General features: G+C 61.8%; 52 protein-coding genes and 2 pseudogenes (1 of these 54 only partly in view). 27 read left to right on the top strand and 27 right to left on the bottom strand.

Translation table 11 applies throughout. The features are described 5' to 3' along the window. From wrbA to AC2TZ7_RS07090, 3 genes are all read right to left on the bottom strand, one after another. Positions 1 to 230: the 5' end (the start) of an NAD(P)H:quinone oxidoreductase gene (wrbA, locus tag AC2TZ7_RS07100; protein ID WP_489866391.1), read on the bottom strand. The gene continues 394 nt to the left of window position 1, outside the view; 230 of the gene's 624 nt are visible here — the first part of the coding sequence; its start codon is at positions 228 to 230; its stop codon lies beyond the left edge, outside the window. Between the two features lie 106 nt (positions 231 to 336). After that, a complete protein-coding gene (locus AC2TZ7_RS07095; RefSeq protein WP_489866390.1) occupies positions 337 to 1,224 on the bottom strand; it encodes a LysR family transcriptional regulator in 888 nt (295 codons plus the stop codon). Positions 1,225 to 1,433: 209 nt separating this feature from the next. Continuing rightward, positions 1,434 to 1,907, bottom strand: coding sequence for an autoinducer binding domain-containing protein (locus tag AC2TZ7_RS07090; RefSeq protein ID WP_489866389.1), 474 nt, complete (start codon positions 1,905 to 1,907; stop codon positions 1,434 to 1,436). Between the two features lie 111 nt (positions 1,908 to 2,018). Between AC2TZ7_RS07090 and AC2TZ7_RS07085 the strand changes: the two genes are divergently transcribed. From AC2TZ7_RS07085 to AC2TZ7_RS07070, 4 genes are all read left to right on the top strand, one after another. Beyond that, positions 2,019 to 2,621 (top strand): helix-turn-helix transcriptional regulator, encoded by a 603-nt coding sequence (locus AC2TZ7_RS07085; RefSeq protein WP_489866388.1) that lies wholly within the window; start codon positions 2,019 to 2,021, stop codon positions 2,619 to 2,621. Between the two features lie 95 nt (positions 2,622 to 2,716). Next, positions 2,717 to 3,418, top strand: a complete 702-nt coding sequence (locus AC2TZ7_RS07080; RefSeq protein WP_098410141.1) for a LuxR family transcriptional regulator — start codon at positions 2,717 to 2,719, stop codon at positions 3,416 to 3,418. Positions 3,419 to 3,661: 243 nt separating this feature from the next. After that, a complete protein-coding gene (locus AC2TZ7_RS07075) occupies positions 3,662 to 4,300 on the top strand; it encodes an acyl-homoserine-lactone synthase (protein ID WP_489866387.1) in 639 nt (212 codons plus the stop codon). Next, entirely contained in the window at positions 4,300 to 4,569 is a 270-nt protein-coding gene (locus tag AC2TZ7_RS07070; protein WP_489866386.1) for a hypothetical protein, read from the top strand. Before AC2TZ7_RS07075 ends, AC2TZ7_RS07070 begins: the two co-directional genes overlap by 1 nt. A 41-nt stretch (positions 4,570 to 4,610) precedes the next feature. Here AC2TZ7_RS07070 and AC2TZ7_RS07065 read toward each other — a convergent pair. Then, positions 4,611 to 4,817 (bottom strand): annotated as a pseudogene (locus AC2TZ7_RS07065) (integrase core domain-containing protein); the annotation flags it as partial. Between the two features lie 364 nt (positions 4,818 to 5,181). Here AC2TZ7_RS07065 and katG point away from each other — a divergent pair. Then, the gene (katG, locus tag AC2TZ7_RS07060) at positions 5,182 to 7,356 is read left to right on the top strand and encodes a catalase/peroxidase HPI (protein WP_489866385.1); all 2,175 of its coding nucleotides are present in this window, start codon (positions 5,182 to 5,184) and stop codon (positions 7,354 to 7,356) included. Between the two features lie 260 nt (positions 7,357 to 7,616). Here katG and AC2TZ7_RS07055 read toward each other — a convergent pair whose 3' ends face one another. Beyond that, positions 7,617 to 8,060, bottom strand: a complete 444-nt coding sequence (locus AC2TZ7_RS07055) for a YtoQ family protein (RefSeq protein WP_098410138.1) — start codon at positions 8,058 to 8,060, stop codon at positions 7,617 to 7,619. A gap of 435 nt (positions 8,061 to 8,495) precedes the next feature. Between AC2TZ7_RS07055 and AC2TZ7_RS07050 the strand changes: the two genes are divergently transcribed. The 3 genes from AC2TZ7_RS07050 to AC2TZ7_RS07040 all read left to right on the top strand — a co-directional run bounded on the left by AC2TZ7_RS07050 (position 8,496) and on the right by AC2TZ7_RS07040 (position 11,688). Continuing rightward, complete coding sequence (locus AC2TZ7_RS07050) at positions 8,496 to 9,089, top strand: hypothetical protein (protein WP_489866384.1); 594 nt, start codon at positions 8,496 to 8,498, stop codon at positions 9,087 to 9,089. Positions 9,090 to 9,279: 190 nt separating this feature from the next. Next, on the top strand, positions 9,280 to 10,389 hold the full coding sequence (locus tag AC2TZ7_RS07045) for a surface lipoprotein assembly modifier (protein WP_489866383.1): 1,110 nt from the start codon (positions 9,280 to 9,282) through the stop codon (positions 10,387 to 10,389). Between the two features lie 36 nt (positions 10,390 to 10,425). Continuing rightward, complete coding sequence (locus tag AC2TZ7_RS07040; RefSeq protein WP_489866382.1) at positions 10,426 to 11,688, top strand: helix-turn-helix transcriptional regulator; 1,263 nt, start codon at positions 10,426 to 10,428, stop codon at positions 11,686 to 11,688. A gap of 227 nt (positions 11,689 to 11,915) precedes the next feature. Here the strand turns inward: AC2TZ7_RS07040 and AC2TZ7_RS07035 are convergent, their stop codons facing one another. Together AC2TZ7_RS07035 and AC2TZ7_RS07030 are read right to left on the bottom strand one after the other, a co-directional pair. Further along, positions 11,916 to 12,881, bottom strand: a complete 966-nt coding sequence (locus AC2TZ7_RS07035; RefSeq protein ID WP_489866381.1) for a hypothetical protein — start codon at positions 12,879 to 12,881, stop codon at positions 11,916 to 11,918. A gap of 210 nt (positions 12,882 to 13,091) precedes the next feature. Continuing rightward, positions 13,092 to 13,229: a hypothetical protein gene (locus tag AC2TZ7_RS07030; protein ID WP_489866380.1), complete on the bottom strand. Its 138-nt coding sequence runs from the start codon at positions 13,227 to 13,229 to the stop codon at positions 13,092 to 13,094. A 159-nt stretch (positions 13,230 to 13,388) separates the two neighbouring features. Between AC2TZ7_RS07030 and AC2TZ7_RS07025 the strand changes: the two genes are divergently transcribed. Next, the gene (locus AC2TZ7_RS07025) at positions 13,389 to 13,787 is read left to right on the top strand and encodes a c-type cytochrome (protein ID WP_489866379.1); all 399 of its coding nucleotides are present in this window, start codon (positions 13,389 to 13,391) and stop codon (positions 13,785 to 13,787) included. Between the two features lie 221 nt (positions 13,788 to 14,008). On the opposite strand, the gene AC2TZ7_RS07020 is transcribed toward AC2TZ7_RS07025, so the two are convergent. After that, positions 14,009 to 15,289, bottom strand: coding sequence for a phenylacetate--CoA ligase family protein (locus AC2TZ7_RS07020; RefSeq protein ID WP_489866378.1), 1,281 nt, complete (start codon positions 15,287 to 15,289; stop codon positions 14,009 to 14,011). A 555-nt stretch (positions 15,290 to 15,844) separates the two neighbouring features. Between AC2TZ7_RS07020 and AC2TZ7_RS07015 the strand changes: the two genes are divergently transcribed. Beyond that, a complete protein-coding gene (locus AC2TZ7_RS07015) occupies positions 15,845 to 17,416 on the top strand; it encodes an oleate hydratase (protein WP_489866377.1) in 1,572 nt (523 codons plus the stop codon). An 85-nt stretch (positions 17,417 to 17,501) separates the two neighbouring features. Here AC2TZ7_RS07015 and AC2TZ7_RS07010 read toward each other — a convergent pair whose 3' ends face one another. Further along, positions 17,502 to 18,191, bottom strand: coding sequence for a winged helix-turn-helix transcriptional regulator (locus tag AC2TZ7_RS07010; protein WP_489866376.1), 690 nt, complete (start codon positions 18,189 to 18,191; stop codon positions 17,502 to 17,504). A gap of 208 nt (positions 18,192 to 18,399) precedes the next feature. On the opposite strand from AC2TZ7_RS07010, the gene AC2TZ7_RS07005 reads away from it, so the two are divergent. The 7 genes from AC2TZ7_RS07005 to queF all read left to right on the top strand — a co-directional run bounded on the left by AC2TZ7_RS07005 (position 18,400) and on the right by queF (position 22,938). Further along, positions 18,400 to 19,689 carry an FAD-binding oxidoreductase gene (locus AC2TZ7_RS07005; RefSeq protein ID WP_489866375.1) on the top strand — a complete coding sequence of 430 codons (1,290 nt, stop codon included), beginning with the start codon at positions 18,400 to 18,402 and terminating at the stop codon, positions 19,687 to 19,689. Then, positions 19,686 to 19,844: a BBE domain-containing protein gene (locus AC2TZ7_RS07000; RefSeq protein WP_489866374.1), complete on the top strand. Its 159-nt coding sequence runs from the start codon at positions 19,686 to 19,688 to the stop codon at positions 19,842 to 19,844. The genes AC2TZ7_RS07005 and AC2TZ7_RS07000 overlap by 4 nt, the downstream gene beginning before the upstream one ends. A gap of 76 nt (positions 19,845 to 19,920) precedes the next feature. Then, positions 19,921 to 20,295: a group I truncated hemoglobin gene (locus tag AC2TZ7_RS06995; protein ID WP_489866373.1), complete on the top strand. Its 375-nt coding sequence runs from the start codon at positions 19,921 to 19,923 to the stop codon at positions 20,293 to 20,295. A gap of 399 nt (positions 20,296 to 20,694) precedes the next feature. Then, complete coding sequence (gene queC, locus AC2TZ7_RS06990; protein ID WP_489866372.1) at positions 20,695 to 21,396, top strand: 7-cyano-7-deazaguanine synthase QueC; 702 nt, start codon at positions 20,695 to 20,697, stop codon at positions 21,394 to 21,396. Beyond that, positions 21,396 to 21,749 carry a 6-carboxytetrahydropterin synthase QueD gene (queD, locus tag AC2TZ7_RS06985; RefSeq protein WP_489866371.1) on the top strand — a complete coding sequence of 118 codons (354 nt, stop codon included), beginning with the start codon at positions 21,396 to 21,398 and terminating at the stop codon, positions 21,747 to 21,749. Before queC ends, queD begins: the two co-directional genes overlap by 1 nt. Then, positions 21,746 to 22,456, top strand: coding sequence for a 7-carboxy-7-deazaguanine synthase QueE (queE, locus tag AC2TZ7_RS06980; RefSeq protein ID WP_489866370.1), 711 nt, complete (start codon positions 21,746 to 21,748; stop codon positions 22,454 to 22,456). The genes queD and queE overlap by 4 nt, the downstream gene beginning before the upstream one ends. Positions 22,457 to 22,473: 17 nt before the next feature. Continuing rightward, positions 22,474 to 22,938 (top strand): preQ(1) synthase, encoded by a 465-nt coding sequence (gene queF, locus AC2TZ7_RS06975; RefSeq protein ID WP_098410126.1) that lies wholly within the window; start codon positions 22,474 to 22,476, stop codon positions 22,936 to 22,938. An 87-nt stretch (positions 22,939 to 23,025) separates the two neighbouring features. Here the strand turns inward: queF and AC2TZ7_RS06970 are convergent, their stop codons facing one another. The 4 genes from AC2TZ7_RS06970 to AC2TZ7_RS06955 all read right to left on the bottom strand — a co-directional run bounded on the left by AC2TZ7_RS06970 (position 23,026) and on the right by AC2TZ7_RS06955 (position 26,041). Further along, a complete protein-coding gene (locus AC2TZ7_RS06970) occupies positions 23,026 to 23,541 on the bottom strand; it encodes a plastocyanin/azurin family copper-binding protein (RefSeq protein ID WP_489866369.1) in 516 nt (171 codons plus the stop codon). Between the two features lie 454 nt (positions 23,542 to 23,995). Beyond that, the gene (gene sigJ, locus AC2TZ7_RS06965) at positions 23,996 to 24,925 is read right to left on the bottom strand and encodes an RNA polymerase sigma factor SigJ (protein WP_489866368.1); all 930 of its coding nucleotides are present in this window, start codon (positions 24,923 to 24,925) and stop codon (positions 23,996 to 23,998) included. After that, on the bottom strand, positions 24,912 to 25,364 hold the full coding sequence (locus AC2TZ7_RS06960) for a carboxymuconolactone decarboxylase family protein (RefSeq protein WP_489866367.1): 453 nt from the start codon (positions 25,362 to 25,364) through the stop codon (positions 24,912 to 24,914). The genes sigJ and AC2TZ7_RS06960 overlap by 14 nt, the downstream gene beginning before the upstream one ends. Positions 25,365 to 25,744: 380 nt before the next feature. Then, positions 25,745 to 26,041, bottom strand: a complete 297-nt coding sequence (locus AC2TZ7_RS06955; protein ID WP_489866366.1) for an ArsR/SmtB family transcription factor — start codon at positions 26,039 to 26,041, stop codon at positions 25,745 to 25,747. Between the two features lie 76 nt (positions 26,042 to 26,117). Here AC2TZ7_RS06955 and AC2TZ7_RS06950 point away from each other — a divergent pair, with 76 nt between their 5' ends. Beyond that, entirely contained in the window at positions 26,118 to 26,936 is an 819-nt protein-coding gene (locus AC2TZ7_RS06950) for an alpha/beta fold hydrolase (RefSeq protein ID WP_489866365.1), read from the top strand. A gap of 1,164 nt (positions 26,937 to 28,100) precedes the next feature. On the opposite strand, the gene AC2TZ7_RS06945 is transcribed toward AC2TZ7_RS06950, so the two are convergent. The 5 genes from AC2TZ7_RS06945 to AC2TZ7_RS06925 form a co-directional block, all read right to left on the bottom strand. Next, complete coding sequence (locus tag AC2TZ7_RS06945; RefSeq protein WP_489866364.1) at positions 28,101 to 28,568, bottom strand: hypothetical protein; 468 nt, start codon at positions 28,566 to 28,568, stop codon at positions 28,101 to 28,103. A gap of 97 nt (positions 28,569 to 28,665) precedes the next feature. Further along, on the bottom strand, positions 28,666 to 29,100 hold the full coding sequence (locus AC2TZ7_RS06940; protein ID WP_489866363.1) for a hypothetical protein: 435 nt from the start codon (positions 29,098 to 29,100) through the stop codon (positions 28,666 to 28,668). A gap of 327 nt (positions 29,101 to 29,427) precedes the next feature. After that, positions 29,428 to 30,072, bottom strand: coding sequence for a helix-turn-helix domain-containing protein (locus tag AC2TZ7_RS06935; RefSeq protein WP_489866362.1), 645 nt, complete (start codon positions 30,070 to 30,072; stop codon positions 29,428 to 29,430). A 555-nt stretch (positions 30,073 to 30,627) separates the two neighbouring features. After that, entirely contained in the window at positions 30,628 to 31,245 is a 618-nt protein-coding gene (gene fixJ / locus AC2TZ7_RS06930; RefSeq protein WP_489866361.1) for a response regulator FixJ, read from the bottom strand. After that, positions 31,232 to 32,755, bottom strand: coding sequence for a PAS domain S-box protein (locus AC2TZ7_RS06925; protein ID WP_489866360.1), 1,524 nt, complete (start codon positions 32,753 to 32,755; stop codon positions 31,232 to 31,234). Before AC2TZ7_RS06925 ends, fixJ begins: the two co-directional genes overlap by 14 nt. 878 nt (positions 32,756 to 33,633) lie before the next feature. Between AC2TZ7_RS06925 and AC2TZ7_RS06920 the strand changes: the two genes are divergently transcribed. Next, positions 33,634 to 35,853, top strand: a complete 2,220-nt coding sequence (locus AC2TZ7_RS06920; RefSeq protein WP_489866359.1) for a choice-of-anchor F family protein — start codon at positions 33,634 to 33,636, stop codon at positions 35,851 to 35,853. Between the two features lie 344 nt (positions 35,854 to 36,197). Here the strand turns inward: AC2TZ7_RS06920 and AC2TZ7_RS06915 are convergent, their stop codons facing one another. Continuing rightward, positions 36,198 to 37,892, bottom strand: a complete 1,695-nt coding sequence (locus AC2TZ7_RS06915) for a BCCT family transporter (protein ID WP_489866358.1) — start codon at positions 37,890 to 37,892, stop codon at positions 36,198 to 36,200. Positions 37,893 to 38,389: 497 nt separating this feature from the next. Here AC2TZ7_RS06915 and AC2TZ7_RS06910 point away from each other — a divergent pair. Then, positions 38,390 to 39,579, top strand: a protein-coding gene (locus AC2TZ7_RS06910; protein ID WP_143593954.1) for an IS3 family transposase whose coding sequence is annotated in 2 segments (ribosomal slippage) — positions 38,390 to 38,642 and positions 38,642 to 39,579 — 1,191 coding nt in all. Because the reading frame shifts where the segments join, the coding sequence is not laid out codon by codon here. On the opposite strand, the gene AC2TZ7_RS06905 is transcribed toward AC2TZ7_RS06910, so the two are convergent. The 6 genes and pseudogenes from AC2TZ7_RS06905 to AC2TZ7_RS06880 all read right to left on the bottom strand — a co-directional run bounded on the left by AC2TZ7_RS06905 (position 39,525) and on the right by AC2TZ7_RS06880 (position 44,500). Further along, positions 39,525 to 40,004: a BLUF domain-containing protein gene (locus tag AC2TZ7_RS06905; protein WP_489866357.1), complete on the bottom strand. Its 480-nt coding sequence runs from the start codon at positions 40,002 to 40,004 to the stop codon at positions 39,525 to 39,527. The two genes, AC2TZ7_RS06910 and AC2TZ7_RS06905, sit on opposite strands and share 55 nt — an antisense overlap. Positions 40,005 to 40,846: 842 nt before the next feature. Next, entirely contained in the window at positions 40,847 to 41,368 is a 522-nt protein-coding gene (locus AC2TZ7_RS06900; RefSeq protein ID WP_489866356.1) for a hypothetical protein, read from the bottom strand. Between the two features lie 232 nt (positions 41,369 to 41,600). Further along, positions 41,601 to 41,735, bottom strand: a pseudogene (locus AC2TZ7_RS06895) (transposase); the annotation flags it as partial. A 634-nt stretch (positions 41,736 to 42,369) separates the two neighbouring features. Further along, positions 42,370 to 42,996 (bottom strand): SMP-30/gluconolactonase/LRE family protein, encoded by a 627-nt coding sequence (locus AC2TZ7_RS06890; RefSeq protein ID WP_489866355.1) that lies wholly within the window; start codon positions 42,994 to 42,996, stop codon positions 42,370 to 42,372. A gap of 8 nt (positions 42,997 to 43,004) precedes the next feature. After that, entirely contained in the window at positions 43,005 to 43,613 is a 609-nt protein-coding gene (locus AC2TZ7_RS06885) for a 2-dehydro-3-deoxy-6-phosphogalactonate aldolase (RefSeq protein WP_489866354.1), read from the bottom strand. Continuing rightward, positions 43,610 to 44,500 carry a 2-dehydro-3-deoxygalactonokinase gene (locus AC2TZ7_RS06880; protein ID WP_489866353.1) on the bottom strand — a complete coding sequence of 297 codons (891 nt, stop codon included), beginning with the start codon at positions 44,498 to 44,500 and terminating at the stop codon, positions 43,610 to 43,612. The genes AC2TZ7_RS06885 and AC2TZ7_RS06880 overlap by 4 nt, the downstream gene beginning before the upstream one ends. 193 nt (positions 44,501 to 44,693) lie before the next feature. Here AC2TZ7_RS06880 and AC2TZ7_RS06875 point away from each other — a divergent pair, with 193 nt between their 5' ends. Continuing rightward, a complete protein-coding gene (locus AC2TZ7_RS06875) occupies positions 44,694 to 45,050 on the top strand; it encodes a hypothetical protein (RefSeq protein ID WP_489866352.1) in 357 nt (118 codons plus the stop codon). A gap of 180 nt (positions 45,051 to 45,230) precedes the next feature. Beyond that, the gene (locus AC2TZ7_RS06870; protein WP_489866351.1) at positions 45,231 to 46,292 is read left to right on the top strand and encodes a dipeptidase; all 1,062 of its coding nucleotides are present in this window, start codon (positions 45,231 to 45,233) and stop codon (positions 46,290 to 46,292) included. 100 nt (positions 46,293 to 46,392) lie between these two features. Here the strand turns inward: AC2TZ7_RS06870 and AC2TZ7_RS06865 are convergent, their stop codons facing one another. Both AC2TZ7_RS06865 and AC2TZ7_RS06860 read right to left on the bottom strand, forming a co-directional pair. Next, positions 46,393 to 48,366 (bottom strand): AsmA family protein, encoded by a 1,974-nt coding sequence (locus AC2TZ7_RS06865; RefSeq protein ID WP_489866350.1) that lies wholly within the window; start codon positions 48,364 to 48,366, stop codon positions 46,393 to 46,395. A 157-nt stretch (positions 48,367 to 48,523) separates the two neighbouring features. After that, complete coding sequence (locus AC2TZ7_RS06860) at positions 48,524 to 49,585, bottom strand: LacI family DNA-binding transcriptional regulator (protein ID WP_489866349.1); 1,062 nt, start codon at positions 49,583 to 49,585, stop codon at positions 48,524 to 48,526. A gap of 277 nt (positions 49,586 to 49,862) precedes the next feature. On the opposite strand from AC2TZ7_RS06860, the gene AC2TZ7_RS06855 reads away from it, so the two are divergent. The 5 genes from AC2TZ7_RS06855 to AC2TZ7_RS06835 all read left to right on the top strand — a co-directional run bounded on the left by AC2TZ7_RS06855 (position 49,863) and on the right by AC2TZ7_RS06835 (position 56,000). Then, the gene (locus AC2TZ7_RS06855; RefSeq protein WP_489866348.1) at positions 49,863 to 50,642 is read left to right on the top strand and encodes a sugar phosphate isomerase/epimerase family protein; all 780 of its coding nucleotides are present in this window, start codon (positions 49,863 to 49,865) and stop codon (positions 50,640 to 50,642) included. Continuing rightward, positions 50,639 to 51,781, top strand: a complete 1,143-nt coding sequence (locus tag AC2TZ7_RS06850; protein WP_489866347.1) for a Gfo/Idh/MocA family protein — start codon at positions 50,639 to 50,641, stop codon at positions 51,779 to 51,781. The genes AC2TZ7_RS06855 and AC2TZ7_RS06850 overlap by 4 nt, the downstream gene beginning before the upstream one ends. Before the next feature lie 67 nt (positions 51,782 to 51,848). Continuing rightward, positions 51,849 to 52,913, top strand: coding sequence for a sugar phosphate isomerase/epimerase family protein (locus AC2TZ7_RS06845; protein ID WP_489866346.1), 1,065 nt, complete (start codon positions 51,849 to 51,851; stop codon positions 52,911 to 52,913). 35 nt (positions 52,914 to 52,948) lie between these two features. Continuing rightward, on the top strand, positions 52,949 to 54,064 hold the full coding sequence (locus AC2TZ7_RS06840; RefSeq protein ID WP_489866793.1) for a Gfo/Idh/MocA family protein: 1,116 nt from the start codon (positions 52,949 to 52,951) through the stop codon (positions 54,062 to 54,064). Between the two features lie 67 nt (positions 54,065 to 54,131). Further along, entirely contained in the window at positions 54,132 to 56,000 is a 1,869-nt protein-coding gene (locus tag AC2TZ7_RS06835) for an SLC13 family permease (protein WP_489866345.1), read from the top strand. The last annotated feature ends 213 nt before the right edge of the window (positions 56,001 to 56,213 follow it).

The following is a 56,213-nucleotide window of genomic DNA, read 5'->3' as shown; positions in this document are numbered from 1 at the left end:
GGCGTGCCGAAGATGATCGCATCATAGGCTTCGAGATCGGCGGGACTGGCGACGGGCGTGTCGTCGGCGGCGAAGCCAGCCTTCTGCCGGATGTCATCGGGCAGGGTTTCGGGAACGCGGCGCAGTTCGACATGCGTACCGGGCACGCTGCGCGCCCCCTCCGCCTCGGCTTGAGCGAGCGCACGGACATGGCCGTAGCTGGAATAATAGAGAACGAGAACGCGGGTCATTGGATCCTCTCAGGGCATGGGTTTCATTGCCTGAGAAGATCGCGGATCAGCCGCGTCGGAATAAGCGGCCGAGGCGCAAATCACTCTTTACGCCGGTTGAAGAATGTCAGCCGTCCATCGCCGCCCGCAGATGATCGAGAAACGCCGTCACTTTGGCATCCATACCCAGCCGAGAGGCCGTCACGGCGAAGATCTCCGGTGCGGGCAGTTCCCACTCGGGCAGCACGCGCACAAGATCGCCGCGCCCCTCCGGCTCGTTCGAGACGAAATCCGGCAAGGTGCCGATGCCTTGCCCCGCGATCAGCAGGTCGCGCAGCACGAGACTGTTGCCCACGCGAATGGCGGGATCGAGATCGAGGCTGATCGCGCCCTCCGGCCCGTGCAGCGCCCATTTCGTCAGATGGTCTGCAAGCAGGAAGCCGATGACCCTATGCCCTGCGATATCCTTCGGTCGCTGGGGACTGCCAGCCCGCGCGAGATAGGCGGGCGCGGCGAAGATGCGCTGACGCATGGTGCCGATCTTGCGCGCGACGAGAGCCGAATCCGGCATCGCCGGTCGGATGCGGATCGAGACATCGAAGCCGCCCTCCACCATGTCGACAACTCGGTCATCGAGCGAGAGCGACAGCCGCAGATCGGGATGCGCCTCCAGAAACCCCGGCAGGATCGGGGAAATCACCGTCTGCCCGAAGGAGCTCGAGGCGTTCACTTTCAGATGCCCGCGCACCGCCCCGGCCCCGTCGCGGATACGCGTCTCGACCGAGGTCACCGCGTCGAGGATGCCGCTCGCCTCGTCATAGTAGAGCCGCCCGGCATCGGTCAGAGACATCGAGCGCGTCGTGCGTGTCAGCAGTGAGCTCCCGAGGCTTTCTTCCAGCAGCTTTATCTCGCGACTCAAAAGCGCGGGCGACACCCCGACATCCTCCGCCGCGCGCGCGAAACTGCCGCGCTCGACGATGCGGCGGAAGGCTTGCATCACGGAAAGCTTGTCCATCTCGGAAGACCCTCGAAGCGGTCAGGTAGCGCTCCGAATAGCACGAATTTCGCGACAGGCGAACTGACTTGCCCGGTGCGATGAAAGGACACTCAATCCGACGCCTGGCCGCGAAGTGAAATCCAGCGACCAGCGCGCGTCAGGCCGGGCTTCGACCCGGAGCCGCGCCCCCGCCCCGCCAGTATTGCACCCGGCCTTTAAACGACCAGCTAAGCCGGCACGGTAATTTGGCGCAGTTCCTCAAGCTCTTCCTCGGACATGTCCAGCGCATCGCGGGTCAGATCGTGAAGCTCTTGCATCAACGATTGAGCCTGCTCGATCTCTTCCTGCGTGATCGGACGAGACGGATGGGCAAAGAAACCGAGTGAGCGGTCCAGCTCGCCGAGCGCAATGGCTTTTCCGAAGCGCAATCCGAAACGCGCGGCGGCGCCGAACACGTCACTCTCGTCACCGTCGGCGAGATCTGCCCAATCACAAATGCCCTGATTGGAGATCGCCCAGCGGACCGCCGGGTCCACAAAAACGAGCTCTTTTTCAGTGTAGTAATCGACCCACTCTTTTGGATATGTGAGGTAGCGGAGGGTCGGATTGGCAAAGCGAATATGCAAGCCTAACGCGAATGTCCAATCGGAAACCCGATTCAGACGTTGCAAGCGGTCCTCGATTATGCGCAGTTTATCCAATCTTCGCCTCCTGACCACATCGGGTTAATTCTCGCCGATGTCTATGGCGTATTTAGGGCCGTTTTCCCAGAGCCTACGATTAGTACATTAGGAATAAAAGACCTGAGACCAATGAAGCCCAGCGATTGCAAGCCCCTTTTCGCAGAGCTCGCACCTGAAGGTTGTTATGTGGCAATCCGCGTGGGCTTTTACGCGCCCGAAGTAGAGATGAACCTCTTCTCTGCCGAATGGATCGACCACTACACCCGGGTAGGGGGCGCGTTATCAGACCCTTTGCTGCACTGGGCGCGTGACAATTCAGGACATGCGCATTGGCACGAAATTTCGGTTCCGGGCAAGACCTCTATTCTTGCAGATTACGCACGCTTTGGACTGTCACACGGTTGCGTTGTCTCGATCCCAGGGTCCGACGAAGTCCCGAAACGCTCCGTAGGCATTTTTGCCCGTCACGACCGGAACTTCTCAGCTTCGGAGCTGTCCAAGCTCGAACATGCTTTGAAAAACTTGCACGAGGACGGTGCAAAACCTCTCACCGGCCCGCAGCTGGAAGCGCTCAAGCTCTATTCCGAGGGGTATCTCTATAAGCAGATCGCTCATGCCCTCGACATTTCTCAAGGCGCCGTAAAGCTCCGCCTCAAGAACGGAGCCGATCGGCTGAAGGCTCGATCCGTTCGGGAAGCGGCTCACATTGCCGCCAGCCGCGGCTTGCTGTAACACTATGTTGTGAGAATGCCTCAACGGCAGATGTCTGATCCATAGAAACGCGCATTGCTCTCAAATCTATCGGTCAAGATACAGAGGGGGCCGCAGTGGACATCATTGATCTTGGCTCGCGACGCCCAACGACTGAAGACTACGTGTCCTACATCGAGACGATGTGCGATACGCTCGAACTCGACTATGGTTCTTACGCTTCGGTCAACCCTGTAACCGGGGATGTCGTTGGATATGCAAACTACGCAGACGACTGGAAGCAGCACTATATCTCGCGAAATCTCCACCGCGTCGATCCAACACTTCATGTTGCAAGCCGAAGCATAGCTCCCGTCGACTGGCAACGTTTCGAACGGGATCAGAAATTCCATTCCGTATTCCGGGCAGCTGCCGATTTTGGCGTGAGCTCTCAGGGATTAACGGTGCCCATCCGGGGCCCCTATGGCGATCGCGGATTGCTGTCAGTGACGAGGCACTGCTCGCTCGAGGAGTGGGGGAAACTGAAGAAGCACATCATGGGGCACCTTCAGACCGCAGCGGTTCACATGCATGACTCTGTCATGCGAAGCACTAACCTTTTCAATGCTTTGGGCTTCCCTGCCCTCTCGGCGCGCGAAGTCGAAATTCTTCAATGGACCGCTGTCGGGAAGCAGCAGCAAGACATCGGCGACATTCTCTCGATCTCCCATCGCACGGTCGAAATTCATCTGCGATCGGCGAGAACCAAACTTGGTGCGATGACAACGAGCCAGGCTGTCGGGCGGGCCATTGGCATGGGCTTGATCCTGCCCGGCTGACATCTACGCACAATAAACGTCGTGCCGCTTCCCCAAGCCCCCCCCTTACAGGCGCGCTCGTCGCCCAAGCACCACGGGAAAATCCGCCAGAATTTCGTCGCAGCGCGTTTTCGCGATCGAAACGGCAAAATCGAACCCGATGTTCCTGCGGGGTGTTCCGCACCTATAAGGGGTTTCCCTTATTCACAGAGCCGTCGTTTGAAACCTATAAATCGAGCAAGAAATCAAACGGTGGACACCAAAATGATCATTATCGTCGACTCGCTCAACTCTCACGAACATTCTGATCTTCTTGCGGAAATGCACCGGCTAAGAGCGCGCGTCTTCGAGGGCCGCCTGGGCTGGGACGTAAACGTCTCCGACGGCATGGAGCGCGACGCATTTGATGATCTCGACCCTGCCCATGTCATCAGCCTTGACGATCAAGGCCGGGTGGTCGGCTGCATGCGGCTCTTGCAAACGACGGGCCCGCACATGCTGTCGGATGTCTTTTCTTGCCTGCTCGACGGGGAGCCGCCAATCCGCAGCCCTCATGTCTGGGAGGCGACCCGCTTTTGTGTCGATACGAGCTTGCTCGGGCGCGGCCCGACCCGCAATTCGATCTCCTATGTCACCAGCGAGGTGATGATTGGGGCTTTCGAATACGGGATGAGCGCTGGCATCACCGACGCAGTCGCCGTGATCGACCCTGTCATGAACCGCGTCATGCAAAGATCCGGGAACGCACCCTACGGCTATCTCGGCTCTCCGCATCCGATGGGCAAGGTAACCGCACTCGCAGCGCTCATGGATTGCTCCGAAAAGCGCATCGAGAGCCTGAGAGCGTTCTCCGGCATTCGCCACGATGTGTTTGAGCTCCAAGCCTACGAGGAGACCTCCTGATGGACATCGTCCAGCTCCTTCAGATGTCGAATTTTTCCTGGGGACCTTCGATTGGCGACAATGGTCGCGACGATCATCAATGGATCTCCTGTCTCTTGGCTGATCTCGTAAGCTATTCCGAAGAGAACCATCTGGACGAAGTCGGCGACATTCTTGCTGAAGCGCTGGAGAAGATCGCGCCCTTGGTGGCAAATCATGATGAGAATATGGGGGCGGCGGCCTTCTCTCATAACGCAAGACCGGAAAACGTCGTCTTGCTGCGGGCTTGATCGGGGAGCAATTTTCGCGCTGACTCCGCATGCCTTCAACCTTGGGTCTCGCGCGGACTGTAGACGATCTCGCCGTTGAGCAGTTCATCGCGGAACGTGGCGTTGAAGCTCTCGCAACATCCAATCTCCCAGGGTGATCCCGGTTCGATATGCGCGGCCTTCGCGACAACGGCGGCAGTCCAGTCCTGAACTGCCTGCGCCACGAACTCCGGGCCGCTGTCCGAGCGGATGTAGGCTGACACGCCGCGTGAGGCATGACCGACAAGCACCGTAACCTGCCGCGCTATCGGGGCGTTCGCCGCGCCACTGGCACGACTCTCACCCTTTTCGGAGAGCGTGAATCACGAAGCCGCGAACGGCGCCAGCCAAGCAAAGAGCTCTGCCCCGGCGAACGCGCTGAAAAGCTTGGATTCAGCCAATAAAACGCCGATCCATAACCTTGCCTTATGCCTATGATTATAATTTCCAAATTTTTATTTATCACGCCATCTGCTATGAGCATCGGGCAAGGCGGGAAGCCCCGCGCCGCGGCCCCTATTTCGGACAAGCAGCGGCACGTCAGACCCTGACCGGTCTCCCCGATCAACCCGTGCTCAGCAGGAGGAAGCACAGATGGATGGAAACGAAGTGAACACCGGCGGCAAGTGCCCGGTGATGCATGGCGGAAATACCGAGCTTGGCTCGAACGTGATGAATTGGTGGCCGCAGGCGCTCAATCTCGACATCCTGCACCAGCATGACACCAAGACCGACCCGCTGGGGCGCAGCTTCGACTATGCCGAAGAGGTCGAGAAGCTCGACTACGACGCGCTGAAAGCCGATCTGCATGCGCTGCTGACCGAAAGCCAGGAGTGGTGGCCGGCTGACTGGGGCCATTACGGCGGTCTGATGATCCGTCTCGCCTGGCACTCGGCGGGCTCCTATCGTCTCGCGGACGGGCGCGGCGGCGCTGGCACCGGCAATATCCGCTTCGCACCGCTCAACTCTTGGCCCGACAATGCGAGCCTCGACAAGGCCCGTCGCCTGCTCTGGCCGCTCAAGAAGAAATACGGCAACCGGCTCAGCTGGGCGGACCTGATCATCCTTGCCGGCACCGTCGCCTATGAAAGCATGGGGCTGAAGACCTTCGGCTTCGGCTTCGGGCGCGAGGACATCTGGCATCCCGAGAAGGACACCTATTGGGGCGCCGAGAAGGAATGGCTCGCGCCGTCGGACGAGCGCTACGCCAATGTCGACAAGCCCGACACGATGGAAAACCCGCTGGCCGCCGTGCAGATGGGCCTGATCTACGTGAACCCCGAAGGCGTGAATGGCCAGCCCGACCCGATGAAGACCGCGGCGCAGGTCCGTGAGACCTTCGCGCGCATGGCGATGAATGACGAGGAAACCGCCGCGCTGACCGCGGGCGGCCACACCGTCGGCAAATGCCACGGCAATGGCGACGCTTCGGCGCTCGGCGCAGAGCCTGAAGCGGCCGATGTCGATCAGCAAGGCCTCGGCTGGTTCAACCCGAACCTCAAGGGGCAAGCGAGCAACGCGATCACCGGCGGGCCGGAAGGCGCCTGGACGACGAACCCGCTCGAATTCGACATGGGCTATTTCGAGATGCTCTTCGGCCATGAGTGGGAAGTCACCCAGAGCCCCGCTGGCGCGAAACAGTGGAAACCGGTGGACATCGCCGAAGAGGACATGCCGCTCGACACCTCGGACCCGAGCCAGCGCCGGATGCCGATGATGACCGATGCCGACATGGCGATGAAGGTCGACCCGGTCTACAACGAAATCTGCCAGAAATTCATGGCCGATCCGGAGTATTTCAAGGAGACCTTCGCCCGCGCCTGGTTCAAGCTGACCCACCGCGACATGGGGCCGAAGGTTCGCTACAAGGGCCCGTGGGTGCCCTCGGAAGATCTGGTCTGGCAAGACCCGGTCCCCGCCGGTTCGACCGATTGGGACGTGGCGGCTGTGAAGGCGAAGATCGCGGCCTCGGATCTGTCGGTGGCCGAGCTCGTCTCGACCGCCTGGGACAGCGCGCGCACCTATCGCGGCTCGGACATGCGCGGCGGCGCCAATGGCGCGCGCATCCGTCTCGCCCCGCAGAAGGACTGGGAGGGCAACGAGCCCGCCCGTCTGCAAAAGGTGCTCTCGGTGCTCGAGCCGATCGCGGCGGAAGCCGGCGCCTCGGTGGCCGACGTGATCGTGCTGGCGGGCAATGTCGGCGTCGAGAAGGCGATCAAGGCGGCCGGTCATGACGCGACGGTGCCCTTCGCGCCGGGTCGTGGCGACGCGAGTGACGAGATGACCGATGCCGACAGCTTCGACGTGCTCGAACCGCTCGCCGACGGCTTCCGCAACTGGCTCAAGAAGGACTACATCGTCTCGCCCGAGGAGATGCTTCTGGATCGTGCCCAGCTGATGGGGCTGACCGCGCATGAAATGACCGTCCTGATCGGCGGCATGCGGGCCATCGGCACGAACTACGGTAGCACCAAGCACGGCGTCTTCACCGACCGCGAAGGCCAGCTGACGACCGATTTCTTCGTCAACCTGACCGATATGGGCTACAGCTGGCATCCGGTGGGCGACGGCACCTACGAGATCCGCGACCGCAAGACCGGCGCGGTTAAGTGGACCGCGAGCCGCGTCGATCTGGTCTTCGGCTCGAACGCAATCCTGCGCGCCTATGCGGAGGTCTATGCCCAGGACGATGCGGGCGAGAAGTTCGTGGAGGACTTCGTAGCCGCCTGGACTAAGGTGATGAACGCCGATCGCTTCGATCTGGCCTGATCGCCTGTCTTACAGAAAACCGCGCCCCTCGCAGGATGACCTGCGGGGGGCGTTTTCGTTTGGGGGGCCAAAGTTTGCGTAGCAGAGGGCAGCGCCCGATCGCCGGGTGGGCGCCCTGCCCTTCGTGGTCAGCGCTTTATCCCGGCCAAATCCGGATGACCTCGACCCGCGCGCGCAGGTCACCAAAGCGCCCGCCCGAGGGGGCGGTCGGGCGCTGCCCGGGCCGCTTTGCGGCTAGTCCGGGCGGGGCATTGTCCAACTTAAAGCGCCGCCGTCGTCACGTAGCGCAGCGCGCGGGCCACCTGTTCGGGGGTGCGCGCCACCGCATTGGCCGCCGCGTCGACCTCCTTGAGCGCATGGTCATGCTCGGGCGGCTGGATCACGATGATCGGCTTGCCGAGCGCCGCCGCATAGCCCGCGTCAAAGGCCGCGTTCCACTGCTTGTATTTCTCGCCGAAACACACCACGAGCACATCGCAGCGCTCGATCCCGGTGCGGATACGGATCGCGTTGAGCGACGCGCCCTTGCGGTCATGCCAGAACTTGTCCTCTTCCGCGCCGAAGATCTCGACCCCGCAATCATCCGAGGCCCCGTGATCTGTCACCGGCCCTGACCATTCGATCTCGAGCCCCTCGCAGGCAGATTTCACTGCCTCGCGCCAATCGGTGTGAATCTCGCCGGCCAGATAGACATTCAGTTTCATCGCATCCTCTTTTCGCTGTCGCGAGGCCCCGCTTCGGGCCGCCTCGCTTTTCCGGCGTGATCCTTGAGGATCGGGACCAGCTTGGCAACCTCTCCGGTCGTCCGCCCCCCTCCGATCCGCTCCCCATGCGTTTGATCCGGCAGCGTCCCCAACGAGGGGCTTCACAGCGCTGACGACAAAGTGGAGCAACCGTCATCGTCCTCACCTTCATGCAATGCGAAGGATGATCGACACAGTGAAACATCGCTGGGGAAACCACAAAATGCCTCGGAGAGAACAGGCTAGTCGCGCGAACCGCGGCGCTCGACCTAGAGGATCGCGGTGAACCCTATAGTTTCTCATAGATTGCGTGGACTTGGCACAGTGGCGTGAAATGCGCGTGATCGGCTCGATCTGCCGGGCCGTGATGACACACTCACAACTCGGGGTATTCTCATGACATTCAAATTCGCGCTCGCGGCGTCAGCCGCCTGTCTTGCGCTGTCCGCTTGCAACAGCAGCAATGGGTCCTCCGGGGCGCTGTCCTCCAAGGAGGCGCAGCAGGTTGATGCAACCTATAAGGAATATCAGGATCGTATCGACAGTGGTGACCTGACGGCGGTCACGGATACGCCCACAGGGCAAGCGTCAATGTCGGGCTATATGGGCATCAGCGGCGTCAATCCCGACGACCCCACCACGACGGTACTCGGGAAGTTGGCGATGGATATCAATTTCGACGACAATTCGGTGGGCGGCACGGTGTCCAACCTCGGCATCTACAGCGGTGAAACGCTGACCAAGGACAGCAATGTCAGTGGAACCCTCGACGTCTCGGGCACCGCCGGGACTACCCTCGCCGCAACTGCCTCCGGTGATCTGCGCGCGCCCGGCGATTCCGGGACGACCAATTTCAACGTCGACATGACCGGCAGCTTCTATGATGACGCGGGTACGCTGACCACGGTGGGCGACGTCAGCGGCACGATGACCGAGGCAGGCAGCGAGCCCATCAATGTCGGTGGCAATTACTACGCCACCGAGAATTGACGCAGGGCTCTCCCTGCACTGGCCGGGCGTTCTGCGCCCGGTCTCTTTCGGTCTCGCCCAGAGGCAATCGACGAACGCGATGCGACACTGCTCTTCCTTTCACATGATCTGGCTTGCCCTCGCGCTTGCCGCCTCCATGCTCTTGCCGACACGCAGCTTCGCGGAGCAGACAGTTTCGGATTGGCTCGCTGTGGCGAATGCGCAGCTCGCGCAGGGCAAGCCGGGGCGAGCGCTGCTGATTTTCGGCGAAATCGCGGCGCGCCATCCGGAATTTTCGCCTGCGCAGAGCGGGTTGAAGCAGAGCTTCACGCAACTCGGACCAGTTCGCCGCAACGAGGCGTTCCTGCGCTACGCGCTCGCGAACGACCCCGCTCACGAAGCGGCGCTTCTCGCGGCCTGGCAGGCGCTTGATCGCATGCATCCGGTGCGCTTCTCTGCCACCGCCTCGATCCTGCCGAGCAGCAATGTCGATCACGTCGCTTCAGAGCGTTATCTCGTGACCGATTTCGGCACATTTCTGATCGATAGCGGTGGGAACGAGACCTCCGGGGTCGGGCTGGGCTATGGCGCGAAGCTGGACTGGTTTGTGCAGCCGCGACCGGGGCATCGCATCCGGTTTCGCGCCTCCTTCGCGGGGGCATGGTATCACACTGCGACCCTACGCTACTCGGAGCCCGCGCTTGCCGTGCAATACCAGCATCTCGGTGGTCGCGCGCCATGGTCGCTAGAGGCTTATATCCGCGACAGGCGCTATGGCGGCGGGTCGCAGGACATTACCTCGGACAATCTCACGCGCGGAGTGCGGTTCGCGAAAGCGTGGCGGTCCGCAGGGGCCGGGCGCACGCTTCTCCGGTTGGGCGGCGAGTATGTCGGCTACAGCGAAAAGCCCTATCTGACTGGACCGAGATATCGCGTCGACCTTTCGCACCGAACCAGATTGGGGCGGCGCAGCAGCTTGAGCTACGGTCTACGGCTGGAGCGCGCTTTACCCCGGAAGGACTATCATCGCTATTCCGGCGCAGAGCTGCGCGTAGGCATCGAGCGGCCCTTGATCGAGGGGCTTCGAGGAGGAATGTCACTCAGCTACGGAGAGCGCCACTACGACGCGGCGTTTCCGATCGTTGGCGTGCATCGCCGCGACCGGACGGCAAGCCTAGGCCTGAGCCTGAAGTTGGACCGCGCCAAAATCCTCGGGCGAGCCCCCAGGATCACCTGCACCGCGCGCCGCACGCGGTCGAATGTCGCGCTATACACGACAAACTCGGTCGATTGCGCTCTTTCCCTCAAACTTGATTTTTGAGGAAAATCTGGCACCGTATGTCAAAAGTTAATCGGCATGTTTTTTCAGTTTCGTTTTTTCTCGAGCGTATGGCTCGACGGTTCGGTAGCCGATCATCCAGTTGATTTCTTTGGGGGGGGGAAGCCGACTTGCCATCTGCCGCATGTGTTTTTTCAGAAACCTGCGCGCTTTGAGGCATGGCTCGTCTGCGTAGACCAAACTGACCTAATGCCGAATATTATTTCGCATCATGAGATCTACGACGCCGCGCTTGACGATGAGCTCTTCACCTTGCTCCCCGACATGCTCGCGCGAGAGATCGACATCCCGTCCGCGATCTTCATCTGGCTTCATCCAGGCGACTACCGAGAAATAACGGCCGGAACACAGGCGGACGCCAATCTCGACTACAATTCCTTCGAGGGTCACGACCCTTGGTTGGCCCAAGGCACACCGGAGAAGTGCGGCAAGGGACTTTTTCGGCTGTCAGACCACGTGAGCCCGCAAGAGTTCGAACGCAGCGAAATGTATAACGACTTCATCTTGAAGAACCGGATCGATCGCTATTGGTGCCTCGGCATGATGCAAGGCACCCGCGACGGTCTGGTCGCCACGGCGTTTCATAAGGGCAAGAGCGGGGGCGATTTCACAGTCCCCGAGGTGCAGACGCTCGGCGCACATGTCGAGGACCTGGGACGGTTGCACAATATCCGCCGGGAGCTGCACCGCGCCAGTATCCGGCAGGTTACCGCAACCGACCACAGCCTGCTCGACGATGCCCCGATTTTCGAACTCGACCATGAGGGGCGCCTTGTACGCATGAACGGGATGGCCGAGATCCTTGTCGAACTCCATCCGCTTCTGGCGCTCGACTTCGAACGGAAATTGCGCTCACGCGGGGCGATGCACCAGGGTTTGCACCAAGCCATTGGACGCTCGACGGATGCGGTAAAAAGCGAGGCCGGGTCGCTCGATCTACCTCAGATGCGCGCGACCGACGGACGCATTATCCCGAGGCTGAGGCTGAACCTGCTACCGCGAACCGACGGCGGCCGAAAGGTCTTGGTTATCGTGACGAGCGAAGAAGAGGATGGGCTACGCAATCTGGTCGAAGCCCCGCGTGAGAAGATGCGGCTCACCCCGCGCGAGCGGGACGTTCTGCACGGATTGGTCCGAGGACGTCGACGGGACCAACTCGCCCATGACCTCGAAATCGCTATTCCGACAATCGATCTGCACAGCGCCAATCTCCGCCGTAAACTCGGGGCACGGACGATCGTGGAGGCCGTCGCGATCGCCTTGAAGTTTGGGCTGATGTAAGTCCTGCGACTTGCGTGCCTGACATCGCTCACCGGTATATCGCGATGATCTTAGTGGGGTTCGAGGCATTTGCCATTCTGTGAGCCGATATAGGCATGCCCACCACAGTCTGCTTCGGCGGCGCGCTCACTGGAACCGCCTGGCTTGGCGCCAGACGGAACCATGTCATCCGGTCGACGATCTGTTCTTTTGCTTGAGCCTTTGCGGCAGGCGAGACGCTTGCGCAATCAGCCCAGCACCCGCGACCTTGTCCGCAGCAAATCAAGCGGATTGTAGAGTGTCATGATGTAGAAGAAGGCGATCATGTAAATTGTCGCCGCGCCGAAGAGCTGCGCCGCCTCCGCTGACACGCCCATGCTGTAGGGCCCGCCCCAGGTTTCGGCCGTGCTCCAGATTGCGAATGACAGCAGGAAGCCGACCGGCGCCATGATCCTCAACCCGCGCCCGCTGATCAGGGATGCCGCCACCAGTGCCTCGGTCAGCGCCACAAGGATCGCGACCAGATGTGGACCCATTGCGTTTGTCACTCCCAGAAACAACTGGTCGTAGCTCGCGGCAAGCGTGCCTTTCATATCCGCCTGCGCAGACGTGAGAAAATCCGTGAAGTGGTTCAGGAAGTAGGGCTGGAATTTCAGCAGCGCATCATATCCCCAAAGCAAACCAAAGCCATTCCGCGCGAGGGTCAGCATCTCGTTCTTCGACACATCCGGATCTGTCCGCAGACGCTGCACACCGATCAGGAACGCGAAGACCACGACATAGGGAAGAGCAACCCCGGGGTCTGTCCCATCTTGGCCGAAATCCCCACCATGTTGAAACACGATCCAGACGAACCCGGCATAGCCGATCCCGACCCAACTCATCGGGATCACACCGCGGTTGGACAGGATCGACAGGGCGACTGCCAGCTCCACGAAAGCCAGGACGATCACCAACAGGTGCAGAACCGGGCTCGAGGTCGGAAGTCCCAGCGCCTGAGCCGACGCGACTTTGTGCTGCCAGCTCAGAGAGGTCCATGCGTCGTAGATGAGCACGATACCGAAAAGGACCTGAATCCATTTAAAACTGGCGTAGCTGACCGAAGATGTCCGCGTGCTGTCCTCGCCCTCCATCCCAAGCGCGGCCAACGCTCGGCGAAAACGCCCTTCTGAAACAGGAGCGCCGCCAACAGGTTTCTCTATCGCAGATTTCATTGTGCTTTCCTCCTCTGGGACGCCATGCAAGACAAAGCTTCATCGCTGATGTCCCGACGTCTGAGGATGTCTGCGTAGGTCTCCAGGGTCTCTATGAGCATTGACTCCCGTCAACACGCAGCTTCACACCATCGACATCCCAAAGTGAGAGCCCATTGGTCACGGGACCTGGAAGCGCGAATTTCGTTTCGCCGAGCAGGAAAGCTGTCATCAGGATGTCAGCGCAAAGCGTAGAATGGTTGTTTCGCGCTGTTTGAATGCGGCGCCTTCTGGCCCGCCAAGCTCGCCGTCATCGGCAAAGTTGCTTAGCATCGGATGGCGCAGTTTCTCGACATGTTCCATACGCAATCAGATCGCCCGGACAGGTTCGGAAAGGAGCGATCGGTTTTGCCCGACGATGCTCCTTTCTCAACGCCAAGCGACCGGGATGTCATTGACGCCCGTCAGTGCGCAAAATCGGTCACCTGCTTTGCTGGGAAGTGTTCGAAATCCTGGGAGGAGAAAGCAATGAACCGTGTGGTGATTTCAAGCGTGGCAGCACTCCTGCTGCTGACAACAAGCGCTCTGGCGCAGGAGGATGCCGGTCGCGAGGAATTCATGGTCGCCTGCGCTGGATGCCATGGCGAGTCAGCGAAGGGGAATGGCCCGTTGGCAGGGCTGCTGGATATTCAGACACCCGACCTCACGAGCCTTGCGGCAGAGAAGGGCAATGGCGAATTCCCGTTCGACTACGCGCTTCGGATGATAGATGGGCGAAACGAGACGCGGGCGCATGGCAGCAAGATGCCGGTCTGGGGGGACCGTTACGCGGCCTCGGCGACCAGCGAGCGCGGAGAGACGGCGGACATGGTGGCCCGGGGGCGCATCCTGTCTCTCATCTATTATCTGGCCTCGATACAGCAGTAGCGCCCTCGCGCGACCCGAGCTCCGACCGGCCGGTTCGCCGCCTAAGAGGCCATCCGGCGCAGGGGCATTCCGTGCTCAGCCCGCGATGCCCGTCCTCGCGGGCTGCAGTGCGGCGCCCCCTGTCTGACGATTGTCGGCTTTGGGCCGCCTGTGAACGAAGGCCCGGAAATCCCGGCGCGTCTTCTGGCAGCATCCCGCGCCGGGGAGCCATGATTGACGCGTCACGGAACGACACCTGCATCTCTATCTCGCAACGGCAAGACCTCGTGGAACTTTCCGCTCGCCGTGAATTTCACCGCCTCAAGGCTTCCCCTCACCACGACATTCTCCAAGCCATTATCGCGAAACACCCGTTGGACCGACGCTATGAGGTCTTCGAAGACAGGCCCAGCCGTTACCTCGTCAGCCAACTGCACGCGCAGTTCGAACTCTCTCTCGCCGGTCTGGATCAGCTGCACACGCTGAGCGTCGTCGTGCTCCAGATCGAAGACGAGCGGCGACAGCGTCACCTCGCCCACGCGAACCAGCGTCGCCTGGCGCCCCTCCACCTCGAAACTGCGGAATGGCGAGCCGCAGGGACACGCGTCCTGATAGAACCGAACGCAGTCACCGAGATCGTATCGGATGAAGGGCTGCACCTCGTTCGCAAGCACCGTCAGGAGCACGGTCGCCGACAGCCTTCCATCTGGAACAGGCCGCATAGCCTCGTCGACCGCTTCAAGGATGACCCAGTCCTCGTTCACGTGCTTTCGTCCGTGGCTGCAGGTGAAAGCAAGCGCAAGGCACTCGGTGCTGCCATAGAAATCCGCGATGCCGTATTTCAGCGAGGGGAAGGCTCGCAGGACCCTCCTGCGCAGGTCTTCGGCGAGCGTCTCGCCTCCCGTGCTGAAAAGCGCCGGTTCGATATGCAGGCGCCCCGCTTCCTTTTCTCGGACGAGGATCGCCAACATGCTCGGGTAGGTCACGATCCAGGCCACGCTCGGGATCGCATTGAGTTTGGCGACGAGCTGGTCGATCGGCTGTTCGGCCTCGATGAAGTTCAACCCAAGCCCCTTTGCCAAGGACGGATTGAGCCGCTGCATCAGCTTGTTGAACCCGTTGCCGGCGAAATGACCGTTCCCGCCGGTGACCGTCACTCTCACGCCGAGCTTTCGCACGTCGCGCATGAGCCGCCAATGGTAGCGCTCGAAGCGCGCCATCATGATCCCGTAGTAATATTCCACGAAAGACGCGGGCAGGACGATGACCGCAGGTTCCCCCGACGTTCCGGAGGTCTGGAAAACGGCCACATCGTCAATTGGCACACCCGCATTTTCGATGTCCCGAAGATGCGCGCGCGCTTGTTCTAGAGAAAGGGTACGGATCGTCAGCCACTCGTCGAATGCCCGCATGAGATCGGGCTTGCGCGTCACCGGCAAATCGCGGAGCTCGATCTCGCTCGAAGGTCGCAGGTCTCGATAGAGCCTGCCGAACAACGGCGAGTCGCGCCGCGCCTTGTCCACGAGGTGTCGCAGTCTCCGAAGCTGTCTGGACTCGATACGCTTTCGTCCGCCCCAGCTCGTCCAAAGCCCGTCGGCACAGTATCCCAGTGCTCTGAGTAGACTGAAACGCATGTCTGCCTGCGATGCCCTTCCACCTGTGGCGTTAGAATATCCGTCGGATGCAGAATAGAGCACCGGGGTCAGCGCAAATTGACCTTCGTCAAAGCGCAACAATATGCTGGATCGTCATCACACAGCATACCCTGAAAACATGTAGTTGCGCAGTGACCGACATTCAGGCGAAGGGCAGTTTAGGGCCGAAATTTTCCCTCTCCCCAAAGGGGGAGCATGGATATTAGCGGCAGCAAGCACGAATGGCCGGTTCCATGCTCAGGCTGTGTGGGCAGTCCGCCGCATGACGCGCCTGCCCCGCCCCCATGCGAGCGGGTGGAGCAGGAGTGAACTCGGCGAGCAATCTTCTTCGTCCGTTTCTCATAAAATGCTAGAATTCGCCGTGTCGCCAAGGATTTCGGCGGCAGCGAAGGAAATTTGGACTGCAGAGAACGAGGCTCGGCGATGGAAGCGACAACGGAACGACATCACATCGTTGGCGGCGGCATCGCGGGCCTCGCCACGGCGGTCTTTCTGCTACGCGACGCGGGCGTGGATGGCGCGGCGATCCATGTCTACGAACAACTCGGCACCGCGGGCGGTTCGCTGGACGGATCGGGCGATGGCGAGGACGGGTATCTCGTCCGCGGCGGCCGGATGTTCGAAGAGCATTTCGCCTGCACCTTCGATCTGCTCGGCTCGATCCCCTCGGCCGACGATCCCGCCACCTCGGCAGCACAGGACATCTTCGCCTTCAACCGCATGGTGCCCGGCTCGGCCAATTGCCGCATCGTGCGCGATGGCAAACCGGCAGAGGACCGCTATGACCTCACGCTCACGGCGCAGGACATCGTCGATATCAACCGCCTGATCCTGCATCGCGAAGGATCTCTCGGGGCCGAGACGATCGAGGACTGGTTCCAGCCCACGTTTCTGGACAGCAACTTCTGGCTGATGTGGTCGACGATGTTCTCCTTCCAACCATGGCATTCCGTGGTCGAGATGCGGCGCTACCTGCGACGGTTCATCCATCTCTTTCCCGGTTTCACCCGGATCGCCGGCATCCTGCGCACCCGCTACAATCAGTATGACTCCCTGATCGCGCCAATCGTGAGCTGGCTGCGCGACCGAGGCGTGCAAATCGTCACCGGCACGCAAGTCGTCGACGTGCGGATCGAGGGCTCGCGGCAAGACCGCCGCGTCACTGCGCTGGCCTTTGCCAGCGGCGAGGAGATACCGGTCGCCGAGACCGACAGGGTCTATCTCACGCTCGGGTCGATGACCGATGCGTCAGTGACGGGGGCGAACGATCGCGCGCCCAGCCGCGATGACCACGAGGGCGGTGCCTGGACGCTGTGGCGAAAGCTGGCGGCGGAACATGAGGGCTTCGGTCGCCCGGAGGTGTTCTGCGGCGAGACCGACAAAACCGCTTGGCATTCCTTCACGGTCACGCTCGACAGCCCCGATTTCTTCGAGTTCATGGAGGATTTCACCGGCAACCGCACGGGCACGGGCGGGCTCGTGACCTTCGCGGACTCGGGCTGGACGCTCTCGATCGTGCTCTTTCACCAACCCCATTTCCGCGGCCAGAAACACGGCACCTATGTCTTCTGGGGATATGGCCTGCGCGGAGATCGTCCCGGCGACTTCACCACAAAACCGATGTGGGAGGCGACCGGCGACGAGATCCTGACCGAGCTGTTCGGCCATATGGGCCTGACGCCCGAACAGCAGGGCTGGTTCAAGACGGCCCGCGTGATCCCCTGCCGGATGCCGTTCATCACCAGCCAGTTCATGCCCCGCCAACCCGGGGATCGCCCCGACACGCGGCCCAGCGGCGCCAGCAACTTCGCGATCATCGGGCAATTCTGCGAACTCCCGCGCGATTGCGTCTTCACGGTGGAATATTCCGTCCGCTCGGCCCGGGCCGCGGTGGCGAGCCTGACGGGACGGATCACACCTCCCCCGCCGGTCGCACGCACGGACCTCGACCCCAAAGTGCTCTTCAACGCCGCGCGGGTGCTGATGGGCATGTAGCCGTTCAGAACGTGCGGCCTGTGGCCGATGCCGGCACGGTCTGCCACAGCCTTCGACGACGCGCTGACCGCAACGGCGACGCGGCTCAGGAGGCCAGCTTCTTCTCGGCTGCGAAGGGGCTGAGGCCCAGCCATTTCTGCATCGAGCCCACCACCTCTCGAGGCCCGATAAGGTCGAGCTTGCGGGCGGCCTTCGATACGGTCGTGAGGCCCATCCAGATCTCCGTCATCGTGCGCAGATCCGTCGTGACGAAGAGGTCCACATCGAACCCCGGATCGACCTGACACAGATCGACATCGCCGTTCGCCTCCACGATCAGCCACCACGAGGATTTCGACGCCGCGAGTTCGGGAAAGTGGAAATTCAGGACAGTCCGGCCCGGAGGAAGCGGGGAAGGATCGAGATTGCGGCGCATGTCCCACATCAGCAGCGACACATCGAGCCGTTCCAGAGACGGCTCGGATTCCACCCATTTCTGCCCCCAGATCCCGAAGGCCTCAACGAGCGGCAGCAGGTCCTTTCCCGCATCGGTCAGAAGGTAGTCGACGGCTTGAGTGCCCTCGACCGGGTGTCTCTCGACGATCCCGGCCGCCTCCAGCTCCCGCAGGCGTTGAGCGAGCAGAGAGCGCGACATACGTGGCACGCCCCGCCTGATATCGTTGAACCGGGTGGACCCCGCCACGAGCTCTCGCACGAGGACCATCGTCCACCGCGTGCAGAGGATTTCGGCGGCCATCGCGACCGGGCAAAACTGGAAATAGCTGGCGTTGGACATCGGAGACCTCCTCCATGGCTTTCCCCAGCATAGCGCAAATTGGCGTTTCTGTATCCAACCCTGTGTCTGCGGTGGCCGGTCCAGTTTCGCCACTGGTTTGAGATTCGGAGCGCCGTCATCCTTATAGAACCGTAATCAATCGAACTTGGCAGACACGCAAAGGAGTAAATCGCATCGCCGTGCGCCATGGTCTCATAGGGAGGAAGACATGTCGGAATTCATTGAACTGAACGGGTTGGACGGTGCGCGCAAGAAAGTCACCAGCGCGGATCGCGAGCCCCTAGCCGCCGCCTTGCGCGGCAAAGTCCTGATCGAGGGAGATGCGGGCTATGACACCGCGCGGTCGATCTGGAACGGGATGATCGACCGCAAACCGGGGCTTGTCGTGCACGCGATGGGAGCCAGTGACATTCAGGCTGCGGTCTCTTTTGCCGCCGAGAAGGGATTGCGCATGGCCGTGCGGTCCGGCGGCCACCAGATTGCCGGCCTCGCAGTCGAGGACGGCTCGCTGATGCTGGACCTGTCGGGCATGCGCTCGGTTCACGTCGATCCCGAAGCTGGGACAGCCCGGGCCGAGCCGGGGGCGACGCTGGGCGATGTGGATCGCGAGTCGCAGGTGCATGGGCTTGCGGTTCCTCTCGGCGTGAACTCCACCACCGGGATTGCGGGGCTGACACTCGGCGGCGGCTTCGGCTGGATCACCCGGAAATACGGGATGACCATCGACAACCTTTTGTCGGCCGATGTCGTGCTGGCCGATGGGCGCTGCATCCGGACATCGAAAACGGAGCATCCGGACCTCTTCTGGGCGCTGTGCGGCGGGGGCGGTAATTTCGGGGTGGTTGCGTCTTTCGAATTTCAGGCACACGCCATCGGCACCGAGGTTCTGTCCGGCCTCGTCATCCACCCATTCGCGGAGGCTGCCGCCCTGCTGCCGAAGTTTCAGGAGATATGCGACAAGGCCCCGGACGAGCTGACGGTCTGGTCGGTCCTGCGCAAGGCGCCTCCCCTGCCGTTCCTTCCCGAAGACTGGCACGGGCGGGAAGTGCTGATCTTCGCGGCCTGCTATGTGGGCGACATGGCCAAGGGCGAAGAGGCCATGCGCGAGCTGAGGGCCCTTGGCACGCCCATCGTCGATGTGATCGGGCCGCACCCCTTTACCAGCTGGCAGGCGGCCTTCGATCCTCTGCTGACGCCCGGGGCGCGAAACTACTGGAAGAGCCGGGATTTCCTGAAACTCGGATCCGGCACGATGGAGGCGATCCTCGGCGCGGTGGAAGACCTGCCCGATCCGCAATGCGAGATCTTCATCGCCCATGTCGGCGGCGCGATGGCCCGCGTCCCGTCAGAGGCGACCGCCTTCCCGCAGCGCGACAGCCATTTCACTATGAACGTCCACACCCGTGGGACGACCCGGCGAAGGATACGGCCTGCATCACCTGGGCGCGTGACCTGTTCAACGCGACGGCGGCGGATGCGGCGCCCAGCGTCTATGTGAACTTCCTGCCCGAAGATGACGCAGACCGCCTCGCGGAGGCCTATGGCGGAAACCTGAACCGGCTGCGGGAGATCAAGGCGCGCTACGACCCCACGAACCTCTTCCGGGTCAACCACAACATCCAGCCGCAGCAGGTCCGGCAGGCCGCGCAATGAGCCTCTACCCCGGGCGCGTCCCAACGCCCGGGGTCACGCTGCCGATGCACTGCATAGTCACCAAGGAGCCAGAACGATGGAACAGACCCTTTATGAACGGCTGGGCGGGAAGCTCGGAATCAAGGCCCTCGTCGATGACGTCCTCGAGGCGCATATGCAAAACCCGGAGATCAGCGCCCGCTTCCTGCCATATCGCGAGAGACCGGACGACCTGAACACAGCCAAAGCCCATCTCTGCGATTTCTTCGGCGCTGGCAGTGGCGGTCCCGAGCAATATACCGGCCGCGACATGGTGGCAGCGCATCGCGGCATGAATATCAGCACGGGCGAATACATGGCCGCGATTGATGACATCATGTCGGTCATGGCCGCGCATGATATCGACGAACAGACCCGCAAGGACGTGCTGATGATCAGCTATTCCCTCAAGGGCGACATTACGAACCAGTGAACGTGTCTGACGGGAAGGCTGTGCCTCCAAGCATCGGACGCAGTTTTGGGAGCGTCGATGCCTTTTAGGCACCGATTGGTCGGCACTGACACTCGGCGCGCCAAGCTCCGGCGACCGAGAGGGAGGAAGTTGAACCGAGGTGTCCGGTCCACTGGAAGCGAGGCCGAGCACTACCCCGTTCGTTTGCCCTCCCAAGCGTCGCAATAGTTCGGCAGGCGACACCACAAGCATAGGTCACGAAAAGTGGCCGTGCGTCCGAATTTCCGGGCTTCTCTGGCCATGAGCCCCTCCATGTAGACGCATCTACGGTGCCGCCGCCCTTGCAGAGCCCTGCCCCATCCTTTAGAGGCCCGCTCAACCGGTCGCAGCCTACCCGGTCATCAAAACAAGGGTTCAAATATGAAGACTCTCGTCATCTGCTCGGGCGGACTCGATTCCGTATCACTCGCCCATATCGTCGCCGCGGAAAATCACCTTACGCGGCTCGTCTCCTTCGATTACGGACAACGGCACCGCAAGGAACTTGATTACGCCGCCGCCGCCGCGCACCGCCTTGGCGTGCCGCATCATCTCATTGACATGCGCCCGATCGGGGCCGCGCTGACCGGGTCGGCGCTGACCGACGATATCGACGTGCCCGACGGGCATTACGCCGAAGAGACGATGCGCATCACTGTCGTCCCGAACCGCAACGCGATCATGCTCGCGATCGGCTTCGGTGTGGCCGCCGCAAATGGCGACGAAGCGGTGGCGACTGCGGTGCATGGGGGCGATCACTTCATCTACCCCGATTGCCGACCCGCCTTCACCGAGGCCTTCGATGCGATGCAGCGGATGGCGCTCGACGGCTATGCCGATGTGCGGCTGGAGACGCCTTTCGTGCATCGCTCCAAGGCCGACATCGTGGCCGAGGGCGCCAAACACGGCACGCCCTTTGCCGAGACGTGGTCGTGCTACAAAGGCGGTGAGGTGCATTGCGGGCGCTGCGGCACCTGCGTCGAGCGGCGCGAAGCGTTCCATCTTGCGCGCGTCGAAGACCCGACCGCCTATGCCGATCCCGATTTCTGGGCCAAGGCCGTCGCCGAAAAGGAGGCCCGCTGATGTTCCGTATCCGCAAGGAATTCCACTTCTCCGCCTCGCACCAGCTCTCGCATCTGCCTGCCGATCATCAATGCGCCCGGCTGCACGGGCATAATTACATCGTGGTCGTCGAGCTGGCCGCCGCGACGCTCGATGAGAACGGGTTCGTACGCGACTACCACGATCTGAAACCGCTCAAGACCTATATCGACGACACCTTCGACCATCGCCACCTCAACGACGTGATGGAGGTGCCCTCGACCGCCGAGAATATGGCCAAGCATTTCTACGACTGGTGCAAGGCGCGTTGGCCCGAGACCAGCGCGGCGCTGGTCAGCGAGACACCCAAGACCTGGGCGGAATACCGTCCATGACCACCCTGCGCATCGCCGAGATTTTCGGCCCGACCATTCAAGGCGAAGGTGCGCTGATCGGCGAGCCCACGCTTTTCGTGCGCGCGGGCGGCTGCGATTACCGCTGTTCGTGGTGCGACAGCCTTCACGCGGTCGACAGCGCCTATCGCCACACATGGGCTCCGATGAGTTCCGAGGACGTCTGGGCTGAGCTGCGCCGCCTGTCGGGCGACCGCCCGCTGACGATCTCGCTCAGCGGCGGAAACCCGGCCATTCAGGATTTCGGACCGCTGATCGCGCTCGGGCGGGCTGCTGGCTACCGTTTCGCCTGCGAAACACAGGGCTCTGTCGCGCGGCCGTGGTTCGGCGATCTCGACACGCTGGTGCTGTCGCCCAAGCCGCCCTCGAGCGGTGAAGAGGTCGATTGGGACGCTTTTGCCGAGTGCGTGGCAGCCGGACACGCGGCCCGCAGCACCGTGATGAAGATCGTGATCTTCGACCGCGCGGATTACGACTGGGCCAAGTCTGCCCATGCCCGCCACCCCGATCTGCCGCTCTTTCTTCAGCCGGGAAATCCCGAGGTCGATCCCGAAGTTCCGGTCGACCCGCAGGATCTGGCCGACCGGCTTGGCTGGCTGACGGACACCGCCATGGCGGACAGCTGGTTCGCCCCCCGTATTTTGCCGCAGTTGCATGTCCTGATCTGGGGCAACAAACGCGGCGTCTGACCCATCGGAGACCGAAAATGACAGACTCGATCTATAGCGATCTCAAGCAGCTCGGCGGCGCGACCCGTATCCCGGCAAGCCCGGAAGAGGCTGAACTCGAACGCGTGGCCAATCCGCAGGCCGATATCAGCTACAACGTCCGCTTCACGGCACCTGAGTTCACGTCGCTCTGCCCGATGACGGGGCAGCCCGACTTCGCGCATCTGGTGATCGACTATGTGCCGGGGCAATGGCTGGTGGAGTCGAAATCGCTGAAACTTTACCTCACCTCATTCCGCAATCACGGGGCGTTCCACGAGGACTGCACGATCTCGATCGCGCGGCGACTGGTCGATTTCCTCGAGCCGCAATGGCTTCGCATCGGCGGCTATTGGTATCCGCGCGGCGGCATCCCGATCGACGTGTTCTGGCAGACCGGGGCGATGCCCCAAGGTGTCTGGATCCCCGATCAGGGTGTTCCGCCCTATCGCGGGCGTGGCTGACCTTCGCCGCGTCTCGGCCTCGGGGTTAAGCCTTCATGCTTCGCCCCGGGCCAAGCCTTTGCGTGACGGTCATCGGACCTGTCGAGGTTACTCGACACGCACCAGCGTCCACATCCCCATGACGTAGTGGCCAGGAATGTTGCAGTAGAGGATGTATTCGCCCGGCTTCAGCGTCACCGTAAGCGCGCCGCTCTGACCGGGATCGAGTTCCGAGACCTCGCCGAGATGGCCGGCCTTTTCTTCGTCGACCCGCATCTCGTCCTTGTTGTATGGCAGTTCCTCGGTCGCGCTCTTGATCGGGGCCACGATCATCTCATGCACGGTGCCCTCGGAGTCGTTCTTGACCTCGAAGGTAACCTTGCCCGCAGGCACGACCGACGGTGTCGCGGCAACTCCCATCGTAGCCTTCGAGACCCGCTCGCCGGCGCCAGCCATATTGAAGCCCATGGGCGGCAGCTGACCCAGATCGTCCATCGAATTGTCGCCCTTGTCCCAGAGCGAAACATTCACGGTGGTTGCCTCGGCGGCCATTGCTGGCGTGATAGCCAAAATTGGCAGAGCCGCGAGGGCGAGGGCAATAGCGGAGCGTCTCGTGAATTTCATCTTCAATTCCCTTCTCTGTCCTGAGTTTTTTAGTTTTCGGAGCAGGGATAACTCCTTGTGGGAAAAGCTGTTTTGACCCAGATCACGCATCACGCCACTGTGACGGTCCGGCCCAATTCGCGTAGCTAGCAGCCATGTCGTGACGGCTTCCAGTAAGTGGGGACGCGCCGCACTCCACTGGCGTTCTCGCGCGGGGGCATGACGATACCAAAGGGGGTTCTCCGATGATTGGGCGTCTTGACCGTCTTTCGAATTGATGGCCGCGCGCCGGACCGCGCTTTATTTCCCAGAACATCGACATCTATCGCGCGCCATCCTGAGACAGTGGAGATACCTGGCTATCTACGATGCAGCGTATCGCGTGCGAGGGAGGATGCGCGACTGGAACGCCTTCGCTTCTAAGCATGGGAGCCGGTCTCAACCAGACGAAACCCACGATGTGGCTTAGTCCTCATCAATTGGCCGAATAGCATGGAGGGCGCGACCCTTCGGGTGGAAATCTATCCTCGGCAGGATGAACATGCCGCAGCTTCTCGGGATTTCGGACGATCCATATTGCTTTGATCTTGCCGGAATGAACCGCGAAGGCCGAGGTTTGCAGGATTCCATTTTCCCGCACCACATATCCTGTCGCTCCGTTGATCAACAGCGGTCTCGGCACAGGCCCATTCGTCAGCTTACCCTTCCGGGCCAAGCCTTCGAAGAAGCGCGCGGCGTTACGGCTCCCTCTCAGCACGTTGATCGCCGCCGGAACTTTGCCGCCGCCATCCGTATGCACCTCGATATCTTCAGCGAAGATTTCCAGCAGCCGATCCATATCGCCCTCGCGGCTTGCGGCCCAGAATGCGGCAACAAGCGGGTGGGTCTCCTCTGCCCGTTCCTGCGCGCTCTGATCGGCACCGGCAAGCTTGCGTCTAGCCCTCGAGACCAGCTGCCGACAATTTGCGGAAGACTGCCCGACGACCACCGAAATCTCGTCGAAACTGTAATCGAACCCGTCGCGAAGAATGAATGCCGCGCGCATCTCGGGCGATAGTCGATCGAGCGTGAGCAGGAGTGCGATCCCCACATCCTCGGTCAGGATCCAATCACTCTCGGCATCCGTCGCGTGCTCGGTAACAATCGGCTCAGGCAGCCATGCCCCCACATAGGTCTCACGCCTCTTCTGCGCCGATCGCAGATGGTCGAGGCAAAGGCGCGTGACGACGGTCGAAAGCCATTGCGCCGGACGTTCGATGCCGGAAAGACCAACGCTTTGCAGTTTCAGCGCCGCGTCCTGAAGGATGTCTTCCGTCTCCGAGACTGACCCGGTCATTCGATAGGCGAGCCCCGCCAAGCGGCGGCGCTCTCTTTCGAAAACCTGCTGTGTCTCAGGCAGCGGCATGATCGCGCTCTCTGATCTTGTGGGTAGACCGGAACCCGACCGCGAAACGGTTCCAGGAGTTAATCAACGTAACAGCGAAAGTCAGATCCACGCATTCGCGCTCCGTGAAAACATTTCGGAGACGCTGGAAGACCTCCCCCGAAGCGCCCTGTTGCTCGATCCTTGTCAGAGCTTCGGCCCAATCGAGTGCGGCGCATTCGCGCTCGTCAAACACAGGGCTTTCACGCCAGGCCGCCAGCACATCGAGCTTTTGCTGCGATACACCCGCCTCGCGCGCGGCAGGCGCATGCATATCGAGGCAATAAGCGCATCCGTTGATTTGCGACACGCGCATCTTGATAAGCTCCCGTAGCATGAGCGAAATCGAAAGCTCCTTCGTCGCTTCCTCGGCTGCCCTCATGGCCTTCATGGTCTCGGGGGCCGCTTCGAAGTAGTTCATTCGGGGCGTCATCGGCATCTCCTTAGGTTATATACTAGAAGACGAGACAGCCTCCCGCTTTGTGACAGGCTGAAAGAAAATCTCTCTGTTCAGGTATTAGACCTTTGGTCAGCTTTGCTACGCGGGCAGAGACTGCTTTTCATCCGGTCGCAGCCCCAATCACCAGCCCCTCTGATAGTGGTTATGCGCAAGCCTCCAGACCGATCTGCGTCACCCAATCGCGGACAATACGCGCATACTGGCGGGGCGAGATCTCGATGGGTCTCAGCCAGCTCAAGTCGAACCCGGATCGCCAGACATGTTTCGGCTTCAAAGGGCGCTTCTGGCCGACGATCCGCCTCTTGCCTGCTTCGACGCGCCGCCTTGTCGGCTCTGCACCCTCAGCTGGCGGTCGAGGCCGCAGAAAGTTCATGGCCCAGCCAATCCAGGTAGCCGCTAATCGCGGCCTCATTCCGTTTGCAATATGACCATTTCCGATGCTTTTGCACCGAGATGAAGCCCGCCTGTCGGAGAATGTCTAAATGCCTGCTGGCGGTGGGCTGGGCGACTGCCAGCGCCTCGGCAATCAGCGTCATGCAGACACCGAACTCCGCCGGATCGGCGGACCACTGGTGGGCAAAGTGCTTTCCCGGCTCTGCCAACAGCTGAAGGATGCGCAGTCGCGGCTCGCTTGCCATAGCCCGGATTTGTGTTGATCTGTCCATACGCCCTATCATATCGTCATTTAGCTAAATAACAATATAAGTGATTGCAATGCTGGATCTTCCGAACACCACGATCATCGATGGCAATGCCGTTCGCTGGGGCAAGATCGGGAACGGGCCACCGTTGGTCGCGATCCACGGCACCCCGTTTTCCTCGCAGGTCTGGCGCAGGATCGCGCCAGAGATCGCCGATCGCAGGACCGTCTACTACTTCGATCTGGTTGGCTATGGGCTTTCCGAAATGCGTGAGGGGCAGGATGTGTCTCTCGGCGTGCAGAATAAGATTCTTGCTGCCCTGTTTTTTGAATGGGGCCTCGAACGCCCTGACGTTCTGGCCCATGATTTTGGCGGCGCCACTGCACTGCGCGCGTGGTATCTGAACGGTCTGCGCTATGCATCGCTGATGATCTTCGATGCAGTTGCCCTTGCGCCTTGGGGATCGCCCCTCGTCCAGCATGTGCGCATGCATGAAGCCGCGTTCACCGGGATGCCAGACTATATGCACCGGGCGCTACTGCGCGCCTATCTGCAGACGGCTGCACACAAACCGTTGTCCGAGGAGGCCTTGGAGGTCTACAGCGCGCCCTGGCTCGGGCCGATTGGTCAAGCGGCGTTCTACCGGCAGATCGCCCAGATGGATCAGCGCTTCACAGATGAGGTCGAAGCGCTCTACGACCGCCTGGACTGCCCGGTCACCGTGCTTTGGGGGCTCGAGGACGACTGGATTCCTTATGAGAAAGGCATAGCGCTTGCCTCTTTGATCTCAGGGCGCCCCGTGATCCCGGTCCCCGAGGCCGGGCATCTGGTGCAGGAGGATCGCCCAGAGGTTCTGATGGCGGCCGTGCTGAAAGGCCTCAGCGATAGATGACCGTCAGCGTTCTCCGCATTCCTGAGCTTCCCGAGACGAGAGATGCCGCGTCACTCCGCCGATGGCCGCTTTTCGGATGCGGCGCCGTGAGGTTGAGCCAAGCTCGAGAAGGTCCGGTCGCGGTTGCGCATCTCGCCAACGACCCGGCTTTTGAAAGGGGCGCGATTTGGGCTTTCGGGTCACCGTCGTCAACTCCGCTCCCGGCAAGAAATCTCAGCTGAACACTCCAGTTTCAAACTGCCAGATTTCAAAGCTCAGACCACATAAAGCGATTGCCGGTTGGGGCTGGATGCAGCTTCAGTGGCAAGTCATCAAGAGATGCGCGGACGCCTAAATTTCGCCTTAAGGTTGTTTTAACCTAGGGTGAGGAGGCACATTTTTGCTTCTCATTGATTTTGGAATATTTCTTAGGAATTTGAAATGGATTGGAAGTTTTCCAGAAGCGCCACTGCAGAGACGAACTCTCTCGATGAAGCGACCCCAGGTCAAAACAACAGCGCCTCAACGAGCAGAAACTCACGTTGCGTGGCTCGGCGCCTTCTCCCAAAGCGTTGCATTGTCTACTGCGGCGAACCCGGTGTGATCAGAGATGAACTCGCCCAAATCTGCGAACATGAGGGCGCAAGGCTGCTCACTTGTTCGGAAGGAGCGCTACCCGGCGCTTGGCTTGCGCTTCACACCGAAGAGATCGACATCTTGATGGTCGATGGCGATTACTTGGGGGAGATGGAAGACACAATTGATTACTGCATGCGCGTGAGACGTGCCTGCCCCTCGCTCCCTGTGATACTGGTCTCCAGCGAAATGCGGGCGGATGACCTCACCTGCGAGCGTATGCAAGCCTGCGATGTAACTCTCAAGGCACCCGTCTCTCAGGCTCGGCTTGAAAACGCAGTCATAGCCGCCCGTCAGAACAATGCGTTCTTTCTGTCACGCCTTCATCCTCAGATCACGGTGCATGTCCACTGGGCTTAGGTAGCGGCCACCGATCTGATCGGGCTTACATGACTCTGCGTCGAGGCGTCAGGCATCAACGGCATCGCTGCGCAGAGGAACGGACCTCGATAAAGCAGGACTTGTCGATCGTGCAGAACTGAAACGCACTGCAACACCCACCAGCCTCCGATCGCGGATGGGCGAGAGACCCCTTGCAGGTCAAGGCGACTACCGTTTCGACGGATCGAAGAATTGAGCGCCTTGAACATATTTCGGTTTGATCTCCGCGTAGATCGGCGCCCATTTATACTTGGTCACGCGGCAGGCAAAGCGCAGGACGTCCCGCTCTCCTGAGAATTCGTCGAAGTATCGAAGGTCCGTAATCATGATATGCCCGCCTGACGAGATCGAGGACACCTTCAGGCCATTTAACAGAGCGGTTTTGGAATAGCTTCCCTTGCTCAGGTGTAATCCGCACACCGCGATCCTGCCTTGGTGTTCCTCGACACCATAGGCGATCATAGTCTCGCCGTTCAGCTGTCCGCTCCACTTGATCGTCGTGCGCGCGAAGGACTTCGTCAGCGGATCGACCGGCCTAAGGTAGGTGTCCCCGGTTTGGGCGGCATAGCCTGCCGTTCCCAGCAAAGGGATCAGCAGGGCCGACGCAACGCGCATGAATTTCTGCAGATGCTTCATGACGATCTCTCCTTCAGTGAGCTGGTTGGCAGCTTGATGCCAGACAGGGGCGAGGGAAATGACCGACGTCAATCGCCGTGCCCCGCGCAGGCGGGTGCTACTTGATCGGCTTGAACTCCCCGTCGGCAGCGCCCTTGCCATCGGCCTTGAAGTCGGCCCGAACCCGCACGGTTCGACCGCATTTGTCGAAGGTCCAGATCTCCGACCAGCGGCCTTTTTGAAGTTTGCCCCGCGCAGTGAAGACGACTTGTTCCTGCACGGCGACCACCTTGGTATCGACCAGCTTCGCTGTCTTGCAGGTTCTGGGGTCTTGGAGATGGGCGACGGTCGCCGCGATCTGCCACGCTTGGAGCGCGAGGGCCGGTGAGTATTTCGTGTAGGAGGCGCCGGGCATGGCCTCGTTGACCGTGGTGGCACCGAGAGGCGCGGCAAACGCGCAAGTGACCAAGATCATCAACGCCCCGATCAATGCTGAAATCCTTAGACGGGATGATCCGGGGTAGTGAGCCGAGTTCTGAACAAAGCCGGTCATGAGAATCTCCAAGTAGCTTTGGACATGTTTACGCTCACCACCTTCGGCGTCATTGATCCTCGTCAGCGCCCCAGACGTCGAAGCCGACCTGCCACTCGTTTTCCGCCCCTCAAAGCTGAGACGCTGCATGATGCCACGCCATGCACGAATGTCTCAAAAGGAATACGGCCGGCCCGAAGGCGCGGGGCGCTGCAAGGTCGGCTAAGGGCCCAAAACCTCCTTCCGCCCAAAAGGGCGGAGAACCGCCGTTCGCTGCGATCTCATGAGGCTTTTGGATATTGAGAGAAGGGGCATTCAGCAACAAGACTGACGCTATCGATCATTCGATTATTCGATCATTTCCTGAAGCGCCTCCAGCGCTGAAATTTCGATGCACCGGGCACTATGCAGCCGAATTAGCCCGTCCTTCTTCAGCCTGCTCAGGCCGCGGGAAACTGTCTCGATGGTCAGACCAAGGTAATCCGCGATATCGGAGCGGGTCATGGAGAGCTCCACGTAATGCTGCCCTCCCTGACGGTTGGCCATATCGAGCAAGAACGATACAAGACGCTCGCCCGCGTATTGCCGACCAAGAACCAGCTGTTGACTTTGCGCGGCGAGAAGGTGTGCCTTGAGTGCGCTCAGCCAAACTTCAGTCAGGGAAACCTGCACATCGTGAACGGCAACCGAGCTATCCTCGATCGCTTCCGCAAAGAACTCATAAGTACCGTGCGCGGCAAAACCGAAGACCTCGCCCGGCATGCAGAAGGCCAGGATCTGGCGCCGGCCATCAGCGAACAGATGGTAGAGACGAACCATCCCGCCTTTAACCGTGAAAATCTTTCCGGCGTGGTCACCCTGTCCAAAGATGAGTTCGCCTGCAGCATAGTTGGTCACCGGGTTCACCGGGGAGGTGGCAAACGTGTTCTTGTGATTTCCAACCTTCGCAATCCGGGCCAGTGCGGCGAATTCGCGGTTGCTTTGAATGGTCATGGTGATCTCCCTGTCCTACGCAGGAAGATTCATCGCGCATATCCATCGTTTGCGAAATTCGGAGATGCCCGTATGGGATTCTACTTAGAGCGAACCTTTGGATTGAGGCTGCGCGCGACTGCCTCGACAAGCCGTCCCCCAAGGAGGGGCTTTAGCAGGACGGTGCCCCTGAAGGTATCAGGCATCGTCGGTAGGCGGTCGGCCAACAGAACGACTGGAACGGCAAAACCAGTGACCAAGCGCCAGCCATCCTCCTCTGAGGAGATAGCATCGTCGTCAATCACCACGCAGCCGATTTCTGCTGACCCCGCTACCTCCCGCATCGTCCGGAGACTGGCGGCCGACATGACGAGCAAGCCCTCTGCCTCAAGGGCAAAGGCTATGGATCGTCGCAAACCGTCATCCTGTGCAACGACGAAGATAAATCGCCTCGTATCCAGCTGTGCTCTCCTTGCGACAACGCAGAGATTGCTTCCCTCGCGTATGGTATTACTGCCGCAAACAAGCGCGTCCGACGTTGAGGTAAGTCAATTTGAGAGATGTGCAGGCGCCCGGCTATCGCGCGAGGAGTCCCGCTGCGAGCGCCATGCGCACGAGTTCCGGAAGACTCCCGGCAGCCATCTTGGACATCACTGCCGCCCGATGGACCTCGACCGTGCGGGGACTGATATTGAGATCGTAGGCGATCGTCTTGTTCGGAAGTCCTGACACGACACCGGACAACACCTCCTTCTCCCGTCCGCTAAGACGGTCGAGACGGCTGCGAATGGCATCGGTGTTCTCAACCTCACCTTCTGCCTCCATCTCGGTCGCGATGCGGTTTATCGCCTCGATCAGAGTTTCTTCTTCGAAGGGTTTCTCAATGAAGTCGCGGGCACCCGCTTTCATTGCTTCGACAGCCAGCGGCACGTCGCCGTGGCCCGTAACCACGATCGCGGGGATGCGAATCCGAAGGCGTTCCAGCTGACAAAGTAGCTCGACTCCATCGATGTCCGGCATCCTTAGGTCGGTCACCAGGCACGCTTGTTGGATCGTTGGTGCTGCAGCGAGGAAGTCGGTCGCAGACTGGTGCTGTCGCACTGTGAAACCCGCCATCGTGAGCATAAAGGAAAGTGACTTTCTCACCACTTCCTCGTCGTCGACGAGGTGGACCACAAAATTATCCGGCAGCATTTGCTCTCTCACCTTCGTAGATTGGCAGGGTGAAACGGAAGGTCGCTCCGCCATCGAGATTCTTCGACACTTCGATCATGCCCCCATGAGACTCGATGATGCGTTTGCAGATCGAGAGCCCGATCCCCATACCTCCGGACTTCGTCGTCACGAACGGTTTGAACAGCCGCGGTGCGATCTCCTCGGAGATCCCTGACCCGGTATCGGAGACCTCGACGATCACTTGCTCAGGACCATCTGCGAAAGTCCGAACGCTCAGCCTTCTGGCATCGCTGTTGCGCATGGCTTCGATCGCATTGCGCATGAGGTTGGTCAACACCTGTTGTATCTGAACGCGATCGACCAACAGCGGGCCCACTGTTGGATCGAATTCGAAGACCGACTGAACGCCCACGTCGTTCGTGCCCATCAACGCGAGAGCGCTCGCCTCCTCGACGAGCTTGCGGAGATCCTCGACGGAATTCTGGCTCTCACCTCGAACAACGAGTTCCCTCAGGTGGCGGATGATCTGGCCCGCCCGATGCGACTGCCGGGCCATTTCCTCGACCGCTTCTCGCATTCTGGCAGCGGTTGCATCGGGGACTTGGTGCAGCAGGCGAGTGCAGCCCTGCGCGTAGTTGGCAATGGCTGACAACGGCTGATTCAACTCGTGGGCCAGAGTGGAGGCCATCTCGCCCAGTTCGTTCAATCGTGCGAGGCGCGCCAACTCCGCCTCAACCTCTTGCAACTGTGCGCGCGAGTTGGTGCGTTCGGTCAGGTCTTCGACGAAGCCGGCGAAGAAAATCTCCTCGCCGTGGCGGATCTCCCCGACCGTCAGCTTCATGGGAAAGGTTGAACCGTCCTTGCGCCGCCCGACGACGATCCGGTCGATGCCGATTATGCGCTTCTGACCCGTAGTGAGGTAGCGCTGGATGTAACCGTCATGCTCGCCATGATACGGCTCCGGCATCAGCATGTTGACGTTTTGCCCGACGACCTCGTCTTCGGGGTGGCCGAACTGCCTTTCGGCTGCCGCGTTGAAGGATGTCATGGTTCCATTGGCGTCGATGACAATCGTCGCGTCCGGCGACGAGTTGAACAGGGTGCGCAGATGTGCCTCGCGCTCCCGAAGCTCCTTCTCAGTGTCATCCATCTGCCGACGCGTGCGATGGAGCATCTCGCCCATCCAGGTGATGACAAAAGTGACGACCAGGAATACCGCATAGGGCAATAGAGGTATCGCCTCGAAACGATGTAGATCGAATAGCGCCGCACTTCCAATGACCGACAATCCGATCGCGAGAAGAGCCGGACCTATTCCCCCGATCACTGAGGCGATCAGGATTGCTGGAAGGAATATGATGAGGAGCGAGCCGTCGTCGAGCACGCCCCGAAGGGCGAGCCCAACCAGTGTGACAGCAGACGCCGCGACTGCTGCGATCGAGTATCGGTGGAGTTTTCGCCGAAACAGCGCACCAGCGGCGGAGCGCTTAAGCCCTTTCCTACCATCTTTTACCTGCTCCGCCGTCACAGCTCAGCTCCCAGCCTCCGGGCTCAAACCCAGCTTGCCGGCGACTTCATTATCATCGCCGTCAAACAGGTAATTACGCCCTATGAACCACAACACTCGCAGGCCGCGGCAGCACAAGACCGCACATTTCCGAAAAGGAGTATCTCCGGTATAGCTTTGTTTCTCAACCCATTGAGGTGAAGGAAGTCCAACAGTGCTCAAATGCGTGGACGAAACACCGCGAACTCGAGCAGACAAGCCTGCCCTCTCAATGTTGCGCCGGATAAAAACCTGCAAAGAGCGGCTGCTCTGCAGCACTTCGTGAGGCAGGTGAACGACCGCCATCGGCCGTTCACGGCATTCCCCGTGACGGACGGAATTCGTTCCTTCGCTGCGCTCATTGCGAATGTCTGGTTCCGCTCAACAGCGAAGGTTATCGGACCCGAAACCAGATTATCTCCGCGCTCGATATGCCTTTCCCCAAGCGAAAAACGCCCGCCAAATCTCGCTCGCAAACATTCTGAAGCCAAATCGCTGGACCCATTTTATACGCCGGGACGGCCCAATGGCGGTCCACTTTCACTGCGATCTGTCCGCTTTCTTTCCGATTTGGCCGTCGGGCGGCGGCGACACGAAAGTGACGATTTGTATTGGCGAAGGCGCGGCCCCGCCTTCCCGTCTCTATTCCGCAACACTCACACCGGATTACGAACTCGTTGGTGCAAATCAACTCAAGCGGCTGGGGATGTGTTATCCTCGAGGCTGAAGTCCGTGCGAGGGAACTTCAGAAACGCGCCGAGGCAAACGCACGGACATATCGTCAGTACGATCGAGTGAAGAGTTGCTTGTTTCGCGTGCGAATTTTATCGTGGCGATCGCCTTGGGAATGGGGATAAACAATGACGCATACACTACTCACCAATTTGAAAAGAACCGTAGCGCCGGCGGCTTTGCTTCTGTGCCTCGGGAATCCGGCCTGGTCGGGCACATTTGATGACGCGCCCGTCATCAGCGTGACCGGCGATGGGCTTATCTTCTCCGATCCGGCGGAAGGCGTGGAGCCGCCCGGCCTCAAGGCCGTGACGGGGGATATCAACGCCGACTTTCCCAACACGAACAATCCGAAGGATATCACCAACTGCCTGATGGCGAACACGCCGGATTTCACCTGCACGGCCCCTCCCGGCTCGGGCAAACGGGTGAAGACGCAGCTGACCGGCCCGACGCCGATGGATATCATGCTCTCGACGCAATCGAGCAGCGGCATCACGGAATACTACACCTACGGCAAGACCTCGAACCTCACCGGCGCCCGTATTCTGGCCTTCAAGGTGCAGCTCGGCACCGGGTCGGGTGACAGCTTCACCCCCTTCGATACGGCCGATCCCACGACCGCGGCACTCTTCGATCCCGATTACAACTCGAAGTTCAACCTGCCCGACGGGCTCTTCGGCGATGGCGGTCAGGAAGAGGCAGGTATCGGCTTCTTCGACAGCACCTCCGCCGAGATGACGATCGTGAACAACGCCAACACGCTCGACGCGACGGACCTGTCGAATAGCGTTCTGGCCACCTATTTCGGCAACTCTCTGATCGACAACAGCATGCTGCCGAAAGCCTTCTTCTGGGACGCGACCGGCACGCCTGTCGCCTCGGACGAGGACCAGCTCATCGCGTGGTACAACCTGAGCGCCGACCAGTGGCAGTATGGCAATCTGGGCGTCGACAGCTCGACCTATCTGGATGACAAGCTGCAGGCGATGGCCGACTCGCTGGGCGTGACGGTCGCGGATCTCGGCTATACCGGCGGCGGCGCCGTGCCTGCCGATATCGTCGCGGCGATGCAGGCCAATGGCCTCTATACGCAGGACGTGGTCGAAGACCTTCGCAACCTCAACCTGAACTACATCATCGATCTCGGCGATGTAGCGGGCAGCAACGTCACGATGCGCATCGCGCCGATCTTCGCGCCGATCGTCGAGCAGACCGCGACCCCCTACCAGTTCGCAACCGCCGGTCGCCTCGATGCGGCCGCCAACATCCCCTATCTCGATATCGGGAACGCAGGGACCTATCAGACCGCGATCAGCGACATCATGGCGATCGAGGATCCGGTCGCGCGCAACGACATGCTTGAGACGACGGGTTACAGCTTCCTGCCCGCCTTCAGCGCTGTCGGCTTCGAATTCGGGCAGAACATCACGAAAGGGATCGGTCGTCCGGTTGCGCAGACGCAAAACGGATCGGTCACGCTTTCGACGATGGGCGGGCCGACCTCGTGGAAGATCGGGGACGACACCTATGCCTTCGTCTCGGCGGGTGCGCAGAAAGCCAATTACGACCGCACCACCAATGCGATCGGCTATGACGTCAACTCGCATTACATGATGCTCGGTGGCGAGAAGTTCGTCGACAATCAAGTCTCGGTCGGCGTCTTCGGCGGCTACTCGGACGGCACGTCCGACGCCGATCAAAACCGTGGCAGCGTCGATGGCTCCGGCGGCTTCGTCGGTGGCTTCGCGCGGACGGCCTTCGGCAATGGCGGCGCGGCGCAGTTCATGATCGGCTATCAGGATCTTTCCTACGACATGAGCCGCAATGTCATGGGATCGACCGCACGGGCGAGCACGGATGGCCATCAGGTCTTCGGCGCGGTCGATGCCGAGTACATGTTCGGCCAAGACCGCTTCCGCTACGGTCCGACCGGTTCGTTCGAACTGTATCACCTCTCGGTGGACGGCTTCGATGAAACCGGCGCCGGCGCGTGGAACCTGTCCGTCGGGGATCAATCCGGGACTGTTATCGTCGCTTCCGCCGGGATGCGCGGCCAATATGCGCTGTCGTCGAGCGCACAGGCTCCGACCCTGTCCGGCGCGATCAAATACAACAAGGTCAGCGGCGACGATCAGCTCGTTCAGACCGCCTTCGTCGGGCTGCCCTCCAGCGCAACCCCGGTCGACGGCTTCAACATGAACTGGGTGACCGCGGACCTCGGGATCGATGTGCCGCTCGGCCAGACCGGGACGTTCTCCTCCAGCCTGCATGCCGGGATCTCGGGGACCTTCTCGAGCGACTATGAGAGCCACGCGCTGCAGCTTTCCTTCAACGCGAAGTTCTGAGCGCGAAGTTCTGAGCGCTCACAGGCCTAAACGAAGACACCGCGGCGCTTTTCGGCGCCGCGGTGCTTGTTTTTGAGGCTCCATAGGAAAACAGTCGCTACTGATGATGACGGGCTCTCCAAGATTCTTATGCCCTCGCCTTATCGCAGCTTCGTCCAGATCGCGTTCTGCTCGTGCAACGATTCGTCGATATAAGGCTGTCGACAAGAAGGCCCCGGAATCGCATTTTGAACCCGTTCCGGTCATTCGCTGCGAATGGTTTGATGGTCCACTTCGGGCCGCTTCCGATCGCTATCACTGTCAAGATGCGAGAGCTGTAGCGCTTTGATTTTTCAAAAGTGCGATTAACTACCAGTTCCTTTCTCCTCGCCTTTCTTGTCGCTGTCGACCTGTTCCTGCATGTTGCATTCTTCGGGGACCGTGGGATGCACTTCCGCCGCCGACTTCTCGGCCGCTTCGCGTTCGGATTCCCGCATGAGAAGGCGTTCAATCCGCGCTTCGAGGAGGCTGGCTTTCGCATCTTGTGCCGCAATCTCCTTCGCAAGATCCCGATAGAGAGATATTGCTATTAAGATCATCAGGATCATGAACGGAAAGGCCGCGATGATGGACACTGCCCGCAGGCTCTCAAGGCCACCTGTCAGCAGCAGAACCACCACCATCAAAAGCTGCAATGTGCCCCAGAGAAGTCGCACTGCCCGTGTGGGGTTGAGCACGCCCTTGGACGTGAACATGCCCAACACGAAGGTGGCAGAGTCGGCCGATGTCACGAGAAACATCCCCACAAGCGCGATTGACGCGACCGTTAGAATCGTGCCGCCGGGTAGTTGCTCAAGCAGAACATAGAGACCAGCCGGCACTTCCTTGGCCACTGCATCGGCAATACCGGCATGCTCGTAGATCTCGAAATGAATGGCAGCGCCTCCGAAAGTCGCGAACCACAGCATGCTGAGCGCCACTGGCACGATCATAACACCCAAGACGAATTCTCGGATCGTCCGCCCGCGCGAGATACGCGCGATAAAACTGCCGACGAACGGTGCCCAGCTCAGCCCCCAGGCCCAGTAGAAGAGCGTCCATTGCTCGACCCACGCTCCGGTGGAATAGGGTGAGGTGACAAGGCTCATCTGCAGGACGTTTCCGAGGTACTCGCCCACGGTCTGGGTCAACACCCCGAAAATGAAAGACGTGGGACCGAACGCCAGCACCAGTATGAGCAACGCGGCGGCGAGAAGCATGTTGGCGTTGCTCAGAAGTCGGACGCCACGGTCGAGAGGTGTCATCGCCGAGACCATGAAAAGCCCTCCGACAATGGCGACAATCACGAACTGCGCCGAAAACCCGTATGGCACCCCGGCCAGGCGTGCTATTCCACTGTTGATCTGAAGCGCGCCGAGACCAAGCGTCGTTGCCACCCCAAAAACCGTCGAAACCACGGTGAGCACGTCAATGGCCTTGCCCCATCCAGAGTCCACATGATCCCCGAGCAGGGATCGAAACGTCTCGCTGATGAGGCCGTGACTTTCGTGACGGAACCGGACATATGCGATCGCGAGGCCCACCAAGGCGAAGTTTCCCCATTGATGCAGTCCCCAATGGAAGAAAGCGAAGCGCATGCCGCTCTGGGCGGCATCGGCCGTGCGCGGCAAGCCGGCCCCAAGCGGTGGCTGGTTGAAGTGCATCATCGGTTCGGCCACACCCCAGAAGACAAGCCCGACACCCATGCCGCCGGAAAAAATCATTGCAAGCCAACTCGCGAAAGGGAACTCAGGCGGATCGTCTGCAGCGCCAAGCTTGATCGTTCCGAAGCGCGAGACGGCCAAGAACAGCATGAAACCGACAAAGCTGGTCGTCACCAGAAGGTACATCCAGCCAATATTGGTCGCTGTAGCGTGCAGGATCGCTTGGGCGACCCGGCGAATGGCCTCCGGGGCGATAGCGGCGGCAATGACGAAGATCACCACAATACCGATCGAAACGCGGAACACGGCGCCCACATCTCCGAGGAGTGAAGCTGCAGGATCTTCTGCTGGCTTCATGAGACGTCTCCTGTGCATCCGGCAATCTCTCGTCGTCCGTCCCCATGTATGCCTGTCTTATGGCATGGTTACAACTGGGCCCCGGCCCTTCGCGACAGCCAGCATTCGGCCACATGGCGGAGATTCTCTGCAGCAGTCTCGAATGTCGGCTCTGGGCCGAATTCGCCTCTATTGATAGCAAGAACAGGGACCAACTTGGCGCCCCGAGGTGCAAAGGTCCTACGTCTGATCGGGATGCAATTTTAGCTAGGATCCTGAGGCGACACGGACTCACGCGGCGCGACTTGCCTACAAGTCCGGACACCAGGAGGCTCACGAACGCTCTGATGATAGGCCGCTTCCGCGAACGTGGCGACGACCGGGAATTCCAGATCTTCGAACGCTCTCGGCCAAAGCAATGCCTCGCTCGCCCTTAGGCGATCACGGCCCCCAGTTGACCTGCCACGGGATTTTTCCTCCACCATCGATTAGAGTCCGACCCAACTTGAGGACGGACAATGAAGCGAACGAGATTCACGGACGAGCAGATCATCGGCATCCTGGCCGAACACGAGGCAGGCGCGAAGTGCGCGGACTTGTGCCGCAAGCACGGCATGTCGGAAGGGACCTTCTATAACTGGAAGGCGAAGTTCGGCGGCATGACGGTGCCGGAGGCAAAGCGGCTGAAGACGCTCGAAGACGAGAACGCCAAGCTGAAGAAGCTGCTGGCGGAGCAGATGCTGGACTTAGCGGCGATGAAGGAACTGGTTTCAAAAAAGTGGTAACGCCTGCCTTGAAGCGCGAGGCGGTCGCGCATCTGAAGGCCCAGTTCGGGCTCTCGGAACGGCGGGCGTGCCGGATTGCCGGGGCGGATCGCAAGATGGTCCGCTACCAGACGCAGCGTGCGCCGGACACGGTGCTGCGCGGGCGGTTGCGGGAGCTGGCCAACGAGCGTCGGCGGTTCGGCTATCGGCGGCTCTTCGTGCTGCTGCGGCGCGAGGGAGAAGCCTCGGGGATCAACCGGATCTACCGGCTCTACCGCGAAGAAGGCCTGACGGTGCGCAAACGAAAGGCACGGCGCAAGGCTGTCGGGACGCGAGCCCCGATCCTGGTCGAGGCGCGGCCCAATGCGCGATGGTCGTTGGATTTCGTTCACGACCAGTTCGCCAACGGTCAGCGTTTCCGGGTGCTCAACGTGGTCGACGATGTCACCCGGGAGTGCCTCGCGGCGATCCCGGACACCTCGATCTCGGGGCGCCGTGTGGCTCGTGAACTGACTGCCCTGATCGAACGCCGCGGAAAGCCGGGGATGATCGTCTCTGACAACGGCACCGAACTGACCAGTAATGCAATCTTAACCTTCGCTACCGCGCACCGGATCGAGTGGCACTACATCGCCCCGGGCAAGCCGATGCAGAACGGCTTCGTGGAGAGCTTCAACGGGCGGATGCGGGACGAGCTGCTCAACGAGACCATGTTCCGAAACCTGGCCCACGCGCGGATCGTGATCGCCGCTTGGGCTGCCGACTACAACACCGAACGCCCGCACTCGGCCTTGGACTACCAGACACCGGCTGACTACGCGCGGGCCCTGACCACCGCAATCGCCCGCCCCGCTGCGCGAGATGATAGCTCCGCGCGTCGGGCGATTGCTCAACCTGCGCCGATCGGCGTAAACACCAACCGGGCTCCGGTCGCGGCTGGATGAAAGTTCAGTGGCAGGTCACAGTCAGTATCTACAAGCGCGCGACAGAGTTCCGTGCACGATCTAGCGGACAGCGCGGACGGCTCGAAAGCGCCATTGACCGTATGGCGCTCGACTATCTCCGCCTTGATACGTGACGCTTGGATATGGTGCATGCTCCAGTCAGCGAACATGCGCATGTTCGCATCTGCTGCACATATCAATTGGACCTCTGTGTGCCGATTGTCCTGCATGATGCGCATGAACGTTCCGGCGACCGCAGATCGCTCGCCCTCGAGCACTTGCATGAACCAGTGATCGTCGACAACCAGCGCGCCAGTTATCTTGTCGCGAAGGTTGTTGATGCGGGATCGATCGAGAAGTCGATCCAGCTCTCCGGCGGCCAATGGCTCATGTTTCGATGCGTAGAGAAGCCTCGTTAGCAGCATTGTGCCCCCTTCGTGTGACGCATTGCGCTGCGTCAGCCTGACTTGCCTCATCTCCGGTGGATAGTGCGAAATACCAATTAGGCCCCCTTGGAACCTTCGCCTTGCCACGGTTTAGCAAGACGGCATGCGAAGACGCAGATCCGTTATCCCAACCGCGACTTGGCCGGCCCTCACCAAGAGATCCAGCACGCCGCGGATCATCCGGTCATGCCACAGGCCATAGTCCCACTCAGGTGACCAAGTGGTTATATCCGCGACGATACACGCCACATCGGCGCCGCGCAGCCCAGCCGCGCTGGGCGCCGAGCACAAACTCAGACAGGTCGAACAGGGAAATGTCGCGCACATCAAGGGCGAACAGGCCATCGACAACCCTTGAGGTTCCTCCACCAACGTCGATCACCGGGCAGAGAGACGTAAAACTGGCAAGTTCGCCCAGTTCGAGCGATATCTCCGGACTGTCCTGACGCCAGCTGAGCTCGTCTTCACTCTTGCCGCCCTATTTCCGCTCCCAGTGGTCCTTTGGAGCCCCGTTCACTTATCCTCTGCGCCCGCGGTCCGGTGGGGCATAGCGAACAAGGATACGATTGTCTGCAAGCCATCTAAGAAACGCGAGGCTAATCACCAGAAGCCCAAGCTTTCGGCATTTCTAAGACCACTGTCCACGTAGATGCAAACACGGCAGTCGCCTTTGCAACAAGCTTCCATTTCCTGGCTCAAGAAAATAACGGCCACACCGGCTCCGATGCCTTGCCACTCAGCCAAAAGACATTCGCATTACGCCAAAATCGGGGAGCATGCACTATGCCGAGCACGTCCCTGCGAGCTCAGCGAAGGATCTTCTAGGGTCGAAATTTACCTTGGATGAGAAAATCGAATTCTCTCTCCGTGAAAGGCTTGTCGTTCAGCCTCTCCTCAAGAAGAAAACGCTCGACCGTAAAATAACTAAGGCGGAATACTCGGACGCGAGGAAACTGCCGCATGTCGAAGAAAACATATCCATCGAAGACGCCATCGGAGTCAACTTCATAAAAAAGAGGGGTGTGGCACTCGTTTTCAGCTCCCTTTTCCTCAACAAGAGAGGCGGAAAACACCAAACGCGGAATAATCGTGAGTGGAGGTAGGTTTGAGATCACGTTGCGGCGGACCGCGATGGCTTCGGCCCGATTATGGACAATCTTGAAGCCATTGGGATCAGACAGATCCAGCACCACGCCCGCCACAAAGTCATCTAGGACGGTAGAAGATCGACCAAGATCAATCACCGCCTCATTGCTCATCCCGAGAGCTAAAGAAATGGGACGGGGGTCAATGCCAACCTCAGGAGCTCTGGGTAGATGTAGATCGCGTTCGAAGTCTTTCATGAGACAACCTTTCCAAAGAAAAATGCCGAACCTTAGGCGCCACGGCTAGAACAAGCATATTGGAGGCTGCGTAAATTTTCAGGCTTTTTGTGCCACCTCTTCTCGGAAAACTGTGGACAACCGAAGCACAGCTGAAGCGCGCCAAATACCGAAAAATCGCCTCCAATCGGCGAAGATTTTCTGGCTCGATGAAAGAAGGAAAGAAAAACCGTCAGGTCGTTAGGCTCAGGTCTCAAAGCCAGAAGAGGACTGTCGCGGCGAGGGCTATAGCAGAGAGGAATACCTTCGGGCATCTATCGCAGCGGGCCGCCAGGCGCCGCCTACCCTTGAGCCTACCGAACATGATTTTGATCCGGTTTCGGCGTTTCTAGTGTGAACAGGCATACAATTTTGTCCCTGTAGCGGGGGAAACGGCATCCCACCCTTAACACTGATGTAGATGATGCCCCGGGGTCATCGGGGAACACAGTGTGGGATATCGGCTGTGGAGACGATCGCGAAGATCCGGCTGGCGTATTTTCAGAATTGAGGCATTTAGCCGCCATTGGTTCGAGGACAATGCCGAACAAGTCGAGCAAGTAGATTTGCCGAGAGCTGCGGATCTCACGGAACACGGTGCACGAGGTGGTGCGCCTCGCCGACCATCCTTGGCAATGCGTGACCGAAGACACCTGAGCGCCGCAAGCGACGCCCTCCGAAGTTGACGAGCGCTACGCCCTCTTTCGAGGAGGCGCAGCCGAGATCTCAGATCGCATTGGACGCAGGCGCCCCCCCCGAAAACGCGTTCACCCACGTAACCGCACCGCGGGCTCTGCGCGCCCCGCGGCCCCGGCGGGCGCGCAATAGACCCGGCCTTGCGCCATGTCCGGCGTCTCAATCCCCTCCTGCGCGGTGGTGACGAAAAGCCTGGTAAATTCCGGCCCGCCGAAAGCGGGACAGGAGCTGTGCCGCCCGCCGACTGCGATCGCCCGGTCGAAGCACCCGTCAGGGCAGGTAGCGCGCTACGCGCCCTGCCCCCATTGCGCGCTCCAGAGCGCACCCTCGGCATCGGTCTGCGCGCCGTCGGGGTTCAGCCCCTCCGCGGTTAGATCGACGAAAATTTCCGGCGCCCCCTCGGGCCAGCCCTGCGGGTCGAGCACGACGGTCATGATCTTTCCGGTCGGGGTGTCGGCGAAATAGGCGCGTCGGCCGTCCGGCGCGAAACAGATCGAATTGGGGATCGTGATCTCGGCGAAGAGCCGCTCCACCTTGCCCTCGAAATAGCGATAGATCGCACCCGCGCCCTTCTCCGCCCCCTTGCCCATGGTCGAGGCCCAGAAGCCCCCCATCGGATCGGCCCGGCCATCGTTGCAACGGGTGTCGGTGCGATCAGCCTCGATCGCGGCGAGCGGCTCATGCGCGCCCGAGGCGATGTCGAAGCGGCGCAGCCCGGTCTCGGTCGAGATCACCAGCGTCTCGGCATCGACCCAGCCCGCAGCGGAGGCCATCTGACCGATCGCCCATTCCCGAGGCCCGGTCGCGTCGCGGCTGAGCATCCGACCCGCGAGGATGTCGAACCAGAACAGTTGACCGCGTTCGGGATGCCAGAACGGCCCCTCGCCAAGGAAACAGGCGCGGGCGTCGTACATCTCGAAGCTTATGCCGCGCAGACCTCGTCATAGCTCGCGACCAGCGCGCGGGCCTTCTCGGCCACGGTTTCCACGCTGTCGCCCGGTTTGTAGATCGACGAACCGATGCCGTAGCCTGCCGCGCCCGCCTCGTGCCATTCGGCCATGTTCTGGACCGAAACACCGCCCACCGCATAAAGCGGCACCTCGGGCGGCAGCACCGCGCGCATCGCCTTTAGACCAACTGGCCCGATCAGTTCGCCCGGAAACAGCTTGAGCCCATCGGCGCCTGCGGCGAGCGCCGCGAAGGCCTCTGTCGGGGTCATCACGCCGGGAAAGCTCTGCAGCCCTGCAGCTTTGGAAGCGGCGATCACCTCCGTGTTGCAATTCGGCGAGACGATCAGCTTCGCACCGGTTGCGGCGACGGCGGCGACCTGATCCGTGGTCAGGACCGTCCCCGCCCCTATCAGCGCGTCGGAGCCGAAGCGCTCCACCATCGCGGCGATGCTGTCGAGCGGGTCGGTCGAGTTCAGCGGCACCTCGATCCGGGTGACGCCCTCGGCGATCAGCGCCTCGCAGACGGGGAGGGCTTCGGCGGGGGTGATCCCGCGCAGGATGGCGATGATGGGTCGGCTCATGTGTCAGCTCCGATGGTCTGGCGCGCGGCATAGAGCCCCGCAAGGGTCACGTCTTCGGCGTCATGGCTGGCAGCGTGGATGCCGCAACCGGCCAGCGCCCGGGTATAGAGCGGGCTGAGAACGGGGCTTCCGATCAGCGCGACGGGCTGGCCCTGCCATAGATCGCGCGTGGCGGCCAGTTCCCAACCGATCAGCAGCCCCGAGAGGCGCGCGGCGGCGGTCTCGGGCGATTGCGCGCCCAAGAGCGCCCCGGCGCGCAGCGCGAACAGCGCGCCATAGGCGGCCGCCGGATCGGCCAGCGCCTCGGCCACCGCAGCATCTAACGCGGCCATGTCCTGACAGCCTTCCCCGATCGTGTGGCGCAGCACCGAGCGATGCGCGAGCAGGCCGTAGATCTCGCCGGTCATGCAGCTCCGGAACCGCTCGATCCGGCCCGCGCGCAGAGCCACCCATTTCGTATGGGTCCCCGGTAGGCAGATCGTGCCCTCGAAATCGGGCGTGCGCAGCCCGAAGCCCGCGATCTGGGTCTCCTCGCCGCGCATCACGTCGGGCGGGCTGTCCTGACGCAGGCCGCAGGCGATATAGACGGGGCGCGCCGCGTGATCCGGCACCCGTACGAGGCGCGGCCGGGCGGCGCAGGGCACCGGCGCGTAAGGCGCCTCGGCCCAGCCCTGACGCGAGCCGACCATGCCGCAGGTCACGACCAGGGCCGCGCCCCAGCCTGCGACGGCGTCTTCCAGCACCGGGCCAAACTCGGCGGGGGTGAGCTTGCCCATCCCCTGCTCCGAGCTCCGTCGGTCGAGCACCTCACGCCCGCGCATCGCCCAGAGGCGCAGATGCGTGGTGCCCCAATCGGCGGCGATCCAGTCGGGAGCCGGGTCACTCATAGTCTTTCTCCTTCAATCACGTGAATGCGCTCGGGGAAGGCCCTGATCAGCCCCACCTGAGTGATCCGTTTTGAGTGGTAGTGCATGGCCGGCCTCGGGTCCATCGGGAGGATGGCTGCATCGGCTGGTGCAAGTTCGACTACAACACCCACAAGGATTTCGGCGCGGGCGACCGGATTTGCATCACGGCGCGATGTCGATATTCCGCGAGCCGAAATTCGCGGCCTTCGCCTATGCCTGTCAGCGCGACCCCGACGAGGCGATGCTCGACCGGCTCGAACTGGCGCCAGACGTCACCGAGGCCGATCCGAGCGAGGAGGTCCGGGTGATGATCCGCGCCCGCGATCAGGCGGGCAACAAGCTGCATTTCCTCAACGAGCCGGTCTTCCTGACCGTCGAGGGCCCGGCCACGCTGATCGGCCCCGACTGCCCCGTTCTTCAGGGCGGCGCCACGGGCTGCTGGCTGCGGCTGACCGGCGATGCGGGCACGATCCGGGTCACGGCACGGCTACGCGACCGGCTGGTAAGCGTGGAGATCGCGGCACTGTGAGAGCGGCGCAGGATGGCGCAACCTCTACATTATGGATAGGGATTCCGCGGGGGGCGGGTCAGACAGTCTCGCGGTGGCGGAACTTACCCGCGCCATCCTGCGCGCTCACCGCGCCGAAACCCACTACACCCGCAAGCTCTAGAAAGCGTCTGCGGGCTACACGAAAGAGGATGAATTCGCATGAGCGCCCCGGTCCCGGTCTTCGACGGTCATAACGATTTCCTCCTTCGCCTGCTGCGCGATCCCGAGGCCCGCGAGACGACCTGGCTGAGCGACACCGGCAAGGGCCAGCTCGACCTGCCGCGGATGCGCGCGGGCGGTTTCGCGGGCGGGTTTTTCGCGGTCTACATCCCCTCGCCGGTCGCCCATGACGATCCCGATTTCGGCGCGATCATCCGCAATCCGCCCTTTTCGCTGCCGCTGCCCGAGGCGATCCCCTTCGAGGATGCGCTGCCGGTCGCGATGAAGATGGTCGGCCACCTGATGTGGATGGAGCGCGAGGGCAGTCTGAAAATCTGCCGCTCGGTCGCTGATATCCGCGCCGCGATCGCGGACGGCAAGATCGCCGCGATCCTGCATTTCGAGGGGGCCGAGCCGATCGGGCCCGACCTTGATGCGCTGCATGTCTGGCACGCGATGGGGCTGCGCTCGCTCGGACCGGTCTGGTCGCGCCCGACGGCCTTCGGTCATGGCGTGCCCTTCGCCTACCCGTCCTCGCCCGATACCGGCGACGGGCTGACCGAGGCGGGCAAGCGGCTGGTGGCGGAATGCAACCGGCTGAAGATCATGATCGACCTGAGCCATCTGAACGAGAAGGGCTTCGACGATGTCGCGGCGCTGTCCGATGCGCCGCTGGTCGCCACCCATTCCAACGTGCATGCGCTCTGCCCCTCGTCGCGCAACCTCACCGATCGGCAGCTCGCGATGATCCGCGAAAGCGATGGCATGGTCGGGCTCAACTACGCGCTCGGGTTTCTGCGCGAGGACGGCAAGGCAGAACCCTTCGCCGGCTTCGACCCGATGCTGCGCCATCTCGATTACCTGATCGACAAACTGGGCGAGGAACGGGTCGGGCTAGGGTCTGATTTCGACGGCGCGGCGATCCCGCCCGATCTGGGTGATGCGGCGGGGCTGCCGCGCCTGATCGAGGCGATGCGTGCGCATGGCTATGGCGAGGCGCTGATCGAGAAGCTCGCGCATGGCAACTGGCTGGCGGCTCTCGAGCGGACCTGGGGCGGCTGAGCAGAACCGTTTACGGCGTTTGAAACCCTCGCCTCGAGGAGCCTCGGAAACGCACATGCGCCAGCATGCGAAACCGGACCACTCGGGCGTGGCTGCCCACCTACTTGAAGAGCTTCAGCAGACCTTTCGCGGCCTCCTCCTTGAGCTTCTGCTTCGCGGCATCCTCGGTACTCTGCCCCTCCTGCGGCGTGATCCCGAGCTTCTTGGCGATCTCGGCGTCCGCTTTCGCCTTCAGGTCCTGCTTCGCCGCATCGACCTTGTCGCCCGAGAGCGCCTTCATATCGAGGCCGAATTTCGGCTTCGCCCAGGGACCCGTGATCGAGAGCGGCACCTTCACCCCGCCCGTGCCATCGGCCTTGCTGAGCGCGGTCGGCGTGACCGTGTAGTCAAGGCTCTGCGCCCCGATATCGACGCGGCCCTTGCCCGCAGCACTCAGAAGCGGCGCTTTCAGTGCGAGGTCGTCATTCGACAGCACCCCGTTGGCGATGGTGAAGCTCGCGGTGATCTGATCGAAGATCGTCTTCGCCCCCTCGCCCACGTAGTTCAAATCGAGCGTGCGCAGCATCCCCACCAGATCGAGCCCCTCCAGCGCCCCCTTGCCGAAGGCGACATCGCCCGAGCCCGAAAGCGAGCGCGCCAGCGCGGCCTGGCTGTTGCCCGAGGCCAGCAGCTTCACCGCCAGATCCGCCTTCGCATCGAGCCGCGTGTAATCGGCCAGATCGCTCAGAAGCGGCTGCATCGAGACGCCCTTTGCCACCAGATCGGCGGAGGCAGAGAACCCGCTGCGCGCATTGGCCACCACTTGCCCGGTGACGCTGCCGCCATAGGCCGAGACCTGACGCAGATCCGCCACCGCGCGGCCGTTGTCGATCGTGATCTGCGCTTTGGTCGGGCCCAGCTTGGCAGTGCCGAAATCGATGGAGCTCGCATCGAGCGCGATCTTGCCATCCAGCGCCCGCAGGCCCGAGGCGTCGATCTGCGCGTTCGACCAACCGCTGGCGCCAGAGCCAGAGCCGGAGGAGGACCCGCCCGATCCATCCGCGCCCGAACCAGCCAGCGCCGAGAGATCAAGGGCACCCGCATTGATCTGGGCATCGATCCGCGGCTTGCCTTTCGCGAAGGAGAGATCGCCCGCCACGCTCAGCGCATTGCCGTCGAGCGTGAGTTTGCCGTCGCGCAGCTGCATGGCGCCATCCGCGCCCAGGGTCACGTCGCCCGTCGCAGTAATCGTGTCACGCCCGAGCCCTTTCGGCAGATCCGGCGCGGCCTGCGCGAAGATTGCCGCCAGCGCGGCCGGGTCCTTGACGTTCGCAGTGAGCGCACCTTTCGCCGCCAAGGGGGCCGTCCCGAACGTGCCCTTGAAATCGATCGACGACGCGTCGAGGCTCAGCGCAAGATCGGTGGGGGCCGGATCGCCCGCAAGGAAGGACGCGAAACTTCCGAGCGTGCCTTTCGCTTTCAATGCCTTTCCGTTGACCTGCCCGGTCAGGTTCAGGCGCGCTGGACCATCAAAGGACGGAAGCGCGAGGCTCGCATCGATGCCGGTGAGCGCAAGGCGCTGGCCGCTTGCATGATCGATCCACCTCACCGATCCATCGCTGATTTCCCCTTTGTCGAGACTGAAAGCTGTCACCCCGCCACCCTCGCCCGGGCTCGGGCTCGCAGTCTGGGCGCTGGTGGCCGCGTTCGGTGGCGTGAACTCCCAGTTCCCTGTCCCATCCTTGCGCCGTTCGAGCAGGATGTTCGGCGAGAGCACGTCGACCTTCGAGACGCGGATTTCACCGCCGATCAGGGCGCCCGGATCAACACCGATCTGGAGCCCCTTGGCCGAGAGCATCGGCCCGTCCTTTGACCAATCCGCATTCGCGATCTCGACCGGCCCCGTGCGCACGCCAAGCTGCGGCCAGATCGTCGCATGAACCGAACCGCTCAGCGTCATCTTGCGCCCGGTCGCGGCCTCGAACCGCGCCTCGGCGATCTGGGCGATCTTCTTCGACGGGATCAGCAGGAGCGCCCCCCCGATGCTCAGGGCGATCAGGACGATGAGAGCGAGAGCACGAAAGAACCAGCGCATAGGGCCTCCGGGGGTTGGGTCTTCGCGTTCAAGCTACGCGCCGCTGCGGAGGCCTTTCAAGCCGGAACATCTGCGCTGCGGGGAACATGATGGCGGCCCAAGGCCCGGAGTTGCTCGACCAACGACATCGAAAGGATTTGAAGGGGCGGATCGCGCCTCAGCTTTTCATGTGCCGTGCGGCGACAGTGCCGCGCTCGACAAGTTCGCAGTCGAGTATCCGGCGGGCGCACTGCCCCGGACCGTTTTCGAGCATGTCGATCACCATCTCGGCCGCGACCGCTCCCATTTGCTGGCGCGGCTGGCGAATTGTCGTGAGCGGAGGGTCGGAGATCTCGGCCAGCATCGTGTCATCGAAGCCGATGACGGAGAGGTCGCGGGGCACGTCCAGACCGGCTTGCTGTGCGGCACGGATCGCACCCAGGGCGGATTCGTCATTGGCGCAGAAGATTGCGGTTGGCGGATCCGGCAGGGCAAGCAGGGCGCGGGTTGCGCGCCGCCCGGTCTCGAAACTGAAATCGCCCGGTGCTTCGAGGGCGGGATCCGCCGGCAGCCCTGCCTGCGAGAGAGCGCGCCGATACCCCTCGCGCCTCTCGCGGCTGATGATCCGCGCCATCGGGCCGCACAGATGCGCGATCCGGCGATGTCCCAGCGCATGAAGATGGGCCACCGCCTGCGCGGCCCAGCCGACATTGTCCACCAGCACCGCGCAGAGCGCGAGTCCAGGATTGTCCTCTGACACCAGCACAACCGGACCTTGCTCGGCCATCTTGCGCGAGAGGCCCGCAGGCAGATGGCCGGTCAACAGGATCAGGCCGTCCACGCGCCGCCCCAGATATTGCTCGGCATAGAGACGTTCGACGTCTTCGAGCCCATCCGTTCCGCCCACCATCACCGAAAACTGACGCTCCCGTGCGACATATTCCGCGCCCTTGATCAGTTCGGCGTAGAACGGGTTTTCGAGGTCCTGCACGAGGATCAGCAGCGAATTGGCCGCCTGGGCGCGCAGTTGACGCCCGATCAGGTTGGGACGGAAACCGAGCTCCTCGGCGATCTCATGAACCAGTTCACGGGTCTTGGGGCTGACCTGATCGGGACGGGTGAGCGCACGCGAGACCGTCGCGGTCGAGACGCCGGCGCGGCGCGCCACGTCCGCCATCGTGTGGCGCGGGCCACTCGCCCCTGCCCCCGTCATTCCGCCGTCACCCGACTCACCACTCACATTCATCCCCTTCATTTCATTCTCTATAGGCCCTGCCGGTCCGCCTTCACCAGTCGCAGAGCGCTACACCTCCTGTATCCACTCGGACAATTCATGTTTGCAATCGTTTACATGCGTGATTAGCGTGAAATGCAATCGATTACATACAATCATACCCCCCGAGAACGTCGAGATGCGCGATTGAGGAGTCGCGATCACTTCAGGGAGGAAATCATACAAGCTCGCAAAGGACGGCACGCCATCGGCGCACCCCCGATTTTCTCAGGAGGAGAGAAATATGACCGATTTCAGTTACCAGCTTTACAGCTCGCGCAATGCGGGCCCGCTCGACCAGACGCTCGGGATGCTCGCGCAGGCAGGTTATGCAAGCGTCGAGGGGTTCGGCGGGCTCTATGAGGGGCTTGATGCAGAAGGCCTCGCGGCGTTCCGCGCGCAGCTCGACGCGGCGGGGCTGAAGATGCCGACGGGGCATTTCAGCCTCGATGTCGTGGAGACCGACCCGGACCGTGCAATTGCTATCGCCCGCGCGCTGGGAATGGAGGCGCTCTACGTGCCCTTCCTGATGCCCGATGACCGACCCACCGATGCGAAAGGCTGGGAGGCGTTCGGCATTCGGCTCGCCCGCGCTGGCGCCCCGATCCGCGCCGCCGGGTTCGGCTTCGGCTGGCACAACCACGATTTCGAATTCAAGCCGCTCGCCGACGGCACGCTGCCGATGGAGCATATCCTTGCTGCGGGCGATCTCGACTGGGAGGCCGATATCGCCTGGATCACGCGCGGAGGGGCCGACCCGCTCGACTGGATCGCGCGGTATGGCAACCGGATCACCGCGGCCCATGTGAAGGATATCGCCCCCGAAGGCGAGAAAGCCGACGAGGATGGCTGGGCCGACGTGGGCACCGGCATCATGGACTGGGCCCAGCTGCTCGAGGCCCTGCGCCGCGACAGCAAGGCCGCCCATTTCGTGATGGAGCATGACAACCCGTCCGACGATGCGCGCTTCGCCCGCAGCTCGATCGACAACGCACGCAAGCTCTCAAAAGGGAGCGTGGCATGAGCACTGAACTCGGTATCGGCATCATCGGCTGCGGCAACATCTCGACCACCTATCTCGAATTCGCACCGCTCTTTCGCGGCATCAAACTCGTCGCCTGCGCCGACCTGAACTCGGAGGCCGCCAAGGCGCGCGCGCAGGAATACGGCGTCGAGGCGCAAAGCGTGGAGGCCCTCCTCGCGAACCCCGCGATTGATGTCATCATCAACCTCACCGTCCCGGCGGCGCATTTCGAGGTCGCGAAAGCGGCGCTCGAGGCAGGCAAGCATGTCTACAGCGAGAAACCTTTCGTTCTCTCGGCCGAAGACGGCAAGGCCCTGCGCGAGCTTGCGCAGGCCAAGGGTCTCTCGGTGGGCAGTTCGCCCGACACCTTCCTTGGCGGCGCGCATCAGCAGGCACGCGCGCTGATCGACGAGGGGCGCCTCGGCACGATCACGGCGGGCACGGCCCATGTGATGAGCCACGGCATGGAGCATTGGCACCCGAACCCGGATTTCTTCTTCAAGCCGGGCGGCGGTCCGATGCTCGATCTCGGGCCCTATTACCTTGCGAACCTGATCAACCTGATCGGCCCGGTGAAACGCGTGGCGGCACTGACCTCCACCGCGACGCCCACGCGCACGATTACGTCCGAGCCGCACAATGGCGAGACGATCGACGTCGATACGCCCACCAACATCCATGCGTTGCTCGAATTTGCGCAAGGGGCCACCGTCACCCTGTCCACGAGTTGGGATGTCTGGGCGCACCGACACGGCCCGATGGAGCTCTACGGGACCGAGGGCTCGCTCTTTCTGCCGGATCCGAACTTCTTCGGCGGCCCGGTGGAGATCGCGGGGCGCGACGGGAAGATCGCGCCCGTGGAGCCCTGGGCCCACCCGTTCGGCAAACCCAACCAGGAGCACCCGCATGGCATGGTCGCCAACTATCGCGCGGCGGGCCTTGCCGATATGGCGCTCTCTGTGATCGAGGGGCGCGAGGCGCGGTGTTCCATCGACCGCGCGCTGCACGGGATCGAGATCATGACGGCGATCCTGCGCTCGGGCGAGGAAGGCGGCTTCGTGGAAATGACCACGACCTGCACCCGCGCCCCGGCGCTCGACCCAGAGGGCGCGCGGGCGCTCTTGCGCAAACCAGACTGAACCCGGCCAAGCGCGGGGAACGGCCCCTCGCGCTTGGCCTGCAAGGACCCGACAGGAGTATTCCCAGATGAAGACGATCAAGGGGCCTGCCCTCTTTCTCGCGCAATTCGTGGGCGATGATGCGCCCTTCAACAGTCTCGACGCGATCTGCGGCTGGGCGGCCGAGCTCGGCTACAAGGGCGTGCAGATCCCAACATGGGACCGCCGCCTGATCGACCTCGAACGCGCCGCCAGCTCGCAGGATTACTGCGACGAGATCACCGGCACGGTCGCCGCTCACGGGATGGAGGTGACGGAGCTTTCAACCCACCTTCAGGGCCAGCTCGTGGCGGCGCACCCGGTCTATGACGAGCTGCTCGACGGCTTCGCCCCGCCCGAACTGCACGGCAAGCCCGCGGCCCGGCAGGCATGGGCCTGCGAGCAGGTCCGTCTGGCCGCGCGCGCCTCGCGCCGGATGGGGCTTTCGGCGATGCCGACCTTCTCGGGCGCGCTGGCCTGGCCCTTCCTCTACCCCTTCCCGCAACGCCCGCCGGGGCTGATCGAGAGCGCCTTCGACGAGCTGGCCGCGCGCTGGCGCCCGCTGCTCGACGCCTGCGAAGAGAACGGCGTCGATGCCTGTTTCGAGCTGCATCCCGGCGAGGACCTGCATGACGGGGTCAGCTACGAGATGTTCCTCGACCGGGTGGACAATCACCAACGTGCCAACCTGCTCTACGATCCCTCGCATTTCGTTTTGCAGCAGCTCGATTACCTCGAGCATCTCGAGATCTACCGCGATCGGATTCGGGCCTTCCACGTCAAGGACGCGGAATTCGTGCCCTCGGGACGCCAGGGCGTCTACGGTGGCTACCAGTCTTGGGTGGATCGCGCGGGGCGGTTCCGGTCGCTTGGCGACGGGCAGGTGGATTTCGGGCGGATTTTCTCGCAGATGGCGGCGCATGACTTCGACGGCTGGGCCGTGCTTGAATGGGAATGCGCGCTCAAGCATCCCGAGGACGGCGCGCGCGAAGGGGCGGAGTTCATCGCCCGCCATATCATCCGCGTGACCGATCACGCGTTCGACGATTTCGCAGGGGCGGGCACCGACGAAGGGGCCAATCGCCGTATTCTCGGGCTGGAGGGCAAGAAGTGAACGACACGAACGAACATCGCAAACTGCGCCTCGGCATGGTCGGTGGGGGCGAAGGCGCCTTCATCGGCGGCGTTCACCGCATCGCGGCCCGGCTCGACGACCGGTTCGAGCTGGTCGCGGGGGCGCTTGCTTCCGAGCCTGCGCGCGCGCATCGCTCCGCGGCGGCACTGGGGTTGGACCCCAAGCGCAGCTACGCGGATTTCGAGGTGATGGCGCGAGAAGAAGCGGCGCGGCCCGACGGGATCGAGGCGGTGTCGATCGTGACCCCCAACCATATGCATGCGCCTGTCGCGACCGCCTTCCTGCGCGCGGGCATCCACGTGATCTGCGACAAGCCGATGACGCGCACACTCGAAGAGGCGGAGGCGCTGGCCGAAGAGGTGCGCGCCTCAAACGCGCTCTTCGTGCTCACCCACAACTACACCGGCTACGCGATGGTGCGACAGGCCCGCGCGATGGTGGAATCCGGACAGCTCGGACGCATCCGGGTCGTACAGGTCGAGTATCCGCAGGACTGGCTCACCGAGCCGGTGGGAACGGACGGCGCGAAACAGGCCGTCTGGCGGACCGATCCCGCGCGGGCCGGCGCAGCGGGTTCGCTTGGCGATATCGGCACCCACGCAATGAACCTCGCGAGCTTTGTCTCGGGCCTTGAGCCGCGCGAAATCTGCGCCGAACTCACCAGTTTCGTGGCAGATCGCGCGGTCGATGACGACGTGCAGATGTTGATCCGTTATGCGAGCGGGGCGAAGGGCATGCTCTGGGCCAGCCAAGTCTCCCCGGGCAACGAAAATGGGCTGAAGTTACGTGTCTACGGCGAGACGGCGGGGCTTGAATGGCTGCAGACTGCGCCCGACAGTTTGCGCGTGTCCCCCTTCGGAGCGCCCCCGTATCTTCTGTCTCGGGGCGGGCCGGGCCTAACACCCGAGGTCACCGAGATGACGCGTGTTCCGGCCGGCCACCCGGAAGGGTTCCTCGAGGCTTTCGGCAATCTCTACAGCGCGGCGGCTGACGCGATCCTGGCCCATGAACGCGGCGAGCCCGGCCCGCTCGGGCTGCTGCCGGGCGTGGCGGATGGCCTAGCCGGGATGCGCTTCATTTCGGCGGCCTTGCGATCCTCGCAGGCAGGAGGTGTTTGGACAGCGCTTTGAGGTATGAATGAATAGCCCCGTGTATCGTGGACGCCTTCTTTGCTAATTTTGAGGCAAGGAGGCCATGATGACAGCGCCACAAGTCACCTTGTTCGCGATCCTCGGCGGAACCCTTTCGTTGTTCTTATGGGGGAGGCTTCGCCACGATCTGGTAGGCTTGGCCTCGCTGATGGCCTGCGTCTTGACCGGATTGGTTCCGGCCGATGCGGCGTTTGCGGGATTTGGTCATCCTGCCGTGATTACGGTGGCCTGCGTTCTGATACTAAGTCAGGGTTTGCAGAATACCGGGGCGGTAGACTGGCTGGCGCAGGCAATTCTACCTTCCGAGGCAAAGCGTCTGACCAGCATGACGGCGCTCATAGCTCTTTCGGCTGTTCTTTCTGGCTTCATGAACAACGTCGGAGCGCTCGCGCTTCTCATGCCGATCGCGATCCGGCTCGCCGGGCGGCTGGACCTGACACCTGGGCAGATGCTGATGCCCCTGGCCTTTGGCACGATCCTCGGCGGCATGACCACGCTGGTCGGCACACCGCCTAACCTGATCGTCTCGGGCTTTCGCGCCGAAGCCGGATTGGGGCAGTTCGGTATGTTCGACTATGCCCCCGTAGGTGTGGCGGTCGCCTTCGTCGGCGTGGCTTTCATCGCGCTTCTGGGATGGCGCATCGTGCCTGCGCGCAAACCGATGAGCACGGCAGGTTTCGACACTGGCAGCTATCTGACCGAGGTTCGGGTGCCGGATAAAAGCAAGGCCGTAGGACTGACCCTGCGCAAGTTCGAACGCGGGATTGAAAAAAGCGGCGCCCAGATCATCGGACTGATCCGCAACGACGTGCGGATGACGGCGCCACATGGCGGACGGCGCATACAGGCGGACGACGTTCTGATCCTGGAGGCCGAGGCTCAAGAGCTGGCCGAAGTGTTGTCGGCCTTCGGCATCACGCTTGAAGAGGAGGAGAGCGGGTCGGCGCGAGCGGAAAGGAAAGCCGGAGAGACAACACCGCAGACTGAAAAGGACGAAGCCGAGAGCAACAAGTCCGCCGACGACACCGATGCAGCGACGAAGCCTTCGGACCGCGACGAGGATATCGTGTTGCGCGAATTCGCGGTGCTGCCGGGCTCCACGATCGTCGGGCAGTCCGCGACAGACCTGCGGCTGCGGACGCGCTACGGCCTCAATCTTCTGGCCGTCTCACGTGAAGGGCGTCCCCCGCGGACGCGGCTGCGCACACTGAAGCTGAAGCCTGGCGATCTGCTGATGTTGCAGGGGCCCGCCGAGATCATGGCTGATTTCATGAACGAGACCGGCTGCGCGCCTTTGGGAGAGCGCGAATTGCATCTTCCCAATGCGCGCATGGCAATCATCGCCAGCGCGCTCTTGCTTGGCTCTATCGGAATTGCCACCTTCGGCCTGCTGCCGGCATCCGTGGCCTTTACCTTGGGAGTTCTGGGCTCGATGCTGCTGCGAACCGTGCCGCCCAGGCAGGTCTACACAGCCATCGACTGGCCTGTCATCGTCCTGCTGGGATCGCTCATCCCAGTGGCTGGCGCGATGCAGACCACCGGTGCGGCAGATGTTCTGGCGCGTTTCTTGGTCGAAACTGTTGCGCGCGGGAACGCCATCGCGGCTCTGGCGGCAATCCTGATCACTACGATGTTTCTCTCCGATTTGATGAATAATGCGGCCACGGCAGCAGTTCTCAGTCCAATTGCCCTGGGCATTGCAGCGTCGCTAAAAGTGAACCCCGACAGTTTCCTGATGGCCGTGGCGATCGGCGCGTCTTGTGCTTTCCTCACGCCAATCGGGCATCAGAACAACACACTCATCCTCGGGTCGGGCGGTTTTCGCTTCGGCGACTACTGGAAGCTTGGGCTGCCGCTCGAGGTGATCGTCGTTGCCGTAAGCTTGCCGCTGCTGCTGATTGTTTGGCCGCTTTAGCCTCCAGCGAAGGCACGCCCTGACCGGCAGGTCTCCAGAACATCGCCATCGGCCCGACACTGTCGGCCACCCGGCCTGCCACCACCGGACCGAACACACTGCTTGTCGCGATAGTCGGGAGCGTGATCCCAAAGCCGAGCGGCGGACCTGAGGCCGGTCATGCACTCACACTCAAGCCGGGCCACTCCAGTGGCGCTGATCACCTGCAAGCCG

It is taken from the genome of Thioclava sp. ISO4, assembly GCF_058105145.1.
This window is presented reverse-complemented; position numbering and strand designations above follow the sequence as displayed.

Bases quoted from the DNA above. Each gene is read 5' to 3' on its own strand.
- AC2TZ7_RS07095 (WP_489866390.1), bottom strand. From the start codon at position 1,224: ATGGACAAGCTTTCCGTGATGCAAGCCTTCCGCCGCATCGTCGAGCGC.
- AC2TZ7_RS07085 (WP_489866388.1), top strand. From the start codon at position 2,019: ATGAAGCCCAGCGATTGCAAGCCCCTTTTCGCAGAGCTCGCACCTGAA.
- AC2TZ7_RS07075 (WP_489866387.1), top strand. From the start codon at position 3,662: ATGATCATTATCGTCGACTCGCTCAACTCTCACGAACATTCTGATCTT.
- AC2TZ7_RS07070 (WP_489866386.1), top strand. From the start codon at position 4,300: ATGGACATCGTCCAGCTCCTTCAGATGTCGAATTTTTCCTGGGGACCT.
- katG (WP_489866385.1), top strand. From the start codon at position 5,182: ATGGATGGAAACGAAGTGAACACCGGCGGCAAGTGCCCGGTGATGCAT.
- AC2TZ7_RS07055 (WP_098410138.1), bottom strand. From the start codon at position 8,060: ATGAAACTGAATGTCTATCTGGCCGGCGAGATTCACACCGATTGGCGC.
- AC2TZ7_RS07050 (WP_489866384.1), top strand. From the start codon at position 8,496: ATGACATTCAAATTCGCGCTCGCGGCGTCAGCCGCCTGTCTTGCGCTG.
- AC2TZ7_RS07040 (WP_489866382.1), top strand. From the start codon at position 10,426: ATGTTTTTTCAGTTTCGTTTTTTCTCGAGCGTATGGCTCGACGGTTCG.
- AC2TZ7_RS07035 (WP_489866381.1), bottom strand. From the start codon at position 12,881: ATGAAATCTGCGATAGAGAAACCTGTTGGCGGCGCTCCTGTTTCAGAA.
- AC2TZ7_RS07025 (WP_489866379.1), top strand. From the start codon at position 13,389: ATGAACCGTGTGGTGATTTCAAGCGTGGCAGCACTCCTGCTGCTGACA.
- AC2TZ7_RS07015 (WP_489866377.1), top strand. From the start codon at position 15,845: ATGGAAGCGACAACGGAACGACATCACATCGTTGGCGGCGGCATCGCG.
- AC2TZ7_RS07010 (WP_489866376.1), bottom strand. From the start codon at position 18,191: ATGTCCAACGCCAGCTATTTCCAGTTTTGCCCGGTCGCGATGGCCGCC.
- AC2TZ7_RS07005 (WP_489866375.1), top strand. From the start codon at position 18,400: ATGTCGGAATTCATTGAACTGAACGGGTTGGACGGTGCGCGCAAGAAA.
- AC2TZ7_RS06995 (WP_489866373.1), top strand. From the start codon at position 19,921: ATGGAACAGACCCTTTATGAACGGCTGGGCGGGAAGCTCGGAATCAAG.
- queC (WP_489866372.1), top strand. From the start codon at position 20,695: ATGAAGACTCTCGTCATCTGCTCGGGCGGACTCGATTCCGTATCACTC.
- queD (WP_489866371.1), top strand. From the start codon at position 21,396: ATGTTCCGTATCCGCAAGGAATTCCACTTCTCCGCCTCGCACCAGCTC.
- queE (WP_489866370.1), top strand. From the start codon at position 21,746: ATGACCACCCTGCGCATCGCCGAGATTTTCGGCCCGACCATTCAAGGC.
- queF (WP_098410126.1), top strand. From the start codon at position 22,474: ATGACAGACTCGATCTATAGCGATCTCAAGCAGCTCGGCGGCGCGACC.
- AC2TZ7_RS06970 (WP_489866369.1), bottom strand. From the start codon at position 23,541: ATGAAATTCACGAGACGCTCCGCTATTGCCCTCGCCCTCGCGGCTCTG.
- sigJ (WP_489866368.1), bottom strand. From the start codon at position 24,925: ATGCCGCTGCCTGAGACACAGCAGGTTTTCGAAAGAGAGCGCCGCCGC.
- AC2TZ7_RS06960 (WP_489866367.1), bottom strand. From the start codon at position 25,364: ATGAACTACTTCGAAGCGGCCCCCGAGACCATGAAGGCCATGAGGGCA.
- AC2TZ7_RS06955 (WP_489866366.1), bottom strand. From the start codon at position 26,041: ATGGCAAGCGAGCCGCGACTGCGCATCCTTCAGCTGTTGGCAGAGCCG.
- AC2TZ7_RS06950 (WP_489866365.1), top strand. From the start codon at position 26,118: ATGCTGGATCTTCCGAACACCACGATCATCGATGGCAATGCCGTTCGC.
- AC2TZ7_RS06945 (WP_489866364.1), bottom strand. From the start codon at position 28,568: ATGAAGCATCTGCAGAAATTCATGCGCGTTGCGTCGGCCCTGCTGATC.
- AC2TZ7_RS06940 (WP_489866363.1), bottom strand. From the start codon at position 29,100: ATGACCGGCTTTGTTCAGAACTCGGCTCACTACCCCGGATCATCCCGT.
- AC2TZ7_RS06935 (WP_489866362.1), bottom strand. From the start codon at position 30,072: ATGACCATTCAAAGCAACCGCGAATTCGCCGCACTGGCCCGGATTGCG.
- fixJ (WP_489866361.1), bottom strand. From the start codon at position 31,245: ATGCTGCCGGATAATTTTGTGGTCCACCTCGTCGACGACGAGGAAGTG.
- AC2TZ7_RS06920 (WP_489866359.1), top strand. From the start codon at position 33,634: ATGACGCATACACTACTCACCAATTTGAAAAGAACCGTAGCGCCGGCG.
- AC2TZ7_RS06915 (WP_489866358.1), bottom strand. From the start codon at position 37,892: ATGAAGCCAGCAGAAGATCCTGCAGCTTCACTCCTCGGAGATGTGGGC.
- AC2TZ7_RS06905 (WP_489866357.1), bottom strand. From the start codon at position 40,004: ATGCTGCTAACGAGGCTTCTCTACGCATCGAAACATGAGCCATTGGCC.
- AC2TZ7_RS06900 (WP_489866356.1), bottom strand. From the start codon at position 41,368: ATGAAAGACTTCGAACGCGATCTACATCTACCCAGAGCTCCTGAGGTT.
- AC2TZ7_RS06890 (WP_489866355.1), bottom strand. From the start codon at position 42,996: ATGTACGACGCCCGCGCCTGTTTCCTTGGCGAGGGGCCGTTCTGGCAT.
- AC2TZ7_RS06885 (WP_489866354.1), bottom strand. From the start codon at position 43,613: ATGAGCCGACCCATCATCGCCATCCTGCGCGGGATCACCCCCGCCGAA.
- AC2TZ7_RS06880 (WP_489866353.1), bottom strand. From the start codon at position 44,500: ATGAGTGACCCGGCTCCCGACTGGATCGCCGCCGATTGGGGCACCACG.
- AC2TZ7_RS06875 (WP_489866352.1), top strand. From the start codon at position 44,694: ATGTCGATATTCCGCGAGCCGAAATTCGCGGCCTTCGCCTATGCCTGT.
- AC2TZ7_RS06870 (WP_489866351.1), top strand. From the start codon at position 45,231: ATGAGCGCCCCGGTCCCGGTCTTCGACGGTCATAACGATTTCCTCCTT.
- AC2TZ7_RS06865 (WP_489866350.1), bottom strand. From the start codon at position 48,366: ATGCGCTGGTTCTTTCGTGCTCTCGCTCTCATCGTCCTGATCGCCCTG.
- AC2TZ7_RS06855 (WP_489866348.1), top strand. From the start codon at position 49,863: ATGACCGATTTCAGTTACCAGCTTTACAGCTCGCGCAATGCGGGCCCG.
- AC2TZ7_RS06850 (WP_489866347.1), top strand. From the start codon at position 50,639: ATGAGCACTGAACTCGGTATCGGCATCATCGGCTGCGGCAACATCTCG.
- AC2TZ7_RS06845 (WP_489866346.1), top strand. From the start codon at position 51,849: ATGAAGACGATCAAGGGGCCTGCCCTCTTTCTCGCGCAATTCGTGGGC.
- AC2TZ7_RS06840 (WP_489866793.1), top strand. From the start codon at position 52,949: ATGGTCGGTGGGGGCGAAGGCGCCTTCATCGGCGGCGTTCACCGCATC.
- AC2TZ7_RS06835 (WP_489866345.1), top strand. From the start codon at position 54,132: ATGACAGCGCCACAAGTCACCTTGTTCGCGATCCTCGGCGGAACCCTT.